Origin of the sequence: Ideonella sp. B508-1, assembly GCF_000333615.1 — a bacterium.
Taxonomy (GTDB): domain Bacteria; phylum Pseudomonadota; class Gammaproteobacteria; order Burkholderiales; family Burkholderiaceae_C; genus Ideonella.
The window spans coordinates 1-41,128 of record NZ_BADL01000084.1 but is presented as its reverse complement, the minus strand read 5'-3'; the positions used below and the strand labels follow the sequence as shown (position 1 = coordinate 41,128).

Annotated in this window: 47 protein-coding genes and 1 pseudogene; 28 read left to right on the top strand and 20 right to left on the bottom strand. The window is 69.2% G+C overall.

What is annotated here, in order from left to right:
* Positions 1-620: IS110 family transposase (locus I73_RS25775; protein WP_234409401.1), on the bottom strand; the 620-nt coding region annotated here is incomplete at its 3' end.
* Positions 621-785: 165 nt separating this feature from the next.
* Between I73_RS25775 and I73_RS31360 the strand changes: the two genes are divergently transcribed.
* From I73_RS31360 to I73_RS03770, 4 genes are all read left to right on the top strand, one after another.
* Positions 786-1,247, top strand: coding sequence for a DUF3592 domain-containing protein (locus tag I73_RS31360; protein WP_083876531.1), 462 nt, complete (start codon positions 786-788; stop codon positions 1,245-1,247).
* A gap of 78 nt (positions 1,248-1,325) precedes the next feature.
* Positions 1,326-1,559, top strand: a complete 234-nt coding sequence (locus tag I73_RS03780) for a DUF6429 family protein (protein WP_022979396.1) — start codon at positions 1,326-1,328, stop codon at positions 1,557-1,559.
* A gap of 148 nt (positions 1,560-1,707) precedes the next feature.
* Positions 1,708-2,121 (top strand): SRPBCC family protein, encoded by a 414-nt coding sequence (locus I73_RS03775; RefSeq protein ID WP_022979395.1) that lies wholly within the window; start codon positions 1,708-1,710, stop codon positions 2,119-2,121.
* Between the two features lie 82 nt (positions 2,122-2,203).
* Positions 2,204-2,866 carry a dihydrofolate reductase family protein gene (locus tag I73_RS03770; protein WP_022979394.1) on the top strand — a complete coding sequence of 221 codons (663 nt, stop codon included), beginning with the start codon at positions 2,204-2,206 and terminating at the stop codon, positions 2,864-2,866.
* Between the two features lie 33 nt (positions 2,867-2,899).
* Here I73_RS03770 and I73_RS33030 read toward each other — a convergent pair whose 3' ends face one another.
* Positions 2,900-3,070, bottom strand: coding sequence for a hypothetical protein (locus I73_RS33030; RefSeq protein ID WP_022979393.1), 171 nt, complete (start codon positions 3,068-3,070; stop codon positions 2,900-2,902).
* Between the two features lie 107 nt (positions 3,071-3,177).
* Here I73_RS33030 and I73_RS03760 point away from each other — a divergent pair, with 107 nt between their 5' ends.
* Positions 3,178-3,627: an SRPBCC family protein gene (locus I73_RS03760; protein WP_022979392.1), complete on the top strand. Its 450-nt coding sequence runs from the start codon at positions 3,178-3,180 to the stop codon at positions 3,625-3,627.
* Between the two features lie 99 nt (positions 3,628-3,726).
* Here the strand turns inward: I73_RS03760 and I73_RS03755 are convergent, their stop codons facing one another.
* Together I73_RS03755 and I73_RS03750 are read right to left on the bottom strand one after the other, a co-directional pair.
* Positions 3,727-4,128 (bottom strand): PIN domain nuclease, encoded by a 402-nt coding sequence (locus I73_RS03755; RefSeq protein WP_022979391.1) that lies wholly within the window; start codon positions 4,126-4,128, stop codon positions 3,727-3,729.
* On the bottom strand, positions 4,125-4,319 hold the full coding sequence (locus tag I73_RS03750) for a type II toxin-antitoxin system VapB family antitoxin (RefSeq protein ID WP_022979390.1): 195 nt from the start codon (positions 4,317-4,319) through the stop codon (positions 4,125-4,127). The genes I73_RS03755 and I73_RS03750 overlap by 4 nt, the downstream gene beginning before the upstream one ends.
* A 99-nt stretch (positions 4,320-4,418) precedes the next feature.
* Between I73_RS03750 and I73_RS30675 the strand changes: the two genes are divergently transcribed.
* Positions 4,419-4,952: a DUF1697 domain-containing protein gene (locus I73_RS30675; RefSeq protein ID WP_022979389.1), complete on the top strand. Its 534-nt coding sequence runs from the start codon at positions 4,419-4,421 to the stop codon at positions 4,950-4,952.
* Positions 4,953-5,009: 57 nt separating this feature from the next.
* Here the strand turns inward: I73_RS30675 and I73_RS03740 are convergent, their stop codons facing one another.
* On the bottom strand, positions 5,010-5,354 hold the full coding sequence (locus I73_RS03740) for a GFA family protein (RefSeq protein ID WP_022979388.1): 345 nt from the start codon (positions 5,352-5,354) through the stop codon (positions 5,010-5,012).
* A gap of 580 nt (positions 5,355-5,934) precedes the next feature.
* On the bottom strand, positions 5,935-6,432 hold the full coding sequence (locus tag I73_RS03735) for a YfbM family protein (RefSeq protein ID WP_022979387.1): 498 nt from the start codon (positions 6,430-6,432) through the stop codon (positions 5,935-5,937).
* A gap of 619 nt (positions 6,433-7,051) precedes the next feature.
* On the opposite strand from I73_RS03735, the gene I73_RS32315 reads away from it, so the two are divergent.
* The 3 genes from I73_RS32315 to I73_RS03725 all read left to right on the top strand — a co-directional run bounded on the left by I73_RS32315 (position 7,052) and on the right by I73_RS03725 (position 8,756).
* Positions 7,052-7,702 (top strand): hypothetical protein, encoded by a 651-nt coding sequence (locus I73_RS32315; protein ID WP_148289676.1) that lies wholly within the window; start codon positions 7,052-7,054, stop codon positions 7,700-7,702.
* Between the two features lie 239 nt (positions 7,703-7,941).
* The gene (locus I73_RS33025) at positions 7,942-8,349 is read left to right on the top strand and encodes a hypothetical protein (protein ID WP_022979386.1); all 408 of its coding nucleotides are present in this window, start codon (positions 7,942-7,944) and stop codon (positions 8,347-8,349) included.
* Positions 8,350-8,369: 20 nt separating this feature from the next.
* Complete coding sequence (locus I73_RS03725; protein WP_026096272.1) at positions 8,370-8,756, top strand: VOC family protein; 387 nt, start codon at positions 8,370-8,372, stop codon at positions 8,754-8,756.
* 24 nt (positions 8,757-8,780) lie between these two features.
* Here the strand turns inward: I73_RS03725 and I73_RS33465 are convergent, their stop codons facing one another.
* Positions 8,781-8,981, bottom strand: a complete 201-nt coding sequence (locus I73_RS33465) for a hypothetical protein (protein WP_040499477.1) — start codon at positions 8,979-8,981, stop codon at positions 8,781-8,783.
* A gap of 93 nt (positions 8,982-9,074) precedes the next feature.
* Here I73_RS33465 and I73_RS03715 point away from each other — a divergent pair, with 93 nt between their 5' ends.
* Positions 9,075-9,665, top strand: coding sequence for a GNAT family N-acetyltransferase (locus I73_RS03715; protein ID WP_022979383.1), 591 nt, complete (start codon positions 9,075-9,077; stop codon positions 9,663-9,665).
* A gap of 9 nt (positions 9,666-9,674) precedes the next feature.
* The gene (locus I73_RS03710; protein WP_022979382.1) at positions 9,675-10,295 is read left to right on the top strand and encodes a GNAT family N-acetyltransferase; all 621 of its coding nucleotides are present in this window, start codon (positions 9,675-9,677) and stop codon (positions 10,293-10,295) included.
* A 9-nt stretch (positions 10,296-10,304) separates the two neighbouring features.
* Here I73_RS03710 and I73_RS30670 read toward each other — a convergent pair whose 3' ends face one another.
* The 5 genes from I73_RS30670 to I73_RS25755 all read right to left on the bottom strand — a co-directional run bounded on the left by I73_RS30670 (position 10,305) and on the right by I73_RS25755 (position 15,032).
* Positions 10,305-10,937 carry a DUF6515 family protein gene (locus tag I73_RS30670; RefSeq protein WP_022979381.1) on the bottom strand — a complete coding sequence of 211 codons (633 nt, stop codon included), beginning with the start codon at positions 10,935-10,937 and terminating at the stop codon, positions 10,305-10,307.
* Positions 10,938-11,060: 123 nt separating this feature from the next.
* Positions 11,061-12,353: a TRAP transporter large permease gene (locus I73_RS03700; RefSeq protein WP_022979380.1), complete on the bottom strand. Its 1,293-nt coding sequence runs from the start codon at positions 12,351-12,353 to the stop codon at positions 11,061-11,063.
* Between the two features lie 10 nt (positions 12,354-12,363).
* Entirely contained in the window at positions 12,364-12,969 is a 606-nt protein-coding gene (locus I73_RS03695; protein WP_022979379.1) for a TRAP transporter small permease, read from the bottom strand.
* Positions 12,970-13,058: 89 nt separating this feature from the next.
* Entirely contained in the window at positions 13,059-14,084 is a 1,026-nt protein-coding gene (locus tag I73_RS03690; protein WP_022979378.1) for a TRAP transporter substrate-binding protein, read from the bottom strand.
* A 156-nt stretch (positions 14,085-14,240) separates the two neighbouring features.
* Positions 14,241-15,032 carry a DctP family TRAP transporter solute-binding subunit gene (locus tag I73_RS25755; protein ID WP_022979377.1) on the bottom strand — a complete coding sequence of 264 codons (792 nt, stop codon included), beginning with the start codon at positions 15,030-15,032 and terminating at the stop codon, positions 14,241-14,243.
* A gap of 102 nt (positions 15,033-15,134) precedes the next feature.
* Between I73_RS25755 and I73_RS03680 the strand changes: the two genes are divergently transcribed.
* From I73_RS03680 to I73_RS25750, 4 genes are all read left to right on the top strand, one after another.
* Positions 15,135-17,171: a sensor histidine kinase gene (locus I73_RS03680; protein WP_022979376.1), complete on the top strand. Its 2,037-nt coding sequence runs from the start codon at positions 15,135-15,137 to the stop codon at positions 17,169-17,171.
* Entirely contained in the window at positions 17,152-17,745 is a 594-nt protein-coding gene (locus I73_RS03675) for a response regulator transcription factor (protein WP_199899028.1), read from the top strand. The genes I73_RS03680 and I73_RS03675 overlap by 20 nt, the downstream gene beginning before the upstream one ends.
* 34 nt (positions 17,746-17,779) lie before the next feature.
* Positions 17,780-19,054 (top strand): SAM-dependent methyltransferase, encoded by a 1,275-nt coding sequence (locus tag I73_RS03670; protein ID WP_022979374.1) that lies wholly within the window; start codon positions 17,780-17,782, stop codon positions 19,052-19,054.
* Between the two features lie 158 nt (positions 19,055-19,212).
* Entirely contained in the window at positions 19,213-21,324 is a 2,112-nt protein-coding gene (locus I73_RS25750; protein WP_022979373.1) for a M13 family metallopeptidase, read from the top strand.
* 27 nt (positions 21,325-21,351) lie between these two features.
* Here the strand turns inward: I73_RS25750 and I73_RS33020 are convergent, their stop codons facing one another.
* Complete coding sequence (locus I73_RS33020) at positions 21,352-21,720, bottom strand: hypothetical protein (protein WP_022979372.1); 369 nt, start codon at positions 21,718-21,720, stop codon at positions 21,352-21,354.
* Between the two features lie 352 nt (positions 21,721-22,072).
* Between I73_RS33020 and I73_RS03655 the strand changes: the two genes are divergently transcribed.
* Positions 22,073-23,395, top strand: coding sequence for a DUF4397 domain-containing protein (locus I73_RS03655; RefSeq protein ID WP_159105833.1), 1,323 nt, complete (start codon positions 22,073-22,075; stop codon positions 23,393-23,395).
* An 82-nt stretch (positions 23,396-23,477) separates the two neighbouring features.
* Here the strand turns inward: I73_RS03655 and I73_RS03650 are convergent, their stop codons facing one another.
* Both I73_RS03650 and I73_RS03645 read right to left on the bottom strand, forming a co-directional pair.
* Positions 23,478-24,356 (bottom strand): pirin family protein, encoded by an 879-nt coding sequence (locus I73_RS03650; protein WP_022979370.1) that lies wholly within the window; start codon positions 24,354-24,356, stop codon positions 23,478-23,480.
* A 44-nt stretch (positions 24,357-24,400) separates the two neighbouring features.
* Positions 24,401-25,021, bottom strand: a complete 621-nt coding sequence (locus tag I73_RS03645) for an FMN-dependent NADH-azoreductase (RefSeq protein ID WP_022979369.1) — start codon at positions 25,019-25,021, stop codon at positions 24,401-24,403.
* Between the two features lie 110 nt (positions 25,022-25,131).
* On the opposite strand from I73_RS03645, the gene I73_RS03640 reads away from it, so the two are divergent.
* Both I73_RS03640 and I73_RS03635 read left to right on the top strand, forming a co-directional pair.
* Complete coding sequence (locus I73_RS03640) at positions 25,132-26,088, top strand: LysR family transcriptional regulator (RefSeq protein ID WP_026096267.1); 957 nt, start codon at positions 25,132-25,134, stop codon at positions 26,086-26,088.
* Positions 26,089-26,098: 10 nt separating this feature from the next.
* Positions 26,099-26,941, top strand: coding sequence for a hypothetical protein (locus I73_RS03635; protein WP_022979368.1), 843 nt, complete (start codon positions 26,099-26,101; stop codon positions 26,939-26,941).
* On the opposite strand, the gene I73_RS30665 is transcribed toward I73_RS03635, so the two are convergent.
* A complete protein-coding gene (locus I73_RS30665) occupies positions 26,884-27,456 on the bottom strand; it encodes a GNAT family N-acetyltransferase (protein ID WP_022979367.1) in 573 nt (190 codons plus the stop codon). The genes I73_RS03635 and I73_RS30665 overlap by 58 nt on opposite strands.
* Before the next feature lie 141 nt (positions 27,457-27,597).
* Between I73_RS30665 and I73_RS03625 the strand changes: the two genes are divergently transcribed.
* From I73_RS03625 to I73_RS03610, 4 genes are all read left to right on the top strand, one after another.
* Positions 27,598-29,205, top strand: coding sequence for a thioredoxin family protein (locus I73_RS03625; RefSeq protein ID WP_022979366.1), 1,608 nt, complete (start codon positions 27,598-27,600; stop codon positions 29,203-29,205).
* A 225-nt stretch (positions 29,206-29,430) separates the two neighbouring features.
* Positions 29,431-30,855, top strand: coding sequence for an alpha/beta fold hydrolase (locus I73_RS25740; RefSeq protein ID WP_234409400.1), 1,425 nt, complete (start codon positions 29,431-29,433; stop codon positions 30,853-30,855).
* Complete coding sequence (locus I73_RS03615) at positions 30,852-31,637, top strand: ATP-binding cassette domain-containing protein (protein ID WP_022979364.1); 786 nt, start codon at positions 30,852-30,854, stop codon at positions 31,635-31,637. Before I73_RS25740 ends, I73_RS03615 begins: the two co-directional genes overlap by 4 nt.
* A complete protein-coding gene (locus tag I73_RS03610) occupies positions 31,634-32,797 on the top strand; it encodes an ABC transporter permease (protein WP_022979363.1) in 1,164 nt (387 codons plus the stop codon). Before I73_RS03615 ends, I73_RS03610 begins: the two co-directional genes overlap by 4 nt.
* A 22-nt stretch (positions 32,798-32,819) precedes the next feature.
* On the opposite strand, the gene I73_RS30660 is transcribed toward I73_RS03610, so the two are convergent.
* On the bottom strand, positions 32,820-33,089 hold the full coding sequence (locus I73_RS30660; RefSeq protein WP_148289673.1) for a hypothetical protein: 270 nt from the start codon (positions 33,087-33,089) through the stop codon (positions 32,820-32,822).
* A 226-nt stretch (positions 33,090-33,315) separates the two neighbouring features.
* Here I73_RS30660 and I73_RS03600 point away from each other — a divergent pair, with 226 nt between their 5' ends.
* The 4 genes from I73_RS03600 (at position 33,316) to I73_RS03580 (ending at position 37,969) form a co-directional block, all read left to right on the top strand.
* A complete protein-coding gene (locus I73_RS03600) occupies positions 33,316-34,044 on the top strand; it encodes a LuxR family transcriptional regulator (RefSeq protein ID WP_022979361.1) in 729 nt (242 codons plus the stop codon).
* Between the two features lie 119 nt (positions 34,045-34,163).
* Positions 34,164-34,325, top strand: coding sequence for a hypothetical protein (locus I73_RS33015; RefSeq protein ID WP_022979360.1), 162 nt, complete (start codon positions 34,164-34,166; stop codon positions 34,323-34,325).
* Positions 34,326-34,529: 204 nt separating this feature from the next.
* Complete coding sequence (locus tag I73_RS31355) at positions 34,530-35,825, top strand: HlyD family secretion protein (RefSeq protein ID WP_083876527.1); 1,296 nt, start codon at positions 34,530-34,532, stop codon at positions 35,823-35,825.
* Positions 35,822-37,969, top strand: a complete 2,148-nt coding sequence (locus I73_RS03580) for a peptidase domain-containing ABC transporter (RefSeq protein ID WP_022979357.1) — start codon at positions 35,822-35,824, stop codon at positions 37,967-37,969. Before I73_RS31355 ends, I73_RS03580 begins: the two co-directional genes overlap by 4 nt.
* A 14-nt stretch (positions 37,970-37,983) precedes the next feature.
* On the opposite strand, the gene I73_RS03575 is transcribed toward I73_RS03580, so the two are convergent.
* Positions 37,984-38,172: a DUF2892 domain-containing protein gene (locus I73_RS03575; protein WP_022979356.1), complete on the bottom strand. Its 189-nt coding sequence runs from the start codon at positions 38,170-38,172 to the stop codon at positions 37,984-37,986.
* 122 nt (positions 38,173-38,294) lie between these two features.
* Positions 38,295-38,978 carry a Crp/Fnr family transcriptional regulator gene (locus tag I73_RS03570; RefSeq protein WP_022979355.1) on the bottom strand — a complete coding sequence of 228 codons (684 nt, stop codon included), beginning with the start codon at positions 38,976-38,978 and terminating at the stop codon, positions 38,295-38,297.
* A 130-nt stretch (positions 38,979-39,108) separates the two neighbouring features.
* Between I73_RS03570 and I73_RS03565 the strand changes: the two genes are divergently transcribed.
* The gene (locus I73_RS03565) at positions 39,109-39,366 is read left to right on the top strand and encodes a DUF2061 domain-containing protein (protein ID WP_022979354.1); all 258 of its coding nucleotides are present in this window, start codon (positions 39,109-39,111) and stop codon (positions 39,364-39,366) included.
* Here I73_RS03565 and I73_RS31350 read toward each other — a convergent pair.
* Positions 39,285-39,569, bottom strand: a complete 285-nt coding sequence (locus I73_RS31350) for a YkgJ family cysteine cluster protein (protein WP_083876526.1) — start codon at positions 39,567-39,569, stop codon at positions 39,285-39,287. The two genes, I73_RS03565 and I73_RS31350, sit on opposite strands and share 82 nt — an antisense overlap.
* 122 nt (positions 39,570-39,691) lie before the next feature.
* Here I73_RS31350 and mnmG point away from each other — a divergent pair.
* A pseudogene (gene mnmG / locus I73_RS25725) lies at positions 39,692-41,128 on the top strand (tRNA uridine-5-carboxymethylaminomethyl(34) synthesis enzyme MnmG); the annotation flags it as partial.

Here is a 41,128-nt window from a genome sequence, read left to right as displayed (position 1 = left end):
ACCCGACGATAGCCTGCCGCGGCAAGCCCTCTGCCGCTCGGGGACAATCGGGGCATGAACCACCGCACCTTGCCCGTGGCCTTGGCCCCGTCTTCGATCACCTCGGCCAGCACCTTGCGCAGCGCCTCGGGGCTTTGCGGGAACACCAGGCCGAACTCGGTGAGCAGGCCGCGGATGCGGTTGATGAGTGCGGTGCGTTCTTCCTTGAAGCCCTCGCGCAGCCGGTGCACGGCCAACTGGCCTTGCTGCGCGGCGGTCTTGACCGGCACGAAGCGCATGTGCGGGCGGCCCGCGGCTTCGCAGATCGCCGCCGCGTCATTGGCGTCGTTCTTGCCGCTGCGTCCGGCCATGCGGTAAGGCGTGACGAAGTGCCCGGCGATCAGCCGCGCATCCAGGCCCAGCAGACGCAGTCGGCGTGCCACGTGATGTGCGCCACCGCAGGCTTCCATCGCCACCAGACAGCCCACAGGCAGTTCGGCACACCAGGCAAAGAATCGCTCGGGCGACATCGGCTTGGCCACCAGCACCCGGCCACCGCGATCCACCGCATGCACCTGGAACACGCGCTTGGACAGATCCACCCCTACCCGCGCCACCGCGCTGCGTGTAATCTCCGCCATGACTTCCCCTTTCCGTTCAGATTGAACTTCCGCAACAGGTCAATCTTGGTACCTCGATACCGTCACAGGACTGGGGAAGTCCCTTCGTATTCGGTCAAGCGGGACGCTCCGCCGGCAAGCCGGCTCCGCGCCCCTTACCTCCAACGTTGAGGCGTCCTTAGCATTATGACCAGCAACCTTGCGCTATTCGGAATTACTCTGGCCATTGGCGCAATACCGCTGGCGATCAAGTCAATGCGACGTATTCGTCTCTATCGTCAGGCGCAAGATTGGCCAAAGGTGCCGGCTACGATAACCGAGTCGTCCGTCCGAGAGGACACCGATGGTGATGGAACTTCCTACCTTCCCGAGTTTTCGTATCGATATTCGGTCTCTGGCAGAGAATACCGTTCATCTGTTCACACAGAAGGCCTGCCGTTTCCAAGCACGGAAGACGCCGCACGTCAGATGGTGAAGAAATTTGCTGCGGGAAGTACTGTTCAAGTGGCTGTCAATCCGACCAATCCGGCCGTCGCGGTGCTCGACACGGGTTTTCCAAAGCCTTGGTACGTTCTGATGGTCGCCAGCATTGTTGCTTTCGTGGTCGGCACGTCGATCGCACTCATTGACGCCATTTTCGAGAAATAGAACCGAGGCCGTCGATCAACCTCGTTCCCTATGGTCGTCGCCCGCTGACCTCCCGTGCTGGGCGCCTGGAGCTGCACCATGACAATCGACACCGACCGCATTGACGCTGCTGTCCTGGCGCTTTTGCGTCTTGGCCTTCATGACGGTGCCAGGGCATGGAAGTCCTTCGATTGGGATGTCATGGCGCGGCTGCATGAACGGGGATACATCTCCGACCCTGTGGGTACCGCAAAGGCCGTCACGTTCACCGATGAAGGTTTGCGTGAGTCGGAACGCCTGTTTCAGGCGCTGTTCGGGAAGCCTGAACGCTGAGGATCTGAAGTTGGCCGTTGCGGCCGTGGCCGCATTGGCATCTCTCTGCATGGCGGCAACGACCCTGGTCTCCGGCAGGTTGAACGGTTGGGTTTGCAGGAGGGCTGACCTACGATGCAGCCCGGCGCTGCTGCTCTGGAGACACGACATGAACATCACGGTGGAGACCACGATCGACGCGCCTATCGCGCTGGTCTGGCAGACCTGGACGACGCCCGCGGACATCCAGCAGTGGAACGCGGCGTCTGACGATTGGCACACGACCGCGGCTTCCGTGGACTTGCGCGTGGGGGGCGCCTTCTCCTCGCGGATGGAGGCCAAGGACGGCAGCATGGGCTTCGACTTTGCGGGCACCTACACGCAGGTGGTGGAGCACCAGCTCATCGAATGCGCCTTTGGCGACCGCACGCTGCGTGTCGAATTTCTGACCGGGCCGGAGGGCGTGACGGTGCGCGAGACCTTCGAGGCCGAGCCCACGCATTCCGAGGAGCAGCAACGCGCCGGTTGGCAGGCCATTCTGGACAACTTCGCCCGCCATGTGCGGGGCAAGCTGGGCGCATGAGCCCTTCCCGCGTGTCGGATGCCGCCGATGACCCGCCGGCGGTGGCGTGCAACCGGACGGGCCGTACAAGCGGAGACAGACGATGACACGCGTTCGCGTTGAAGGCTTCACCCTGTCGCTCGATGGCTATGGCGCCGGGCCGGATCAGGATCTGGCGAATCCTTTGGGCGTGGGTGGCACGGAGCTGCACCAGTGGCTCATTCCCACGCGCACCTTCCAGCGGGCCCTGTTTGGCCAGGAGGGTGGCAGCACCGGGGTGGACGACGACTTCGCCGCCCGCGGCTTCCGCAACGTGGGCGCCTGGATCCTGGGGCGCAACATGTTCGGCCCGGTGCGGGGCCCCTGGCCGGACGATCAGTGGAAGGGCTGGTGGGGCGACAGCCCGCCCTACCACGTGCCCGTCTTCGTGCTGACCCACCATGCGCGGGCCCCCATCGAGATGGCGGGTGGCACCACCTTCCACTTCGTCACTGGCGGCATCCACGAGGCCCTGGACCGGGCGCGTGCCGCGGCCGGCGGGCAGGATGTGCGCATCGGCGGTGGGCCGGCCACGGTGCGGCAGTACCTGCGCGAAGGGCTGATCGACGAACTGCACCTCGCCATCTCGCCGGTGCTGCTGGGCCGGGGAGAGCCCTTGTGGGCCGATTTGGACCTGCGGGCGCTGGGCTACCGCTGCGTGGCTTCGGTGGCGTCGGACAAAGCCACCCACGTCGTGCTGCAGCGCCAGGGGCCGGCGCGTGCCTGAAGCCGGGCGGGGTGGACCCTGCGGCGCAGGGGCTCAACTCATGTGCTGCGGCAGTTCGGCGCAGGCCGTGGCCACGCAGGGTTCGCCGGGGTGGTGGCCCAGTGCCTGGGGCAGCGCCACGAAGGTGGTGAGCACCACGGGCACCAGGGCCATCAGGGCGATGCGCGTCCAGGCCAGGGCAAAGTTCTTCAGGTCGGCGTTCATGCGAAGCTCCTTGTATTCGGTGTGCACAGCTTCGGCCTGGAAGATGAACGTTGGCTTAGCGGCGCGCGGAGTTTTCTTTGGATTCGCTGATACCGGAGAGAGACCACATGGAAGCCATCGACAGTCGGTCTGACGCCCGCAGCCACTTCATCCCGGCCAGCCCGGCCCAGGTCTTTGCCGCGATGCAGGACCCGGACCGCATGGCGCGGTGGTGGGGGCCGGCCGGCTTCACCAACACCATCCAGCAATACGACTTCGAGCCCGGTGGCCGCTGGTTGCTGACCATGCACGGGCCCGACGGCACGAACTACCCCAACGAAAGCCGCTTCACGCGCCTCGTGCCCGACCAGCTCTTCGAGATCGAGCACCTGAACGGCCCCCACTTCGTGCTGACCCTGGAACTGCTGCCGCAGGCGCAGGGCACCCGGGTGCTGTGGCGCCAGACCTTTGACAGCGTGGAACACTACCAGCGCCTGGCCGAATTTGTGGCCGAAGCCAACGAACAGAACCTGGAACGCCTGGCGGCCGAAGTCCTGCGCGTCGAGGGCGCTGCCTGACACCGCGGCATCTCTGCCCGGCTGAGGGCAGGCGACACATCGCGCTGCGCAATGCACACGGAGACACCCGCCCCGAAGCAATGACTCGGGCCTTGGCGCTCAACTGTCCACCATCGCGGAACGCAAACCGAGGTGCTCGACGAAGGGGTCAAAATCCCTGTCGCTGTACAGCAGAGGCAGATCATCCTCGATGCAGCGCGTGGCAATGATCGTGTCGATGGTTTTCCGCACGGTCACGCCCTGCGCTCTGAGCGCCCGGTAGTTTCTCGCCGCCTGTAGCGCAATGTCTTGCCCGCCAAGCGTCAGCACGTCCAGGGACGTAAGCAGCTTTCTGGCCTGGTTGAAGTCTTTCTCGCTGCTGAAGCCCTGGAGCACCTCAGCCAAGATCAAGTCGCCAACAGCAAGTGGCTCTGTGCTCAACAACGCGTCCAGCCGCTCGGTCTGCGGTGTTGCGGCTCCTCGGAAGAAGTCGATCCAGACGCTGGAGTCCACAACAATCACTTGTCTGTCCTCATGGCGTTCAGGTCGCCTTCCCATGGCAACTTGCCTCTGAAGCGGCGCAACTCTTCCTGCTGACGCAGTCTCAGCAGCGTGCGCAAGCCCAGCTCCACAGCTTCCTTCTTGGTCTTCAAACCAGTCAGCCGCAGAGCGTCGCTCATCAGCTTGTCGTCAATCTCGATGTTCGTGCGCATGATGGGTATGATGTGTGCGTAATTTACACATCGTAGTGCCTCGACGTCCGCACCGCAAGCGTCGCCCGTCTCCCGAGACCAGGCGCTACCCTTCACCCCATGCCCACCTACGTCGCACTGCTCCGCGCCATCAACGTCACCGGCCGCTTCGTGAAGATGCAGACGCTGGCCGAGGCCTTTCATCGCCTGGGCTTTGAGGATGCGAGGACCTACATCAACTCCGGCAACGTGATCTTCAGCAGCAGCCAACGCTCTGGCGACAGGTTGGCGCAGGCCCTGGAGGAGGGGCTGGCGCCGCTGCTGGGCTTTCGGGCCGAGGCCTTTGTGCGCAAGGACGATGAGCTGCGCGCCCTGGCCGAGCGCGCGACTGCGATGGGCAGCCCCCTGCCGGCGGGTGCCGAGGTGAACGTGTGCTTTCTGCCCGCGGTGGCCACGCCCGAGCATGCGGCCGCGCTGGCCCAGCTCAAGAGCGACATCGACGAGTTCGAGGTCCACGGGCGCGAGGTCTACTGGCGCTGCCTCACCAGGCAGTCGGACAGCAAGTTCTCCAACGCCGTGCTGGAACGCCGGCTCAAGCTCAGGACCACCCTGCGCCGCGCCAGCATGCTGCAGGGGCTGGTGAGCGTGCTGTGAGGCACCCCACCTCGTGCTGACCGTGGCGGGTGCCCAGGGCCCGGCGCGCCGGGCGAACTACAGCGAACGACCGTCGAACTGCCTGACGGGCAGCGCCGCCAACTCCACCTCTTCAAGGCAACGGGCGTTGACCATCACCATGGGTCTGCCCGCGAGAATGCCTTCGGCAAAGGCATGCACCCCGCACCGGGGGCAGAAGCGGTGTTGGATGGTTTGGCTGCCGAAGGTGTAGGTGGCCATGTCTTCCGCAGGCGTGAGCAGGCGAAAGGCGGCCGGCGAAACCCCCCACTGAAGCGCGCCCTTCTTCGAGCAGATGGAACAGTTGCACGCGATCACCTGCGTCAGCTCCCCCTCGACTTCGAAGGCGACTTGGCGGCAGTGGCAGCTTCCTTGGTACTTCACTGGTGGAATCCTTTGTGTGTTGTGAACAGTGGCGGCGCGATGTGCTGCGTGAATGATGCCGCCCATGGATTCGGCGATCGCCGAGTCACCTGGTACGGGGCCTTCGCAACACGCGACTGAGCCCATAAAGCGCGGCGAACACCAAGAGCCAGAAGCCGGCCGCACGGAAGATCCACACGGCCAGACCCGCCCCGGATGTTGGGCGCCGGGAGAATGCGCCGCCCAAGGTGCTCCACCACAAGAACTCGCCAGGCGAAGCAAAGACCTCTGCCACCACAAGCAAGCCCGAGGGCGGAGATGTTTCGTGCGGAAGAGCGAGCGACAGCACAGCAGCAAAAGCCAGCGCAAGCGCTGCCGTGGAGGAAATTAGAAAGAACTTTCGCACGATGTGGCTGTGCAGCCTGCCCGTGACCAGGCCACGCGTCGCAAGGTGGAGCCCATGCTGTGACGCGGAAGTACCTGCTGGGCACCAACGTGGTTTCGGAGTTCCGCAGATGCGTTGGGGCTGGACGTATTCAATCCGTTTGCCTCAGCGTAGGCATGCAGTGCCTGAGGGCAACGTCGGCGTTAGGGCGTGCTCTCACGAAAGCCACTGGATGACGGCTTCTCCGCGTGACGCGGCGTCGCGATAGAAGACCTGGAGTTGTTGGTAGCTGTCGAGCACGTAGTCGAGCGCCTCCTCCCCGTCACGCACCCAGATCACCTCGGGATAGATTTGCTTGGACTCCATGTCCTTTGGGTTGAAGCGTGGTGTGAGGATCTCGGGCGACAGTTCCGCCAGCACCTCGGCGACGCCACGCACTTGCTCTGCCGTGAGAAAGCGGGCGGGGCCGTAGCCGACCTCGGGGCCGAACTCCTCTCCGCCAAAGACAGCCAGAGACTGAGGTTCGGGACCGCCGTTGGCTTGGCCTGTGAGCAAGTAGTGAATACCGTGCCAAGCCTTGTCCAGGTCGATGTAGTTGGCAGGTTCGCTTTCGCCATCATCCGGGTACAGGTACTCCTCGATCTGGCTAGGATCATCCTGCAACCCGCGAAGGGCGTCAGGCGCCAAGGATGTAAAACAGGCGACCATTCCCATGCAGTGGCTCCGATGGTTGTTCTGTGCGGCTTAACGATTGAAAGGGACTTCCCCGTCCCGAGCGAGCAGCAAGGCGGCCAACGGCAGCGAGTGCCATGGGGTTGCGAATCTCACCCAGCCACTCCGAAGGGGAAGCTTATGGCCATCGTAGGCGTTGGCATCCACTGTGCCAAGAACGGGTCTGCCTTGCCGGATGGGTTGGCCGGCGCCTCAGTAGTCCAGGCCCAGCGCCCGTTCGTTTGCGGTCATGAGCATGATGGCCTGGCCTCTGGCTATTCCGCCCAAGGTCTCTGCCAGCACCGGCAGCGCCTGCGGTGGTAACCGGATGGGGTTACGACGCCTTCGTCGCTTTCAACAGTGATGGTGGCTGCGCGCGGGTGGTGGTTCCGCGATTCCATCAGCATCCGCGCCGCGGCGCTCAACATCTCCAACTGCGGTGGCGTTATCTCGGGTGGGGCGAGAGGCTCACGTTCAACCATGGCCATGATCTTCTCCTTTGACGTGGCATTGGGTTTGGCGGCCATTGCACAGGCACATCGGCGAGATAGATGCCAAACAAGGGGAACCCCGGCCATGACGAGACGGTCTAGAAGGTCAGCTTCAGGGTAGGCTAGTCCAGATGATTCACATGTTCGCTCGCCGCAAAGTCTGCCGGACTTTTGCCTGCCAAATCATTGGTGTCGCAGCCATGGCATTCGCACTGCCCAAGGCCGGGGCAACGGCAGTCGAACCAGTCGGCGCAGAGGGCGTCTCGGTACAAAAAGTCTATGCACCGGACCACCGCTCGTTCGCGTTCATTCGTCACACACCAGAGGTCTTGATAGACACTGGCATTGGCGAGCTGGAAGCCGCGGAGATATGGACCTCGAGGTCGGACGGCAGTGACGCGAAGCTCCTTCTACGGGGTAGACCGGGCAAGACCCCGCAAGAGACGCTGGCGGAATTGAGCGAAATTCAATTTTCGCCGGATGGACGCCAGCTCTTCTTCCTAAGCGCTGCATGGACGACATCCGGTGCTGTGCATGTCGTCCAAGTCGACTCTGGCGAGGAGCATTTTGTCTGCCCAGGCAACTCGCTGGAGGTCATCCAACGCGGCAAATATGCTGGGTACTTGATGGTGCGCCAACATCGATACGCCATGGGAGGTGGGTCCTATGACTGGCTATGGCTATTGACCCCTGAAGGCAAGGACGTGGCTCCGATTTCCATGGACGACGATGCAGCCACTGAAATGTTCCGGAAGATGTATGTGGATCCTGCTGGGCGGTGAGCAAATACGAACTGCGAAGTGATGATCGGCGGTCATACGGGGGGAGTTTGAGACGCCACCGCTCCGGGTCGATAGCCGCCGACCAAGAGCCGAGTCGCGACCGTCAGCGCCCAGTCTGACCGGTCATCGGGATCGCCGCGAAGGAGCACCTGTTCGGCCTTGTCAAGCACCACCCATGTGGTTCTGATGGCGCAGGGCATCATCCGGCTTGTCGCTGCTGCCGCTATCGCCGTGCCCGCATGGAATTCCTTCTAGAGCTGCTGTTCGAGATCTTTGGCGAGTTCATCCTGCAGTTCGTCTTCGAGGCGATCTCGCAGGCCTTTTTGCATCTGTTCAAACGGCCGGGCCGGCCTGAGCCGGGCGGGGTGGTCAGCGCCTGGTGGGCCGTGGCGGGCTACGCCCTGTTGGGCATGGCGTGCGGGGCGCTCAGCGTGTGGCTGTTGCCGCATTTCTTCATCCATTCCCACCTGGCGCGGCTGGTCAACCTTGCGGTCACGCCGGTGCTGGCGGCGGGGGCTGTGGCGTTGCTGGGGCGGCGGCGCAGCCGGCGCGGCCTGGGGGTGGTGCGGGGGGACCGGTTCGCCTACGCTTATGTTTTTGCCTTTGCGATGGGCGCCATGCGCTTTGCCATGGGCGATGCGGGTTGAGCCAAACCTTGGAGGTGGCGATGAAACGGGTGACAGGTATCGGGGGTGTCTTCTTCCAAGCCAAGGATCCCGCCGCGCTGCGCGCCTGGTACCAGCGGCACCTGGGCATTGACGTGCAGCCCTGGGGCGGCGCGGCGTTTGACTGGACGGACGCGGCCGGGCAGCCGGTGGCCGGCACCACGGCCTGGTCCATCGGGCCGCAGGGCAGTGAGCAGTTCGCCCCGGGCACGGCGCCTTTCATGGTGAACTACCGCGTGGCCGACCTGGACGCGCTGCTGCAGGCCCTGCGCGAAGAGGGCTGCCAGGTGCTGGAGAAGGCCGACGATTCCGAGTACGGCAAGTTCGGCTGGGTCATCGACCCGGAGGGTCACAAGGTGGAGCTGTGGGAGCCGCCCGCAGGGTCCTGAGGGGCCCTGCAGGAGGGGCCTGCATCAGGCCCGGCCGGCGTCCACGTCCTTGAGGAAGCGGATCAGCCCGGCCATGCGGTCCCAGCGCTCGAGCTTGCCGCTGGCGCCCATGTCGCTGGGGCCCTGCATGGGCACGTAGATCTTGCGGTTGAGGTGCGAGAAGCTGCGCAGCACCGGCTCGGGCCAATGGTCTGCCGGCTTGGCAGCCCGGGCGGAGGGCGCCACGGCCAGCGCCCCCAGGCACAGGCGGCGCGTGGCGTCGTGGGGGTTGGGGTGCGGATGATGCTAGCCCAGCGGCGGCTCCGCTACATTGGGCCGATGAACGCGATCCGCTTTCCCCTCCTTCTGGACTTCCCTGACTCGTTTCAGACCGAGCGCCTGCTGCTGCGCCTGCCGCGCGCGGGCGATGGGGCGATGGTGCATGCCGCGGTGGCCGAGTCCATCACCGATCTGCGCCGTTTCCTGGGTGCCATCCCCTGGGTGGCCGAGGAGCCGTCGGAGCAGGCTTCGGAGCTGTTCTGCCGCAATGGCCACGCCAACGCCGCGGCGCGCAAGGATTTCCCCTTCCTGCTGCTGGACCGGGCCAGCGGGGCCTTCGTGGGCGTGGCGGGCCTGCACCGGCCGGACTGGGCGGTGCCCAAGATCGAGGTGGGCTACTGGTGCCGCAGCAGCCGCACCGGCCATGGGCTGATGACCGAGGCGGTGCGCGCCGTCACGGCCTTTGCCTTCGAGCATCTGCAGGTGGCGCGGGTGGACCTGGTGGCCGACGAGGAGAACCACGGTTCACGCGGGGTGGCGCTGCGCGCGGGCTTCACGCTGGAGGGCATGCTGCGCCACGACCGGCGCGGGCCCGGCGGGGACTTGCGCAACACCTGCCTGTACGGGCGGCTGGCGGGGGAGCCGGCGTAGCATCACGGCATGCATGCGCCCGATTCCCAGACGGGCCTGGCGCCGGGCTGGCGCTTCCAGGCCATGGGGCACCATGCCCGGCCGCTGCGGGCCGACGAGGTGCCTTTGCTGCAGGCCTTGTACGAGGCCAATCCGCTGTACTTCGAGACGGTGACCGGCCGCGGCCCGCGCCCGCATGAGGCCCAGGAAGACTTTGATGAGCGGGCGCCGTCGGACATGCCCTACCGCGCCCAGGAGTGCCTGGGCCTGTTCCGCCACGACGGCACGCTGGTGGGCGTGAGCATCGTGGTGATGGACCTGCTTGCGCCCGGGGTCTGGCACGTGTCGCTGTTCCTGCTGGCCACCGGCCTGCACGGCCACGGCCTGGCGCGGGCGCTGTACCAGGCCCTGGAGGCCTGGGCGGTGCAGCAGGGCGCGCAGTGGATGCGCCTGGGCGTGGTGGTGGGCAACACGCGGGCCGAGCACTTCTGGTGGCGGCGCGATTTCACCCAGGTGCGGCTGCGCGAGCACATCCTGGCCAGCGACCGGGTGAACACGCTGCGCGTGATGGTCAAGCCGCTGGCCGGCCAGCCGGTGGCGGCCTACCTGGCCCAGGTGCCGCGCGACCGGCCGGAAACCGAGCTGCCCTGAACGAGGCGTTCAGCGCAGGGTGTAGCCGCGGCCATCCATGCAGGCCTGCACGGCGCGGTTGAAGATGGAGGCGTCGCTCATCGCGTCGCGCTGGGTCATGGCCCACTGGTTGCACGCGCGCTGGTCGGCCTCGGTCTGCGCGGCGGACTGGCCGTTGCGCGGGTAGACGATGGGATCGGGCGCCGGCTTGGGCGGGGGGGCCACCGGCTGAACGGAGGCGACGCCGGTGGGCGGCTCCACCACGCGGTAGCCGGCTGGGCCATCGGGCAGGTAGTACACCCCGTTGGCGTAGTAGTAGGCCAGCCCGCCCACCCACAGCGTGGTGTAGGCCGGGGGCAGCATGGGCGCGATGATGCCCACGGGCGGGGTGACCACCACCCAGCGCGGCCCCACCGGGTGGAACCACACGCCGCCATGGAAGAGGAAATTCCCGCCGCCAAAGGCCACGCTGATGCCCCCCACCGGCGCCGCAGCCACGGACCAGCCGACGTTCGGGTACCAGAGGTTGTGGTGGTAGCGGTCGTCGAAGTGCATGGGCCAGGGGCCGGGCCCGTGGAAGCCCGGGGGGTGGGGCTGGGCCTGGGCTGCGCAGACGGGCAGGAGGGCGGCGGCCAGCAGGGCCGCGGCAAGGGCGCGGGGCATGTCGTTCCTCGATGAGGTGGGATGGAACGAGTCTGCGCCCGGTCTCTGCAGGCGGTGTCTCGGCCTGGCAAAGAAGCGTTGCTGCGGCGGCGCCCGCAGGTGCCGCCGCAGCCTTCACCGGCCTCAGGCGCCGGTGGACATGCCCAGCGCGTGGGGCAGGAACAGGGACAGCGTGGGCCAGTAGGTCACCAGCACCAGGAAGCCCAGCATGGTCAGTAGCCAGGGCCAGACGGCGATGGTCAGCTCGGTGATGCCCATCTTGGTGATGCCCGAGGCCACGTACAGGTTCAGGCCCACCGGCGGGTGGCACATGCCCACTTCCATGTTCACCACGATCAGGATGCCGAAGTGCACCGGGTTGATGCCCAGCTTCATGGCCACCGGGAACAGGATGGGGGCCATGATCAGCACGATGGAGGAAGGCTCCATGAAGTTGCCGGCCACCAGCAGCAGCACGTTGACCACCAGCAGGAAGGCGATGGGGCCCAGGCCCATGCCCACCAGCCAGTCGGCCAGCTGCTGCGGGATGTTCTCGTTGGCCAGCACGAAGCTGAACAGCACCGCGTTGGTGATGATGTACAGCAGCATGGCGCTCATGTTGGCCGAGCTCAGCAGCACGCGCGGCACGTCCTTCAGGCGCATGTCCTTGTAGACGAACACGGCGATGAAGAAGGCGTAGACGGCGCTCATGGCCGCGGCCTCGGTCGGGGTGAACAGGCCGGTGTAGATGCCGCCCATCACGATGACGATCAGCAGCAGGCCCCAGACCGACTCACGGAAGGCCTTCCAGCGCTCGCCCATCGTGGCCTTCTTCATGCGCGGGTAGCCGAACTTGCGGGCCCGCCACCAGGCGGTCAGGCCCAGCAGGAAGGCCAGCAGCAGGCCGGGGATGACGCCGGCCATGAACAGCGCGCCCACCGAGGTGTTGGTGGAGACCGAGTACATCACCATCACGATGGACGGCGGGATGAGGATGCCCAGCGCGCCGGAGGTGGTGATGATGCCGACGCCGAACTTGTTCGGGAAGCCGGCCTTGGTCATGGCCGGCAGCAGGATGGAGCCGATGGCCACCACCGTGGCGGGGGAGGACCCCGACACCGCGGCGAACAGGGCGCAGGCCAGCACGCCGGCCAGACCCAGGCCCCCATGCCAGTGGCCCACCATGCTGGTGGCGAAGTTGATCATTCTTCGCGCCACCCCGCCGTGGGTGAGGAAGTTGCCGGCCAGGATGAAGAACGGGATCGCCATGATCTCGAACTTCTCGATGCCGGTGAACAGCTTGAGCGCCACCGACTCCACGGGCACCTGCGTGAACCCGAAGATGAAGGTGAGGACGGTGAGGCCCAGCGCGATGGAGATGGGCATGCCGGTCAACATCAGGACCAGCAGCAGGGAAAAGATGATGATGCCGCTCATGGTGGGTCCCTCAGGCCTTGGTGGGCTCGGTTTCTTCGTCCAGGCCGTCCACATGGCCGTGGTCGTGGTGCGGCAGTTCACCGGTGCGCACGAAGGCCCAGGCCACCTGCAGGAAGCGGAAGCACATCAGCGAGGAGCCCAGCGGGATGGCGCAGTAGATGATCCAGGTGGGCCACTCCAGGTCGGGCGTGGTGGGGCCTTCGATCATCTCGGAGACGTCCATGCCCAGCCAGCTGGCGAAGGCGTAGTGGGCACCGTTCTCCCACACGAAACGCGCGCCCATGGTGGCCACCGCGCCGGTGAAGAAGGCGCCGGCCAGCAGGCCGAACAGCACCACCTTGCGGCGGTGCTGGGGCTGCAGGCGGTTGATCAGCACGTCCACCCCCACGTGGATGCCGGTGCGCACGCCGTAGGCGGCGCCGAACTTGGCCATCCAGACGAAGAGGTAGATGGTGGCCTCCTGTGCCCAGGCGAAGTTCAGGCCCAGCAGCCAGTTCTGCAGCGGGGATTCGAAGCCCACCAGATAGCGGTGCAGCACGGCGACGAAGGTGATGAGGGTGGCGGCGCCCATGAAGGTCGCGATCAGCCACTCCTCCAGGTGATCGAGCCATTTCATGGTGGGCTCTCCTTGGGGGTTGGGTCGGCAGGGGGCGTGAAAAGGCCCACGTCCTGCGTGGGCCTGGGGGGACGGTCAGGCCGCCTCGATCACATCTTGGTGGGATCGAAGTGGGTGGCCTTGTAGATGTCCTGGATGGTCTCTTCGCCGATGCGCGAGGCCATCTGCTTGTGCACCGGGAACATGGCCTTTTTCAGCAGGAAGCGCTCGCCCTTGGTGGGTTCGTAGACGGTGGTCTTGCCCGAGGCCTTGACCTTGGCCAGCGCGTCCATGTTGTCCTTGAGGGCGTCTTCGTTGGCCACCTTGGTGGCGTCGGCCATGGCCTGGGTCAGCTGGGCGCGGATGTCGGCGGGCAGGCCGTCCCAGAACTTCTTGTTCACGACGACGGCGTAGCCCAGGTAGCCGTGGTTGGTCACGCTGACGTACTTCTGCACCTCGTGCATCTTCTGGGTGTAGAGGTTGGACGGCGGGTTCTCGGTGCCGTCGACCACGCCGGTCTGCAGGGCCTGGTAGGTCTCGGAGAAGGCCAGCACCTGGGGCAGGGCGCCGATGGCGCGCATCTGCGCGTCCAGCACCTTGGAGGACTGGATGCGCATCTTCAGGCCCTTGTAGTCCTCGACGGACTTCAGCGGCTTGTTGGCCGACATGACCTTGAAGCCGTTGTCCCAGTAGGCCAGGCCGGTGATGCCGCGGCTTTCCAGCTTCTTGAGCAGCTTGGCGCCCACGGGGCCCTGGGTGACGGCGTGCAGGTCGTTGTAGTCGTCGAAGATGAAGGGCAGGTCGAAGGCCTCGAATTCCTTCACGCCCAGCGGCGCGAACTTGGACAGCGAGGGCGCCAGCATCTGGACGGAGCCCAGCTGCAGGGCTTCCATCTCTTCCTTGTCCTTGTAGAGCTGGCTGTTGGGATAGACCTCGACCTTCACCTTGCCCTTGGTGAGCTCGGCCGCGCGCTTGGCGAAGAAGTCGGCCGCCTTGCCCTTGGGCGTGTCGTTGGCCACCACGTGGCTGAACTTGATGACGATGGGCGACTGCGCCTGGGCGGTGGACAGCCAGCCAGCGCTGGCCAGCAGAGCGGTGGTGGCGGCCAGGGCGGCCCGGCGGGTGAGGCGGTTCATGGTCTGTCTCCGGAATGTGTGGGTCGTCAGCGGCATGGGGCCATACCGTGCGTGCCCGGAGTGTGGCGAGGCCGCCGGGCCATCGGAACTGTGGATTTCCACATCCGGGCCCCTGGGAGGCGGTTGTCGAGGGTATATCCCGAGATGTCGACCGGTTCAGCGTGGCGGGATGAAGCCCGCGGCGCGGTAGGCCGCCCGCAGCGCCGCCGTGCCCACCCGCTCGGCCACCGCGGCGTGCACGCCCATCAGGGCGCGGCGCCAGGCCTCCAGCTCGCTGGCCTGCGGGGCGTGCAGGCTGACCCGCGCATGGCCCTTGATCTGGCCCAGGGCCCAGGCGTTCTCGGCGTTGGCAATGGCGTTGGCGTACTGCGTGGCATCCGCCACGGCGCTGTCGAAGACGCCGCGCAGCTCGGCCGGCAGGCGGTCGTGGAAGGCGCGGTTGACCAGCAGCGCATAGGCCAGGTAGCCGTGGTTGGACAGGGTCAGGTGCTTCTGCACCTCGGCCAGGCGCTGGGTCAGGAAGTTGGAGGCCGTGCCTTCGGTGCCGTCCACGCTGCCGGCCTGCAGGGCGGTGAACAGCTCGGAGAAGTTCATGACCCGGGGCTCGGCGCCCAGGGCACGCATCTCGGCCTCGGCCACGGCCGAGGGCTGTACCCGCATCTTCAGGCCCTTGAAGTCGGCCACGTCCCGCAGCGGCTTGTTGGCGCTCATCAGCAGAAAGCCGTTGTCCCAGAACGCCAGGCCCCGCACGCCGGAGGGCTCGAGCTTGCCGAACAGGGTGCGGCCGAAGGTCTGCGCGGTGTCGTTGAAGGCGCCGCGGTTCTTGAACAGAAAGGGCAGGTCGAAGACCTCGAACTCCTTCACCCCCAGCGGGCGCAGCTTGGACAGCGAGGGCGCCAGCAGGCTGGCCCCGGCGGCCAGCGCGGTGCGGCGGTTGATGCGAGTCATGGCGGCAGGAGTGTGTGAGCCGCCGGCCCGGGGCCGACACTGTGGACTTCCACATTTCGCCACCCAGGGGCGCGCCGGCCGCAGTGGCTAGACTCGCCGCTCATGGACCGCATTGGCCCCCACGTCCTGTCCCGACCGCAGCCCGCGCGCGCGCTGCCGGCGGCGTTGCGGCGTGGGCTGTGGGTCTGGCCGCTGCTGCTGTCGCTGCTGTTCGTGGGCGGGGTGGTGCTGTGGGCCTACCGCACCGACCGGGACGAGCGGGAGGAGGCCCACCGCACGATGATCTCGGACGCGCTGAGCGCCGAGGCCCAGCTGCGGGCCCGGCTGGACCTGGAGGCGCTGCACCTGCGCAGTCTGGCCGCGCAGCTGCGCCGGGCGCCGCACACCCGCCAGTTCCTGGCCAGCCGGCCCGAGGTGGAGGAAGGCTTTCGTGGCCTGTGGCTGAGCGTGACCTGGCTGGACGCGGGCAACCGCATCGTGGCCCATCTGCCGCCGCAGGAGGTGCCGCTGCTGCCGCTGGCCTCGGACGAGCGCGACGGCCTGAGCGCCCACCTGGTGGCGCCGGTGGACCCGGCCATGGCCGACGCGGTGCCGGAGACCAACCGCTTCGATGTGCCGGGCGAGAAGGTGGTGCTGCGCTTCTCGCCGTCCACCCTGCTCAAGCGCGACACGCCCTGGTGGCTGACCCGGCGCTACGAGGTGCAGCTGGTCGATGGCAGCGACCAGGTCATCGCCTCGGCCGACGGCCCGGGCAACGGCCAGGCCGCGCCGGGCCTGCGCGACAGCTACCGCGTGCTGGTGGGCAGCGGCATGCCCGGGGTGTACCTGCTGCTGACCCAGCGCGAGCTGCCGCAGCCCTGGTGGCAGGGGCTGCCGCTGGTGCTGGTGGGCGGCTTTCTGCTGCTGGTGGGCGGGGCCACGCTGCTGCTGCGCCGGCAGATGCGGCAGGTCAGCGCGGCCGAGGCGGCCTGGCGCACCGAGGTGGCCTGGCGCGGCGCGATGGAGGATTCGGCCCTGGTGGGCCTGCGTGCGCGCGACGCCGAGGGCCGGCTGCTGTACGTGAACCGCACCTTCTGCGAGTTGGTGGGGCGATCGGCGGAAGAACTGATCGGCCTGAAGCCGCCCATGCCCTACTGGCCGCCGGAATCGGCCGGCGAGGCCATGCAGCGCAGCCGCCGCGGCCTGGCGGGCCTGGCCCCGCGCGAGGGCTACGAGGCCCAGTGGCGCCATGCCGATGGCCACCCGATCGAGGTGATGGTCTTCGAGTCGCCGCTGGTGGACGCCAGCGGTCAGCAGATCGGCTGGATGGGCTCGATCATCGACATCACCCAGCGCAAGCGGCTGGAGGAGCGTGAGCGCCACCAGGCCGAGGCCCTGGCCCACCAGGCCCGCCTGACCACGCTGGGCGAGGTGGCCTCGGCCCTGGCCCACCAGCTCAACCAGCCGCTCACGGCGGTGGCCGGCTACAACGCGGGCGTGCTGCGCCGGCTGGAGCAGGCCGGCTGCGAGGACACGATGGTGCTGCAGGCCCTGCGGCGCCAGGGCGAGCAGGCGGCCGAGGCCGGGCGCATCGTGCGGCGCATCCGCGAGTTCCTGACCCGGCGCGCCCCGCAGCGCGAGCCGGCGGTGCTGGCCGAGATCGTGCGCCAGGCCGCCAGACTGCTGCAGCGCGACTTCCAGCGCCAGATGATCCAGGTGGCGCTGGACCTGCCGTCCGGCCTGCCGCTGGTGCAGGCCGATCCGGTGCTGATCGAGCAGGTGCTGATCAACCTGCTGCGCAACGCCGCCGATGAGCTGGCGCAGCAGCCGGCCGGCCAGCCCCGGCAGATCCGGGTGTCGGCCCAGGACACCGGCAGCGGCTTTGTGCGGCTGGACGTGGACGACAGCGGCCCGGGCCTGGCCGGCCGCACGGCCGAGCAGCTGACCACGCCCTTCTACTCGACCAAGCCCGAGGGCATGGGCATGGGCCTGGCCATCTGCCGTTCGGTGATCGAGGTGCACCATGGCGCTTTCGATGCGGGCATGAGCCCGCTGGGCGGTGCGCGCTTTTCCTGTTCGCTGCCGGTCTGGCAGGCGGATGCCGACCCCGATGCTGGAGACGACCCTGATGACGATGCCGATGGTGCACCTGGTCGATGACGAGGCCGCGGTGCGCGATGCGCTGGGCTTTCTGCTGCAGTCGCACGGACTGAGCACGGCGGCCTATCCTGACGCGCCGAGCTTCCTGTCTGCTCTGGCGGCGGGCCCCTTGCGCGGCTGCGTGCTGCTGGACGTGCGCATGGAGCCCATGTCGGGCCTGCAGCTGCACGACGAGCTGATGGCGCAGGGCTTCCGGGCGCCGGTAATCTTCCTGACCGGCCATGGCGACATCCCGATGGCGGTGGAGGCGCTGAAGAAGGGCGCCTTCGATTTCGTGGAGAAGCCCTTCAGCGACGACGCGCTGGTGGAGCGGGTGCAGAAGGCGCTGGCGGTGGAGGCCGCCCAGCATGCCGACCAGGCCGCTGGCCACGAGGCCACCGCGCGCCTGGCCAGCCTGTCCGAGCGCGAGCGCGAGGTGATGCAGCGGGTGGCCGCAGGCAAGCTCAACAAGGTCATTGCCGACGAGTTGCACATCTCGGTGCGGACGGTGGAGGTGCACCGGGCCAAGGTGTTCTCCAAGCTGGGTGTGCGTTCGGCGGCGGAGGTGGCCACCCTGCTGGCGCAACTGCGCTGAGGCGGCGCTCCGGGGGCTGACGGACAATCGCGGCATGAGCACCGATGCCGCGGACGACACCGCCACCACCTTGTCCGATGCCCCTGACGCCCTGGCCGAGCTGGCCCGGCGCGACCGCTTCTTCGACGCCCTCTCGGCCAGCCTGGCCGAGCAGCGCTGCGTCAAGCTGGTGCTGGGCAAGCCGCGGCGCAGCGGCTCGGACCTGGTGCGGGTGATGGCCCGCCCGTTGGTGTTGCGTGGTCAGCCCTGCCTGAGCCTGCTGTACCACCACGCCACCCGCGACATCACCAAGAACCCGCCGCTGGCCGAGGGCCTGGCCGCGGTGCAGGCCATGCTGGGCACCGAGTTCAGCCACGCCCACCTGTTCACCACCACCGAGGAGTGGCAGCTGATGGTGAGCAAGCGCGGGCGCATCGGCGTCACGCGCAAGACCTTGCAACAGGCCGGTGCGCCGAAAGCCGCGGCCACCGGCCACGACCGCGAGAAGCACCGCTTCCTGAGCCTGGACCTGCCCTTTCTGGAGGACCTGGGCGTGACCGACGCCCAGCACCGCCTGGTGCCCGCCATGGCGCGCAAGTGGAAGCAGATCAACAAGTTCGTCGAGGTGCTGGACCACGCGCTGGAGGCCGCCAGGCTGCAGCCGCGCGACGGCCGGGTGAGTGTGGTGGACTTCGGCTCCGGCAAGGGCTACCTGACCTTTGCGATGCACCAGCACCTGACGCAGGCCCGCGGCTGGCAAGCCAGCGTGACCGGGGTGGAACTGCGCGAGGACCTGGTGAACCTGTGCAATGCGGCGGCGCTGCGCCGGCACATGGCCGGCCTGTCCTTCGTCTGCGGCGATGTGCGCAGCCATGTGCCCGAACACCTGGGCGTGATGGTGGCGCTGCACGCCTGCGACACGGCCACCGATTTCGCGCTGCACACCGGCATCCGCGCCGGCGCGTCCATCATCCTGACCGCGCCGTGCTGCCACAAGCAGATCCGGCCGCAGATGCAGCTGCCGCCGCTGCTCAAGCCCATGTTGCAGCACGGCGTGCACCTGGGCCAGCAGGCCGAGATGGTGACCGACAGCCTGCGTGCCCTGCTGCTGGAGGCCCACGGCTACGACGCCCAGGTCTTCGAGTTCGTGGCCCTGGAGCACACCAGCAAGAACAAGATGATCCTGGCGGTGCGCCGCCCCGCGGGCAGCCGGGTGGATGAGGCCCGACGCGCCCAGGTGCTGGGGCAGATCGCCGAGATCAAGGCCTTCTACGGCATCCACGAGCACTGCCTGGAAAGCCTGCTGCAGGCCGACGCCCAGGCCGCCTGAGCCCGGGCGTCAGCCCCCTAAGGCGACCCTGTTTCGAATGGAAGCCACGGGGTTTGAACTTCGCTTCTGCATGGTAGTCTGACCCTTTCGCCGACCCGGCGGGAGCGTCAAGAGCGCGGGCCGGGTCTTCACGAACCGACCTGTTCAGGAAGCGATCCGTGCTGAAGCTGTCCTCTCTTTCCCTGGCCGTGCTGGCCCTGTGCACCTTGCCGGCCTGCACCACGCCCGGCGCCGCCGCCGGTGCCGTCTCCAGCACCCCCCCGGTCGCGGTGGCGCCTGCCGCCGCACCGGCTCCGGCCCTGGCTGCGGCCAGGGCCGCCTCCGCCTTCACCTTCGACCGCAGCGGCGAAGACCTGTCGGTCCGGCCGCAGGACGACCTGTTCCGCGCCGCCAACGGTGGCTGGCTGAAGGACACTCCCATTCCCGCCGACAAGTCAGCCTATGGCAACTTCTCGATCATGTCCGATCGGGCCGATGCGCGGGTGCACACCCTGGTGGAGGAGCTCTCCAAGGGCCACTACCCGGACGGCAGCAACGAGCAGAAGATCGCCGCCTACTTCCGCGCCTTCACCGACGAGGCCGCCATGGACAAGGCCGGCAAGGCGCCCCTGCAGCCCCTGCTGGCCCAGGTGCAGCAGCTGCGCAAGCCCGCCGACGTGACGCGCTACATGGGCCGGATGCAGGGGGTGCTCTCGCTGCCGCTCGCGCTGGACGTGCAGCCCGACCAGAAGGCCCCGACGATGAACCTGCCGCTGACCTGGCAGGGTGGCCTGGGCCTGCCCAACCGCGAGTACTACCTGTCCAAGGACCCGCGCATGGCCCAGGCCCGCGCGGCCTACCTGTCCTACCTGCAGACCCTGTTCCGCCTGGACGGTGACCGCAAGCACGCGGCCCGTTCGGCGCGGGATGTGCTGATGTTCGAGACCCGCCTGGCCAAGGCCCAGTGGACCGAGGTGGCCAACCGCGACGCCCAGAAGACCTGGAACCCGATGACCCGGGCCCAGCTGGCGGCCAAGGCCCCTGGCCTGGACTGGCAGGCCTTCTTCGCTGCGGCCGAGATGTCTGCGCTGCAGCGGCTCAACGTCTCCCAGCCCGACTACGCCCAGGCCGTGGCCAAGGCCGTGCACGAGGTGCCGGTGGCCACCTGGAAGCTCTACTTCCGGGCTCGGGTGATGGACGCCAACGCGAACCTGCTGGCCAAGCCCTGGCGGGATGCCTATTTCGCCTTCCATGACAAGGCGCTGTCGGGCAGCGAGCAGCCCCGGGCGCGCTGGCAGCAGGGCATCGACGCGCTGGACGGCGCGCTGGGCGAGGCGGTCGGCCAGCAGTACGTGGCCCGCTACTTCCCGGCCGACCACAAGGCCCGCATGCAGGTGCTCGTGGCCAATCTGCTCAAGGCCTACGGCGACTCGATCGACGGCCTGACCTGGATGAGTCCGGCCACCAAGGTGAAGGCGCGCGAGAAGCTGTCCAAGTACGCCACCAAGATCGGCTACCCGGACAAGTGGCGCGACTACGGCGGCCTGACCGTCAAGGACGGCGACCCGGTGGGCAACGCCGAGCGGGCCGGCCACTTCGATTTCAAGCGCGTGGCGGCCAAGCTGGGCCAGCCGGTGGACCGCAGCGAATGGCTGATGACTCCGCAGACGGTCAATGCCTATTACAACCCGGCGATGAACGAGATCGTCTTCCCGGCCGCCATCCTGGAGCCGCCCTTCTTCGACATGGCGGCCGATGACGCGGCCAACTACGGGGCCATCGGCGCCATCATTGGCCACGAGATCAGCCACGGCTTCGACGACCAGGGCTCGCAGTACGACGGCGACGGCAAGCTGGACAACTGGTGGACGCCGGAGGACGCCAAGGCCTTCGCGGCCCTGGGCCAGCGGCTGGTGGCCCAGTTCGCGGGCTATGAGGCCTTGCCCGGTCACAAGGTCAACGGCCAGCTGACCCTGGGCGAGAACATCGCCGACCTGTCTGGGCTGCAGATCGCCTACAAGGCCTGGAAGCTGTCACTCAACGGCGCGACGCCGCCCGTGATCAACGGCCTGACCGGCGAGCAGCGCTTCTTCTACAGCTTCGCCCATGCCTGGCGCTCCAAGTACCGCGAGGAACTGCAGCTGCGCCTGCTGACGGCCGACCCGCACTCGCCGCCGGAATTCCGCGCCAACGGCACGGTGATGAACCACGACGGCTTCGAGGCGGCCTTCGGCCTGAAACCGGGCGACAAGATGTACAAGGCGCCGCAGGACCGCATCCGCATCTGGTGATGCGCGGCGGGTCGGCGCCGGACGGGGTCAGGCGCTGATCGACAGCGCGCTGTGCTGGGCCTGCAGTGCCTGGTTCAGCGCGCTCTGCGCCAGGTAGCGGCGGCTGCCGGTGCCCAGATCGGTGTCGCCCCCTTCGGTGGGGGTGGGGGCGGCCTGCCGGGCCTGCTGGGCCACGGAACGGGAGGCGGCGCTGAGCCGGGCCTGGCTGGCGGCCAGCTGGCTGCGCAGGCTGTCCATGGCGTGCAAGGCCTCGTCCAGTTCCTGGCTCAGGTGCTCGTTGGCATCGGCCACCGGTGACACGGGCTCGACCGAGGCCACGCCCTGCACGGGCACCGGGCTGGGACGGGCGGGCTGCACCGGGGCGACCGGTGTGGCGGGAACGGGCGAGATCAGCATGGTCAGGCTCCTGTGCGGCGGTGTCCGGCCGACAAGCCGGGCCTTCTCCCGAAGGCATGGGCACACTGTGCCGGAAACTGAAGGGTTGCGGCGCGCGGCCCACAGGCCCTGTCGTGAACTTTGCCGCGTCCCGAGGATCTGTCTGGGGGATGCCGGCAGCGGCACTGGGCGCGCTGGAAGCGCGTCCTGGCTTGCGACTATCATGTGCGCCACAGGTGGGGCCGGGCCTGGGTGGGCGGCCGGTTCACCGGCACCTTGCAGATGGCAACAGGCCAGCAATGCAGGCCGCCTCACAATCTCCCGCCCGAGCGAGCCCCTGAATCAATTTGTCTGTCAGAGACTGGACCTTCGAATGAAGAAAAGAACCCTGCTTGGCCTGATGGCCGGCCTCCCCTTGACCGGCGTTCTGTCTGCCTGCGGCGGCAACAACAGCGGGAACGCCCAGGTGCGCCTGCTGAACGCCAGTCCCGGTTACGGCAGCCTGGATCTGTACGTCAACGATTCCCTGAAGTGCAGTGGCGTGGCCTATGGTTCCGTGAGTGGCTATGCAGGCAATGATGCCGGCTCGTTCTCGATGGCCCTGACCGCGACCGGTTCCAGCACCGAGCTGATCACCACTTCGCGCACCCTGAGCAAGGACACCCACTACACCGTGGTGGCTTACGGCTGGGCGGGGGCCCTGAAGTCGGCGCTGATCACCGAGGAAGAGGACGCTGCCGACAGCGGCAAGATGTCTTTCCGGGTGGTCAACGCGGCCTCGGATGCCGGCTCGGTGGACGTCTACCTGACTGCCTCGGGCGATGATCTGGCTTCGTCCACGCCCGTGCAGGCCGCTGTGGGCGCGGGCTCCAGCACCGCATACGGCACGGTGGCGACGGGCACCTACCGCTTGCGCATCACCGCCGCAGGCGACACCACCACCCTGCTCCTGGACGTGGATGGCGTGTCGTTCGACAGCACGGGGGTCTACAACCTGGTGGTGACCCCGACCAGCGGTGGCGTCCTGGTGGACAGCATCCTGCTGAAGCAGCAGGGCAATGCGACCCCGTATCTCAACACCCAGGCGCGGGTGCGGGTGATCTCGGCCATGGCGGGCGGCCAGACGGTGGCTTTGTCCCTGGGCGCGAACACGATCCTTCCCACGACGGCGTCGCCGGCGGTGCAGAGCCCCTACGTTCTGGTGAACGCAGGGACCTACGCCGTCAATGCCTCGGTGGGCGGCAACTCGCTGGGCAGCAGCTCGATCACCCTGGCGGCCGGGTCCGATACCACCCTGATCGTCACGGGCAACTCGGTGTCCGACGCCAAGGTGACGGTGGTGACCGATGACAACCGTTTGCCCACCACGTCCGGCAATTACAAGATCCGCGTGATCCACGCCTCCGACAGCCTGGCCAGCTACACCCTGACATTCACGGTGAGCCTGAACGCCCTGTTCAGCGGGGTGCCGTTCGCGCCCACGCAGTATGCGTCCAGCTCGACCTCGACCTATGTCAGCAAGCCGGCCGTGTCCAATGCGGTGATCGCCGTGACGGTGCCTGGAACCGGCGCGACCATCTACAGCACGACGGCCTCCGATGGGGTGTCCCTGGCCTCTGGGAAGGTGTACACGATGTTTGTGCTCGACACCGCCGCAAACAACACCCCCACGGCATTGCTGCTGCAGGAGCGTTGATCGCCTCCCTGCCGCGCGCAGAACAGAAAGCCACCCCTCGGGGTGGCTTTTTTTGTGCCGATCCGATTCGAACCGGACCTCGTCAGCCCATCTTGCCGGCGCGGAAGTCGGCCACCGCCTGGAAGACCTCGTCCTGGGTGTTCATCACGAAGGGGCCGTACTGGGCGATGGGCTCGCCCAGCGGCCGGCCGGCGATCAGCAGCACGCGGGCTTCCTCCGGCCCCGGGTTCTGCAGCGTGATGCCATCGCTGCCCGCGGTGTTGGCCAGGATGGCCATGCGGCCGGCGGCCACCTCGCGCGGTTCGGCGCCCAGCACCACGCGGCCCCGGTAGGGGTAGACGAAGGCGTTGAACACCGGGTCCAGCGGTTGGCTGAACGAGGCGCCGGGCGCCAGGTGCAGGTCCAGGTACAGCGGCTCGGTGTGCTCGCGCTCGATGGCGCCGGTCACCCCCTGCGTGCGGCCGGCGATCACCCGCGCGGTCACGCCTTCGCCCTGCCATTCGGGAATGGCCTGGGTCGGGATGTCGCGGTACCAGGCCGGGATCATCTTGTCCTTGGCCGGCAGGTTCAGCCAGAGCTGGAAGCCTTCCATGCGGCCTTCCTCCTGCTCCGGCAGCTCGCTGTGGATCAGGCCGCGGCCGGCGGTCATCCACTGCACGCCGCCGTTCTCCAGCAGGCCCTCGTGGCCGGCCGAGTCGCGGTGGCGCATGCGCCCGGCGATCATGTAGGTCACCGTCTCGAAGCCGCGGTGCGGGTGGTTGGGAAAGCCCGCGATGTAGTCGTCGGCCTCGTCCGAGCCGAAGGCATCCAGCATCAGGAAGGGGTCCAGGCGGCGCTGCAGCTCGTGCGTGAGCACGCGGGTGAGCTTGACGCCGGCGCCATCCTGGGTGGCCACGCCGGTGACCAGGCGCTCGACGGCGCGGGGGTGCAGGACGGTGCTGCTGGGGATCGGGGTGCTCATGGTGTCTCTCCGTTGGACGGTGATTCTGCGGGAAGGTGCTGGGCTCAGCGCGTGGCGGCCTCGGCGGCCAGCCGGGCGATCTCGGCGCGGGCCTCGGCCAGGGCGCGGGCCTGCGCCTCCGGGCCCAGGGCCAGGCCTTCGGCGTAGATGAAGCGGATGTCGGTCATGCCCAGAAAGCCCAGGGCGGCACGCAGGTAGGGCACGATGGTGTCGCTGGGCTGGTCGCGGTGGACGCCGCCGCGGGTCAGCACCGCGTACACCGTCTTGCCGGTCAGCAGGCCCTCGGGGCCTTGCTCGGTGTAGCGGAAGGTGACCCGGGCCCGGGCGATGGCGTCGATCCAATTCTTCAACTGGCTGGAGATGCCGAAGTTGTACATGGGCACGCCCAGCACCACGGTGTCGGCCGACTGGATGTCCTCGATGGCCAGATCGTCCAGCGTGGCGCGGGCGGCCTGTTCGGGGCTGCGTTGCTCGGGCGGGGTGAAGAGGGCGCCCAGGGCGGCCTCGTCCAGCGCCGGGTGCGGCTGCACCGCCAGGTCGCGCACGGTGGCGCGGCTGCCCGGGCGGGCGGCCAGCAGGGCGGCGCTGAGCTCATTGGCCAGCAGGGTGGAGAGGGCGCCTTGTTCGACGCGGCGGGCGCTGCCGTTGATCTGCAGGAGTTTCATGGGGAGCCTCGGGGGAAGTGGAAGTCGATGGCTTCACTGTATTGACCACCTATCCTGCGATAAATTGGGTTCGATGGGTTTCTTTGTTCCATTGATGGAACAATAAGCCCATGACCGACGGCCCCTGGCTGGACCCCACCGACCTGCTGCTCTTTGCCCGGGTGGCGGAGTGCGGCAGCTTCACCCTCGCGGCCACCCAGCTGGGCTGGCCCAAATCCACCTTGTCGCGGCGACTCTCGGCGCTGGAAGAACGCCTGGGCGAGCGGCTGATGCGCCGCACCACCCGGCGGCTGACCCTGACCGACTTCGGCGCTGCGGTGCTGGAACATGCCCGCGAGGTGGTGGCCCAGACCGACGCCACGCTGGCCCTGGCCGAGCATCGGCGGGCCGAGCCCAGCGGGCTGCTGCGGGTGTCCATGCCGGCCGACCTGGCGGTGGGCGTGCTGGCCCCGGCCCTGGCCGGCTTTGCCCGGGCGCACCCCCGGGTGAGCCTGGAGCTGGACCTGTCGTCCCGCCGGGTCGACCTGGTGGCCGAGAACTACGACCTGGCCGTGCGGGGCGGGGTGCTGGCCGACGACGCCACGCTCGGCGCCCGTCGCCTGGCCAGCTTCGAGGGCGGGCTCTATGCCGCCCCTGCCTGGGCGGCCGACCATGCGCGCGGCTGGACCCACCCGCGCCAGCTGCTGGAGCCCGGGGTGGAGGGCGACTTGCCGCACGGCCTGCTGCTGGGCATGCCCGGGCGGGCCGCCAAGCCCTGGGCGCTGTCCCGGCAGGACGCCGAGGGTGGGCAGGAGGTCTGGAGCGGTCTGCCGGCGCGCACCACCCAGGCCAACCTGCCGGCCCTGCTGCTGGAGATGGCGGCGGCCGGCCTGGGCGTGACGGCCACCGCCGAGCTGCTGGCCCGGCCGCTGGTGGAGGCGGGGCGCCTGGTGCGCCTGCTGCCCGGGTGGCAGCTGCCGCCCGAATCGCTGTGGGCCGTGTTCCCCGGCCGGCGCCTGATGCCGGCCAAGACCCGGGCGCTGCTGGAGTGCCTGGCCGAGGCCCTGGCGCCCTGTCGCCCGGCGTAGCATCGCCCCCATGTTCGATCTGCCGCCGCCACCCCGGTTGGGCGTGGCCCACCGCCGCCGGCTGCGGGCGCTGTGGCGTTCGGCGGGCTGGCCCAGCCACGACCTGCTGGAGGCCGAGCTGCTGGTGGCCGGCCTGCTGACCCGCGAGACCGACCCGCAGGGCCGCGACACCTTGCGCCTGACCGAGGCCGGCCTGCGCCTGATGACCCAGGACGCCCAGGGCCACCGCAGCGCACGCAGCGCCCACGAGGGCCTGGTGGCCCGGGTCGCGCTGGAGATGCACCGGGCCGGCCGCATCGTCTGGCAGGGCCTGAGCCTGCGGGCGCCGGTGGCGGCCGAGGTGCCTGAGTTGCCGCCGCCTGCGGTGCCGTCGGTGCTCGATGGCGAGGCGGTGCCCGGGCCGGCGCAGATGCAGGTGCCGGTGCGCTGGGTCCAGGCCATGCCCGATGTCTATTCCATCCGCCACACCACGCGCGAGGACTGGGTGGAGCCGGTGGCGCACGAGATCAAGGTGTCGCGGGCCGATCTGCTGTCCGACCTGAAGAAGCCGGCCAAGGGCGCAGCCTATGCCGCCGTGGCCAGCCAGTGCTGGTACGTGCTGGCGGCTGGCATCGGCCAGGCCGAGGAGATTCCGGAAGCCTACGGGGTGATGCAGGCCCATCCGCTGGCCGGGCAGCCGGGCACCTTCGGCGCGCTGGAGGTGCTGCGCCCGGCGCCGCGGCGGCCCTTTGTGCTGCCGCTGGTGCTGTGGATGGCCCTGGCCCGCGCGGACGCCCGGCGCTTCGAAGACGAGGCTCAGACCGCGCTGAGCGAGGCGCCGCCGGCCAGATCCCCGGGCGAGGAAGGCGGCTGACCGGGGGCCTCCCACAGCCAGGTGGCCGTGGGCTCGCCGTCGGCGTCGGGCCGGGTGTGCTGCCAGCGCAGGCCGGCGGCGGCCAGCACCCGGGCCGAGGCGGTGTTGTCCGGCATGGCCGTGGCCCAGACCTGGCGCAGGCCACGTTCCCGCGCGCCCCAGTCCAGCATGGCGCTCACCATTTCACGGGCATAGCCGCGGCCCCAGAAGGGCGGGCGCAGGGCGTAGATGATCTCCACCGGCCGGCGCGGCTCGCCCGGTGGATGGATCAGGCCGCAGCCCCCCACGAACTCGCCGCCGGCCCGCTCGAACACGGCGCAGTAGCCGTAGCCCTGGTGGGCGTAGTTGTGCATCGAGACCCGCACCCAGGCCAGGCACAGCTCGGGCGTGAGCGGCGTGCCGTCGCCCAGCCAGCGCGCCACGGCCGGGTCGCCGTGCAGCGTCAGCAGCAGGGGTTCGTCGCCGGGCGCGAGCTCGCGCACCTGCAGGCGCGGGGTGAGATACAGCGTCTTCATCACGGGATTGGGGGGAGCCGCTGGCGGGTGGCCCATCATCGCGCAAAATCGGCGGCTGACCTTTTCTGACAGCCCGGTGCCGCTGGGCGCCGTGGGCCACGAGCCCCGGCCGCTCCAAGCACCTTCGACCTGGAGTACGTCGTGCCCAACCGGCCTCTGAATTCCCTGCGCCACCCGCTTCTCACCGTGCGTCCGGGCCTGCGTGGCCTGATGGCCGCGGGCGTTCTTGCCGCCAGCCTGGGGCTGCCCGGCCTGTCGGCCCAGGCGGCCAACCCGCCGGCCACGTCCAGCGTGGCCTGGCTGGAGGCTTCGGCCCAGGCCGACATCGACCGCGCCTTCGCCCAGGGCAGGGGCGAGAACAAGCCGGTGCTGGTCTACTGGGGCGCCAAGTGGTGCCCGCCTTGCAACCAGCTCAAGGCCACCCTGTTCAACCGGCAGGACTTCATCGAACGCTCGCGCAGCTTCGTGGCGGTGCACATCGACGGCGACGCACCCGGCGCGCAGAAGCTGGGCGCCCACTTCAAGGTGCGCGGCTACCCGACGCTGATTCTGTTCAGCCCGCAGGGCCAGGAGATCACCCGCCTGCCGGGCGAGGCCGAGCCGACCCAGGTGATGAACCTGCTGCAGCAGGGCCTGGCCGGCGGCCGCCCCATCAAGGCGGTGCTGGCCGACGCCCGCAGCGGCAAGGCGGTGAGCGCCAACGAATGGCGCACGCTGGCCTTCTACTCCTGGGACACCGACGAGGCGCAGCTGGTGCCGGCCGCCGAGCGCGCCGCCCTGCTGGGCCGCTTGGCCGCGGCCTGCCCGCCGGCCGAAGCCGACTCCGCGACCCGCCTGCTGCTCAAGGCCCTGGCCGCCACCGAACCCGGGCAGCCGGTGCCCGGCGGTGCCGCCACCGAGCCGCGGGTGCGCCAGCTGCTGGCCGACGCCGCAGCCAGCCGCCGCCAGATGGACGTGCTGGTGAACTACGCGCCGGACATCGTGCGCGCGCTGGCGCCCAAGGCCGGTCCGGCCCAGACCGCGCTGGTGCAGGCCACCGACGCGGCCCTGGCCCGCTTGCAGGGTGATGCCACGCTTTCGCGCGGCGACCAGTTCTCGGCCCTGTCGGCCCGCGTGGACCTGGCCCGCCTGGACCAGCCCCAGGACAGTCTGCACCCCAAGTTGCCCAAGCCGCTGACCGAGGAGGTCAAGGCCATGGCCGGCCGCATGGACCGCGAGATCACCGATGGCTTCGAGCGCCAGGCGGTCATCACCGGCGCGGCCTACACCCTGGCCAGCGCCGGCCTGTGGCAGGACAGCAATGCCCTGCTGGAGTCCAACCTGGCCAAGAGCCATTCGCCCTACTACCTGATGAGCCAGTTGGGCGGCAACGCCCGTCGCCTGGGTGACAAGCCCGCGGCGCTGCGTTGGTACGGCCAGGCCTGGGACAAGAGCGTGGGCCCGGCCACCCGCCTGCAGTGGGGGGCCAACTACGTCAGCGCCCTGGTGGAACTGGCGCCGCAGGACGAGGGTGGCATCGAGAAGGCCGCCGGCAAGGTGCTGGCCGAGGCGACCGCCCAGGATGGCGCCTTCTACGAGCGCAGTGCGCGCTCGCTGCAGAAGGTGGGCAGCCAGCTCGCCAAGTGGAGCAAGCAGGGCCACCACCAGGCGGTGATCGGCCGGCTGCAGGCCCAGCTGGCGCCGGTGTGTGCCAAGCTGCCGGCGGCCGATGGTCAGAAGGCGACCTGCGACGGCCTGTTCAAGGGCTGACGGCGGCTGAGGCCGAACTGCGACAGTCTGTGTCGAGCCCCTGGTTTGCAGCTTGGGCGGCTGCCCAAAGCTGGCGAGAATCGCCGGCATGCTGACATTGCCGAGGGTTCGCCGCGGGACGGCGTTCAGGACGTCCACCCGCTGGCTGCGGGGGATGTTGTGGGGTGGCCTGCTGGCGGCGCCCTGGGGCCGGCCCTGGCCCAGGCGACGCCATCGGCACCGACCTTGCCGTTGCACACCTGTCGCCTCAAGGATGTCGAGGTCGATGCCCGCTGCGGCGTGCTGCGCCGCCCGCTGGACCCGGCCCGGCCCCAGGGCGTGCAGATCGAGCTGCATGTGGCGGTGCTGCCGGCCGTCGCCCGGCGGCGGCTGCCCGATCCGGTGGTCTTCATCGCCGGTGGGCCGGGGCAGAGCGCCATCACCCTGGCCGGCCCGATCTCGCAGCTGATGACGCGTGAGCTCAACCGGCGCGATGTGATCCTGGTGGACCAGCGCGGCACGGGGCAGAGCGCACCCCTGCGCTGCGACGACGAGCAACCCACCCGCTCGCTGGCCGACAGCATGGACCCGGCGGGCGAGCAGCGCGTGCTGCAGGCCTGTCGCCAGCGTCTGCAGAAGCTGCCTTATGGCGACCTGCGCCAGTTCACCACGCCCATCGCCATGGCCGACCTGGATGCCGTGCGCCAGGCTCTGGGCGTGGACCGCTGGAACGTCGTGGGGGGGTCCTACGGCACCCGGGCCGCGCTGGAGTACCTGCGCCAGTTTCCCAACCATGTGCGGCGCACGGTGCTGGACGGCGTGGCGCCGGCCGACATGGTGCTGCCGCAGAGTTTCGCCACCGGCGCGCAGGCGGCGCTGGAGGCCGTGTTCGACGACTGCGCCCAGAACGCCAGTTGCCGCGCCACCTACCCGAACGCCCGGGCCCAGTGGCAGGCCTTGCTGAACAGCCTGCCGCGCAAGGTCACCGTGGCGCATCCCTTCACCGGCCAGCCCGAGACCTTCACGCTCACCCGGGCGATGCTGGCCAGCCTGGTGCTGCCGCCCTTGTATGCGCCCCTCACCGCGTCCGCCTTGCCGCTGGCGGTGCTGCAGGCCAGCCAGGGCCGCTTCGAGGCCCTGGTCGGGCTGGGCATGGGGGCCATGGGCGGCGGGCGCGGCCTGGGCCTGGCCACCGGCATGCACTTCTCGGTGATCTGCGCCGAGGACGTGCCGCGCATGAAGCCCGGTGGCGAGTCCACGCTGACCGATTTCGGCGACTTCCAGGAACGCCTGTACCGCGAGAGCTGCCGCGACTGGCCGCGTGGCGAGCTGCCCGCGGCTTTCTACACCGTGCCCCCGGCGCAGTCTCCGGTGCTGCTGCTGTCCGGCGCGGTGGATCCGGCCACGCCGCCGGTCCATGCCGAGCGGGTGGCCAAGGCCCTGGGGCCGAAGGCCGTGCACATCGTGGTGCCGCACAGCGGCCACGGCGTGATGAGCCTGGGCTGCATGCGCGACGTGGTGTTCCGCTTCCTGGATGAGCCCGACGACGCCAAGGCCCTGGCCGAGGTGGGTGCCGATGCGGCCTGTGCCGCCAAGATGCCGCGACCGCCCGCGCTGCTGCCGCTGATGTCCGCGGCGGCCGCATCGGCCTCGCAGGGAGGTGCCCGATGATCGAGGTGGCTGGACTGAGCAAGACCTTCGTCATCGGCAGCGGCCGGCAGCGCAAGGTGGTGCCCGCGGTGCGGGCCGTCAGCTGGAAGGCGGCCGATGGCGCCATCACCGGCTTGCTGGGCCCCAATGGCGCAGGCAAGACCACCACGCTGCGCATGGTGGCCGCGCTGCTGTCGCCCGACGCCGGCCAGGCCCGGGTGGACGGGTTGGAGGTGGCGCGCGAGCCGCAGGCCGCGCTGGCGCGCCTGGGCGTGCTGTCGGACGCGCGGGGCCTGTACCCGCGGCTGACCGCGCGTGAGAACATCGTCTACCACGGCCGCCTGCAGGGCATGCGCGTGGCCGATGCGGTGGCCCGGGCCGAGCACCTGGCCCGGGTGCTGGACATGGCTCCGCTGCTGGACCGCCGCACCGAGGGCTTCAGCCAGGGTGAGCGCATGAAGACCGCGCTGGCCCGGGCCCTGGTGCACAACCCGCCCAACATCATCCTGGACGAGCCCACCAACGGCCTGGACGTGCTGGCCACCCGCGCGCTGCGCGAGGCCCTGCGCCGCCTGCGCGACGAGGAGGGCAAGTGCATCGTCTTCTCCACCCACATCATGCAGGAGGTGGAGCGGCTGTGCGACCACGTGGTGGTGATCGCCCGGGGCACCACGGTGGCCCAGGGCACGGTGCCCGAGCTGCTGGCCCGCACCGGTCAGAGCGATTTCGAGGAGGCCTTCGTGAGCCTGGCCTTTGACGATGCCGAGCGGGCCGCCGCCGCGGGTGGGGAGGGCGCGCGATGACCGGCGCCTGGACCGTCTTCCGCAAGGAGCTGGTGGACGCGCTGCGCGACCGCCGCACCCTGATGACCGTGCTGCTCAGCGCGGTGGCCATGGGGCCGCTGGTGCTGATGCTGATCTCCACCCTGGTGGCCCGGGTGGAGAAGCAGGCCGAAGCGCGCGAGGTGGTGGTGCAGGGCATCGCCCAGGCACCCACGCTGCGCAACTACCTGGAACGCCAGACCTACACCGTGCGCGAGGCCCCGGCCGACTACGAGCAGCAGCTGGCGCAAAGTCGGCTGGGCGATCCGGTGGTGGTGGTGCCCAAGGACTTCGAGGCCGACCTGCGCCAGGGCGAGGTGCCCACGGTGGAGGTGGTGAGTTCGTCGAGCAACCAACGCGCCGACAGCGGCCAGCAGCGCATCGTGACCCTGTTGCAGGGCTTCAACCGGGAGCAGGCGGCCCTGCGTCTTCTGGTGCGCGGGGTGTCGCCGGCCCTGCTGCAGGCGGTGGACGTGCAGCCGCGTGACCTGGGCAGCCCCGCCGCGCGGGCCATGCGCCTGACCGGCATGCTGCCTTTCTTCGTGCTGATGGCGGTGCTCTACGGGGCGCTCAACGCGGCGCTGGACACGACGGCGGGCGAGCGCGAGCGGGGCTCGCTGGAGCCGCTGCTGACCACGCCGGCCGCGCGCGTGGGGCTGGTGGTGGGCAAATGGGGGGCGGTGGCGACCGTGGCCATGCTGATCGCGCTGCTGTCCAGCCTGAGCTTTCTCTCCGGGCAGTGGTTGCTGCGCAGCGAGACCCTGGCGGCCAACTTCCAGTACGGCTGGCCGGAGGCCCTGAGCTTTCTGGCGGTGCTGCTGCCGCTGGCGGCCAGCCTCTCGGCCCTGCTGATGGCCATCGCCATCCGGTGCAAGACCTTCAAGGAGGCGCAGGCCGGGGCCAGCGTTCTGTTGCTGGGCGTGTCCCTGCTGCCGATGATGAGCATGATCGACCAGGGCGGCGAGCGGCCCTGGCATCTGTGGGTGCCGGCCCTGGCGCAGAGCACGCTGATGAACCGCGTGCTGCGGGGCGATCCGCTGGGCTGGGGGGACTGGGCCATCACCGTGGTGATCGGCGCGGCCCTGACAGCGGGCTGCCTGGTCTACGTGGCCCGGCAACTGGCCAAGGTGGTGGCGCGTTGAGCGCGGCGGCGGTGCCGGAGACTCAGGCCTGGCGCAGCGAGCGCCACACCTCGTCCTGCCAGGGCAGCTGGTGGATCAGGCCGTTGAGGTGCAGGGCGGCCTCGTTGCTGGTCATCACCGCGCCTTCGTCGCTGACCAGGCGCAGATTGGTCAGCACGCCCATCGGGTCGGCCATGGCGACCACGCCTTCGTTGATTTCCACCCAATCCCACAGCAAACCGGCCTCGGGCTGGGGCGAGGATTCGCACCACAAGGTCTGGCCGCACAGCGGGTCGCGTGGGCTTCCGCGCATCACACGCGTGCCGACATGCACAAAGCGACAAGTTTGTGGCCGGTTTGCCTGCCAAAATACCGTTGGCCACAAATACAGGGACCAGGGGGGTGGCATGGCGCCGCGCGAGCGCGAGGGTGCATGAGCATTCGGTAGCGAGAGCATGGCGATAGTCTGGAATGGACGACGTGCGTGAGCTAGATGTAAGACCTGTCAGGGATGCCTGCTTGGTGCGGGAGGTTGCGCCGTGACCGCCGGCATGCTGCATGGCAGCTTTTTGTCGGTCATGCAGGCCCAGACTGAAGCGGATTTCCGTCAGGAGGTCATCCGCTTCGCGCAGGAGTTGGGCTTTGCCTATGTGTCGGCGATGACGGTCGTCGACCATTCGCTGACCCATTCCGAATTTTTCACGGTCGACAACACGCCTCAGGCCTATGTCGACGGCTTCCAGAACAACCAGATCTGGCGGCGTGACCCGGTGATGCAGCATTGCAAGCGGGGCACCGTGCCCATCCTGTGGGACCAGGCCACCTATGTGCGCAACGGGGTGGAGGAGCTCTGGGAGGAACAGGCGGCCTACGGTTACCGCACCGGCGTGGCCCTGGCCATGCACATGCCGCAAGGGCGGCATTTCATGCTGGGGGTGGACCGGGACGAGGCGCTGCCGCGGGAGCCTTCGGCGCTGACGCGCATCGTGGCCGATCTCCAGCTGTTCGCGGTGCATGCCCAGGATGCGGCGATCCGGCTGTTCGTGGCCCCTGATACGCTGGCGCTCGAGCGGCCCAAGCTGACCCCCCGTGAGCTGGAGGCCCTGCGCTGGACCATGGAAGGCAAGACGGCCTGGGAGGTGGGCACCATCCTCGGCATCAGCGAGCGCACCGCGGTGCTGCACCTGCAGAATGCGATGCACAAGCTCGAGGCCACCAACAAGCACCAGGCGGTGCTGAAGGCGCTGCGCCTGGGGCTGATCCACTGAGCAGGGGATGTGTTGCCGAGGGTGACGCCCTGTAAGAGTTGACAGTGTCGCCAAAAGCGGGGACTTGGTTCAATGACTTCACGCGCTCGATGCGCACCGATCAACGGAGTCAAGCCACCATGAAGCAAGTCCTGAAGTCCATCGTTTCCAACACCCTGGGCGCGCTGCGTGCCAAGACTGCCGCGGTGCAGCCGCTGCAGCAGCTGTCCGCCACCGAGCTGCGCGCCGTGGTGGGTGGGGCCGCCACCAGCGGCACCGATTCGCCGCGCGGCGGCTGGTAATCCAAGGACAAGACGCTGTCATCGTGAATCGGCCTGGGGAGGGCGATTCTCTGTTCACGCACCATCAGGGAAGACAGGTCCAGATTTAGGACGTGTTGGGATCTCTCGACGGCGGCCACGGGAAACCGGGCCGCCGTCTCTTTTTGAGGTGTCGGCGACGCCCTATCATCTGCCCGCCATGCAGTACACCCAGACCACCGTCCCATGCCACGTGAGGGCCGGATGAGCCTGTTCCGCGCCGAGGCCCTGCGCCATCGCCAGGGGGAGTGGCTGGGCACCCTGCAGCTGTCGCGGCCACTGCCCCTGGCCTGGATCACCGCGGGGGTGGTGGCCTGTGTGCTGGCGCTGGGGCTGTTCCTGAGCTGGGGACAGGCCAGCCGGCGCGTGCAGGTCAGCGGCACGCTCATCCCGGCGGGCGGGCTGGTGCGCATCGTGCCGCCCCAGGTGGCGCGGGTGCAGCGCCTGGCGGTGCAGGAAGGGCAGCAGGTGGCGGCAGGCCAGCTGCTGATGACCCTGGCCGTGGGCGACCCCCGCCTGGCCGGCGCGCCGCAGGGGCAGCTGCAGCAGACCTTCGATGCCCGGCTGCAGAGCCTGGCCGACACCGAGCGGCAAACCCGCCGGGTGGCCGAGGCCGAGCAGCAGTCGCTGGTCCAGCGCATCGACGCGCTGCAGCGCGAGCTGCAGCAGCTGGCGCATCAGATCCAGTTCCACCAGCAGCGTCTGGCCCTGGCCGAACAGGCCCAGGCCCGGCTGGAATCCCTGGCGGGGCAGCAGTTCGTCTCCACCGCCCAGGTCCAGGCCAAGCAGGAAGAGGTGATGGGCCTGCGCGCCGACGGCGCCGCCTTGCTGCGGCAGCGGGCCTCGCTGGCGCGTGACCTGGCCGATCTGCAGGCCCAGGCGCGCGAGCTGCCGGCGCAGACGGCCCAGCAGCTGCAGAGCCTGGCCCGCCAGCGCGACGAGATCCGTGAGACCGCCACCCGGGCCGACCCGGCGGCCGCCGACCGCGTGCTGCCCGTCACCGCGCCGATGGCCGGCACCGTCACCGCCATCTACGCCGGTGCGGGCCAGGCCGTGAGTGACGAGTTCGCCATGGCCAGCCTGTGGCCGGCCGGGGCACCGCTGCAGGCGCATCTGTACGCGCCGTCCAGCGCCTTGGGCTTCGTGCGGCCGGGGCAGCCGGTGCGCCTGCGGCTGCAGGCCCTTTCCGTACCAAAAGTACGGCTGGCTGGCCGGCACCGTCAGCCAGGTGGCGCAGGCGCCGGCCCAGGCCACCGAACTGGCGACGCTGCCGCTGGCGCGGTCGGGCGGGGCCTCGCAGCCGCTCTACCGCATCGTGGTCACGCTCTCGGCCCAGGCCATGCGCGCGGGCGGCCAGGCCCAGCCCCTGCAGCCGGGTATGCAGCTGGACGCCGACATCCAGCTGGAGCGCCGCCGTCTGATCGAATGGGTGCTGGAGCCCCTGCTGGGCTGGCGCCAGCGCTGGTGAGAGAGACCGCATGACCGAGCCGACCGCCACCGCCGGACCCGACGCCCTGCACGGCCTGCGCACCGGCTGGGGCCGCCGCCGCGTGCCCCTGGTGTTGCAGACCGAGGCTGCCGAATGCGGCCTGGCCTGCCTGGCCATGGTGGCCGCCGCCCATGGCTTGGACACCGACCTGCCGGCCTTGCGCAGCCGCTTTCAGATCTCGATGAAGGGGGCCACGGCCGCCGACGTCTGCGAGATGGGCGCGGCCCTGGGCCTGGCGCCGCGCGCCCTGCGGGCCGAGCCGGAGCAACTGGCCCAGCTGAGCCTGCCGGCGGTGCTGCACTGGGACCTGAACCACTTCGTCGTGCTGACCGGGCTGAAGCGCGGCGTGGCCACGGTGCACGACCCGGCCCGCGGCGTGCGCCGCATGAGCCTGGCCGAGCTGTCGCCGCATTTCAGCGGGGTGGCCTTGGAGTTCACGCCCACTGCGGCCTTCGTGCCCCGGCGCGAGCGCCAGCCGGTGCGTCTGCGCGAGCTGATGGGCCGGGTGCTGGGCTGGAAGCGGGCGCTGGGCCAGGTGCTGCTGCTGGCGCTGGCGCTGGAGCTGCTGGTGCTGGGCAGCCCCTTCTTTCTGCAGTGGGTGGTGGACAGCGCCTTGCCCACCGGCGACCGCGACCTGCTGCTGACCCTGGGCGTGGGCTTTGGCGGTCTGGTGCTGCTGCAGTCGGTGGCGGCCGCGGCCCGCTCCTGGGCGGTGCTGCACCTGTCCTCCACGCTCAAGCTGCAGTGGCTGGGGCAGGTCTTCGCCCACCTGCTGCGGCTGCCGCTGGAATGGTTCGAGCGCCGCCACACCGGCGATGTCTGGTCCCGATTTGCTGCGGTGCAGCAAATCCAGGATGCGCTGTCGATGCAGTTCTCCGAGGCGGTAATCGACGGGTTGATGGTGCTGCTGACGCTGGTGCTGATGCTGGCCTACAGCCCGGCCCTGACCGCCGTGGCGGTGGCGGCGGTGGTCTTGTACGCGGTGCTGCGCTGGGCCCTGTACCGGCCGATGAAAGAGGCCTCGGAGGAGGCCCTGGTGCACGAGGCGCGCAAGAGCAGCCACTTCCTCGAGTCGCTGCGCGGGGTGGGGGCGATCAAGCTGTTCAATGCCCAGGGGCGGCGCCAGTCGCGCTTCCTGAACCTGGTGGTGGACGCGATGAACGCCAGCCTGGTGGCCCGCCGGCACGAGCTGGTGCTGGCGGTGGGGCAGCGGCTGATCTTCGGCCTGGAGCGGGTGGCGGTGGTCTGGCTGGGCGCGCTGGCGGTGATGGACCAGCAGATCAGCACTGGCATGCTGTTCGCCTTCCTGGCCTACCAGGAGCAGTTCGCCACCCGGTTCGGCGCGCTGATCGACAAGGCCGGCGAGCTGCAGCTGCTGCGCCTGCAGGGTGAGCGTCTGGCCGACATCGTGCGCACGCCACCCGAGGAGGATGCCGGCGCGCCGCTGCCCGCGGGCACCGAGCTGGCGGGCCGGCTGACGGTGCGGGGCCTGCACTTTCGCTACGCGGATGTGGAGGCCGATGTGCTGCAGGACATCAGCTTCAGCGTGGCGCCGGGCGAGTCGGTGGCCATCACCGGGCCCTCCGGCGGCGGCAAGACCACGCTGCTCAAGCTGCTGCTGGGCATCTACGCCCCGCAGGGCGGCGAGATCTGCATCGACGGCCTGCCGCTGGCCCGCCTGGGCCGGGCCCGCTGGCGCAACCTGATCGGCACGGTGATGCAGGACGAACCGCTGTTTGCCGGCTCCATCGCCGACAACATCGCCTTTTTCGCGCCCGACCCGGACCGTGAGTGGATCGAGGCCTGCGCGCGGCAGGCCGCGGTGCACGAGGAGATCCTGGCCATGCCCATGGGCTATGCCACCCTGGTGGGCGACATGGGCACCAGCCTGTCGGGCGGACAGAAGCAGCGCATCCTGCTGGCACGGGCGCTGTACAAGCGCCCGCGCATCCTGCTGCTGGACGAGGCCACCAGCGCGCTGGACGTGGATCGCGAGCGCCTGGTGAACCAGGCGGTGCAGCAACTGCAGCTGACCCGCATCATCGTGGCCCACCGGCCCGAGACCATCGCCAGCGCCCAACGGGTGCTGGTGCTGAAGGATGGCCGCCTGGTCGAGGACCGGCCGGTCGGCGGCTGAAGCCGCCGCTCAGCTCACTTCATCGGGCAGGTCTTGATGCCCAGCACCGTGTAGAGCGGGCAGAAGCGCAGGGCGCCGGTGGCCAGCGGCACCACGCCGATCCAGCCCCAGACACCGATGGTGCCGGTCAGGGTGAGGGCGATCAGCACGAGGCCGACGAGGATGCGGGCGATGCGGTCGAAACCGCCGACATTGGCTTGCATGAGTCTCTCCTGGTCTTGGAAGGCACGCTCTTGGGTGAGCGCATGGGCGTACTGTGCGCCCGGCGTCCGGCCCGGTCTGTGACTGCGGTCACACAGCCGACCGCGCGGGGGCCAGGGCGCGCTCAGCCGCCGGAGGCCAGCAGGCGCAGGGCGGCGGCGTCCAGCACCTCGATGCGCTCGCGTCCCAGGCGCAGCCAGCCGGCCCGCTCGAAACGCTTGAGCAGCCGGGTGACGATCTCGCGCACGGTGCCCAGCTCGTCGGCCAGGGCCTGGTGGCTGCTGGCCACCACCGCGCCGTGGCCCAGCAGGGTGCCGGCCAGACGCTGATCCAGGCGCTGGAAGGCCACCGCCTCGGCCAGGGCCATCAGGTCGGCCAGGCGGTCGGCGAAGATGCCGAAGACGAACTGGCGGAAGCCCGCGTCGATCACCCAGCGGTCGAAGCCACGCGGGCTGAGCACCACCAGCTCGGTGGGCTCGGTGGTGGCGCCATGGGCCACCATCAGGCTGTGGCCGAACAGGCAGGAGGTGGAGGCCACGCACAGCTCGCCCGGGCCCACGCGGTAGAGCTCCAGCGAGCGACCGTTTTGCGCGCCGCGGGCCACCCGCACCTCGCCGCTGAGCACCAGCGGAAAGCCTTGGCAGGGGGTGCCTTCCTGGAACAGCGGCGCCTGGGCCGGCACGGTCATCACCGTGGCGTCTTCGGCCAGCACGCTGTCCCGCAGCGCGGCCGGCAGGGCGGCCACGGCCGGGTAGAGGGCGGACAGCCGTTCGGCCAGGGGCAGGGGCGTTGGGGACGGCACGGGCATGGCGGCAGTGTATCGGCGGCAGGGCGGCGTGCAGCTATCGCCGCCATGCAGAGATTCCATCCCGGATCGGGCCACGGCTCAGCACAATGAGAACCGTTCTCAACGATTTCACCCACCCACGGAGTCCGCCATGGCCAAAACCCTCAGCTTCGGCGCCATGCACGTCGGCATCGCTTTCGGCCTGGGCTACGCCTTCACCGGCAGCGTGGCCACGGCCGGGGTGCTGACCGTGGTGGAACCGCTGTGCAATATGGTGGCCCACCACTTCTTCGAAGGCTGGTGGGAGCGGCGCGAGCATGCGCGGGCTCAGCCCGTCGGCGAAGAGGGGGAGGTGGGGGCCGGGTTGGTGGCGGCCTCCAGCCCACCCAGCCAGATCATGGCCTGCTGACGGCTGTCGCCGCACATCTCGGGCGAGGGCTGCAGCGAGCCGCAGACCGCTGGCCGCCGCGGGTCACCGAAGATCTGGCAACGGTCCTGCGCATCCAGCTGAACGCAGCGCACGCCCGCCGGCTTGCCCTGGGGCATGCCCGGAATGGGCGAGGAGATCGACGGGGCGATGCAGCAGGCGGCACAGTGCGGGCGGCAGTCCATGGCGGGATTGTTCCACGTGAAACAGCGGCGGCGGTTTCGCCGTGGGCAGGGTCTTGGCCGGGTCGGTGACGCCAAAGGGTGGGCAGCCTAAAATAGAGGGTTCGCCTCGCAGGAGCCTGCTCGTGCTGTATCCCAAGGAATTCGACGTCATCGTGGTGGGTGGTGGCCATGCCGGTACCGAGGCCGCCCTGGCCGCGGCCCGCATGGGCTGCGCCACCTTGCTGCTCACCCACAACATCGAGACGCTGGGGCAGATGAGCTGCAACCCCTCGATCGGCGGCATCGGCAAGGGCCATCTGGTCAAGGAAGTGGACGCGCTGGGCGGGGCCATGGCCCTGGCCACCGACGAGGGTGGCATCCAGTTCCGCATCCTCAACTCCAGCAAGGGGCCGGCGGTGCGTGCCACCCGGGCCCAGGCCGATCGCATTCTTTACAAGGCCGCCATTCGCCGTCGCCTGGAGAATCAGCCGAATCTCTGGCTGTTCCAGCAGGCGGTCGACGACTTGATGGTGGAGGGCGATCGCGTGGTGGGGGCGGTGACCCAGGTGGGCATCCGCTTCCGGGCCCGCGCCGTGGTGCTCACGGCCGGCACCTTCCTGGACGGGCGCATCCATGTGGGCCTGCAGAACCACAGCGGCGGTCGGGCAGGGGATCCGCCGGCGGTCAGTCTGTCGGCCCGCCTGAAGGAGCTGAAGCTGCCCCAGGGCCGGCTCAAGACGGGCACGCCGCCGCGCATCGACGGGCGCAGCATCGATTTCTCCAAGCTCGCCGAACAGCCCGGGGACGGGGTGGGGCGGGTGGGTCGATGGGGCGAATCGGCCCCAACCGGGCCCGAGGTACCGGTGTTCAGCTTCCTGGGTGAGGCGGCCATGCACCCGCGCCAGCTGCCCTGCTGGATCACCCACACCAACGAACGCACCCACGCCATCATCCGCTCCGGCTTCGACCGCAGCCCGATGTTCACCGGCAAGATCGAGGGCGTGGGCCCGCGCTACTGCCCCAGCATCGAGGACAAGATCAACCGCTTCGCGGACAAGGACTCGCACCAGATCTTCCTGGAGCCCGAGGGCCTGAGCACGAACGAGTTCTACCCCAACGGCATCTCCACCAGCCTGCCTTTCGACATCCAGCTGGCGGCGGTGCAATCCATGCCCGGGCTGGAGAACGCCCACATCCTGCGGCCGGGCTACGCCATCGAGTACGACTACTTCGATCCGCGCGAGCTCAAGTCCACCTTCGAGACCCGGCAGATCCAGGGCCTGTTCTTTGCCGGCCAGATCAACGGCACCACCGGCTACGAGGAGGCAGCGGCGCAGGGGCTCTACGCCGGGGCCAATGCCGCCCTGCAGGCGCTGGGGCGCGAGGCCCTGGTGCTGGCACGCGACCAGGCCTACCTGGGCGTGCTGGTGGACGACCTGATCACCAAGGGCGTGAGCGAGCCCTACCGCATGTTCACCAGCCGGGCGGAGTTCCGTCTGCAGCTGCGGGAAGACAATGCCGACGCGCGAAAGGGCGAGCTGGGCCGTTCGCTGGGCCTGTGGACGATGCGCGCTGGACGC

Coding starts and splice junctions, on each gene's coding strand:
- I73_RS31360 (WP_083876531.1), top strand. CDS start 786: ATGACCAGCAACCTTGCGCTATTCGGAATTACTCTGGCCATTGGCGCA.
- I73_RS03780 (WP_022979396.1), top strand. CDS start 1,326: ATGACAATCGACACCGACCGCATTGACGCTGCTGTCCTGGCGCTTTTG.
- I73_RS03775 (WP_022979395.1), top strand. CDS start 1,708: ATGAACATCACGGTGGAGACCACGATCGACGCGCCTATCGCGCTGGTC.
- I73_RS03770 (WP_022979394.1), top strand. CDS start 2,204: ATGACACGCGTTCGCGTTGAAGGCTTCACCCTGTCGCTCGATGGCTAT.
- I73_RS33030 (WP_022979393.1), bottom strand. CDS start 3,070: ATGAACGCCGACCTGAAGAACTTTGCCCTGGCCTGGACGCGCATCGCC.
- I73_RS03760 (WP_022979392.1), top strand. CDS start 3,178: ATGGAAGCCATCGACAGTCGGTCTGACGCCCGCAGCCACTTCATCCCG.
- I73_RS03750 (WP_022979390.1), bottom strand. CDS start 4,319: ATGCGCACGAACATCGAGATTGACGACAAGCTGATGAGCGACGCTCTG.
- I73_RS30675 (WP_022979389.1), top strand. CDS start 4,419: ATGCCCACCTACGTCGCACTGCTCCGCGCCATCAACGTCACCGGCCGC.
- I73_RS03735 (WP_022979387.1), bottom strand. CDS start 6,432: ATGGGAATGGTCGCCTGTTTTACATCCTTGGCGCCTGACGCCCTTCGC.
- I73_RS32315 (WP_148289676.1), top strand. CDS start 7,052: ATGATTCACATGTTCGCTCGCCGCAAAGTCTGCCGGACTTTTGCCTGC.
- I73_RS33025 (WP_022979386.1), top strand. CDS start 7,942: ATGGAATTCCTTCTAGAGCTGCTGTTCGAGATCTTTGGCGAGTTCATC.
- I73_RS03725 (WP_026096272.1), top strand. CDS start 8,370: ATGAAACGGGTGACAGGTATCGGGGGTGTCTTCTTCCAAGCCAAGGAT.
- I73_RS03715 (WP_022979383.1), top strand. CDS start 9,075: ATGAACGCGATCCGCTTTCCCCTCCTTCTGGACTTCCCTGACTCGTTT.
- I73_RS03710 (WP_022979382.1), top strand. CDS start 9,675: ATGCATGCGCCCGATTCCCAGACGGGCCTGGCGCCGGGCTGGCGCTTC.
- I73_RS30670 (WP_022979381.1), bottom strand. CDS start 10,937: ATGCCCCGCGCCCTTGCCGCGGCCCTGCTGGCCGCCGCCCTCCTGCCC.
- I73_RS03700 (WP_022979380.1), bottom strand. CDS start 12,353: ATGAGCGGCATCATCATCTTTTCCCTGCTGCTGGTCCTGATGTTGACC.
- I73_RS03695 (WP_022979379.1), bottom strand. CDS start 12,969: ATGAAATGGCTCGATCACCTGGAGGAGTGGCTGATCGCGACCTTCATG.
- I73_RS03690 (WP_022979378.1), bottom strand. CDS start 14,084: ATGAACCGCCTCACCCGCCGGGCCGCCCTGGCCGCCACCACCGCTCTG.
- I73_RS25755 (WP_022979377.1), bottom strand. CDS start 15,032: ATGACTCGCATCAACCGCCGCACCGCGCTGGCCGCCGGGGCCAGCCTG.
- I73_RS03680 (WP_022979376.1), top strand. CDS start 15,135: ATGGACCGCATTGGCCCCCACGTCCTGTCCCGACCGCAGCCCGCGCGC.
- I73_RS03675 (WP_199899028.1), top strand. CDS start 17,152: ATGGTGCACCTGGTCGATGACGAGGCCGCGGTGCGCGATGCGCTGGGC.
- I73_RS03670 (WP_022979374.1), top strand. CDS start 17,780: ATGAGCACCGATGCCGCGGACGACACCGCCACCACCTTGTCCGATGCC.
- I73_RS33020 (WP_022979372.1), bottom strand. CDS start 21,720: ATGCTGATCTCGCCCGTTCCCGCCACACCGGTCGCCCCGGTGCAGCCC.
- I73_RS03655 (WP_159105833.1), top strand. CDS start 22,073: ATGAAGAAAAGAACCCTGCTTGGCCTGATGGCCGGCCTCCCCTTGACC.
- I73_RS03650 (WP_022979370.1), bottom strand. CDS start 24,356: ATGAGCACCCCGATCCCCAGCAGCACCGTCCTGCACCCCCGCGCCGTC.
- I73_RS03645 (WP_022979369.1), bottom strand. CDS start 25,021: ATGAAACTCCTGCAGATCAACGGCAGCGCCCGCCGCGTCGAACAAGGC.
- I73_RS03640 (WP_026096267.1), top strand. CDS start 25,132: ATGACCGACGGCCCCTGGCTGGACCCCACCGACCTGCTGCTCTTTGCC.
- I73_RS03635 (WP_022979368.1), top strand. CDS start 26,099: ATGTTCGATCTGCCGCCGCCACCCCGGTTGGGCGTGGCCCACCGCCGC.
- I73_RS30665 (WP_022979367.1), bottom strand. CDS start 27,456: ATGAAGACGCTGTATCTCACCCCGCGCCTGCAGGTGCGCGAGCTCGCG.
- I73_RS03615 (WP_022979364.1), top strand. CDS start 30,852: ATGATCGAGGTGGCTGGACTGAGCAAGACCTTCGTCATCGGCAGCGGC.
- I73_RS03610 (WP_022979363.1), top strand. CDS start 31,634: ATGACCGGCGCCTGGACCGTCTTCCGCAAGGAGCTGGTGGACGCGCTG.
- I73_RS30660 (WP_148289673.1), bottom strand. CDS start 33,089: ATGCGCGGAAGCCCACGCGACCCGCTGTGCGGCCAGACCTTGTGGTGC.
- I73_RS33015 (WP_022979360.1), top strand. CDS start 34,164: ATGAAGCAAGTCCTGAAGTCCATCGTTTCCAACACCCTGGGCGCGCTG.
- I73_RS31355 (WP_083876527.1), top strand. CDS start 34,530: ATGCCACGTGAGGGCCGGATGAGCCTGTTCCGCGCCGAGGCCCTGCGC.
- I73_RS03580 (WP_022979357.1), top strand. CDS start 35,822: ATGACCGAGCCGACCGCCACCGCCGGACCCGACGCCCTGCACGGCCTG.
- I73_RS03575 (WP_022979356.1), bottom strand. CDS start 38,172: ATGCAAGCCAATGTCGGCGGTTTCGACCGCATCGCCCGCATCCTCGTC.
- I73_RS03570 (WP_022979355.1), bottom strand. CDS start 38,978: ATGCCCGTGCCGTCCCCAACGCCCCTGCCCCTGGCCGAACGGCTGTCC.
- I73_RS03565 (WP_022979354.1), top strand. CDS start 39,109: ATGGCCAAAACCCTCAGCTTCGGCGCCATGCACGTCGGCATCGCTTTC.
- I73_RS31350 (WP_083876526.1), bottom strand. CDS start 39,569: ATGGACTGCCGCCCGCACTGTGCCGCCTGCTGCATCGCCCCGTCGATC.